Below are 45,430 nucleotides of genomic sequence, written 5' to 3'. Positions count from 1 at the left end.
GAGGTTATTGACTTTATCAATCCATTGTTGATTATTTTGCGTCAATTCCTGAATTTGTTGATTGAGCTGTTTGAGACGCTCTTCAAGATATTCAATATGAGCCTCAATATCTGCTAATGCTTTACCACGGGCACGCGCCCGACGATTTTTCTCAGCAGTCTGCATCTCGACTAACTGTCTGATGCGACTAATTAATTCGCCCAGTTGACGCGCTGTTTCAGTACAGATTGCTAACACCTGGGGTTTCATTGCTTCCCCAAAGTGTGCCAAAATTTGTGCATCAATAGCATCAGTTTTTGCCAACCGACCTGTGGCTTTCGCAAAATCTCTTCCAGCGTCTTGGTACAACTTTCGTCAGTGGCTTGAATACTTTGGAGAAAAGTTTGGGAGAGAAATAATTGCGGTTCCTCCCCATTTTACAAGCATTGAATGTTCTAATTGTGGTGCTAAAGTCCAAAAATCTTTAAGTACTCGCACTCATTCTTGTCCACATTGCGGGTATGTAGAACAACGTGACGCTAGTGGAGACGTTCTCTCTACTTCTATTGGTCGTAAGACCTGTAAAAGCAAAGAACGTCAGTGATGCTAGAATCCTCTCCCTTTAGGGATGGGGAGTGTCAATAAATACCAACGCTGTAGCGCCAGCCGTTGAATTTCGCGCCAGGGAATATTATGTTTTCGGGCTAAGTCTGCACAATCTTCATATTCTGGCTGCACATTTGCAATAACTTTTTCTGTTGATTGTCCCTTCCATGCTATCTTAAGACGCACTTTGCCATATTCCGTTTCCACTTCTTGAATTTCCCGTTGTAAAATGGCGCGTTGCTGAGTTGTTCGTCGAATACCTAAAGTTGTAGTTTCGCGGAAGATAACGGCTTCACAACTGAGTAAATTTTCTGGATGACAAATCACAGTTAGCAAAATCCCCGGACGCGACTTTTTCATACCGATCGCTTGGGTAAAAACATCCAGCGCACCAGCCGCAAACAACGCCTCAAACGTATAGCCGATCGCTTGTGGATTTAAATCATCAATTTGGGTTTCTAGTACCGAGATGGTTTCCAAATTTGAGCTAGTACCTTCAGAATCACTGAAATTTGACTGTAAACTTGCACTTTCACCCAACCAGAGGCGTAAAATATTGGGAATGGGTAAATTTATGGTTCCTGCTCCCAGTCCTATCTGCTTGATAGCGATCGCAGGTGGTGAACCAAAATCTCTTGCCAAAGTAGTGGCGATCGCGGCTCCTGTTGGTGTCACCAGTTCTCTGTCAATACCATTGCTATAAACTGGACAACCCCGCATTTCCCACAGCTTTAATACTGCTGGCACTGGCACCGCCATCTGACCATGTGCAGATCGGACAGTGCCGCCACCAGTCGGGAACGCCGAGCAGTAAAGCAGGGGCCATCCTTCCTCATTGCTCTCAATCCCCAACCAATCCAACCCCAAGCAAGTACCCACAATATCTACGATTGCATCTATCGCACCCACCTCATGAAAATGAACTTTTTCAGGCGTAATGCCATGTACAGCCCCTTCTGCCACTGCTAGCTGTCGGAATACCGCCAAACTCCAAGCTTCTGCCCGTGATGGCAACCCCGCTTTGAGAATCATTTGCTCTATTTCTGGCAAATGGCGCGTGTGATGGTGACTGTGTTCATGATCGTGGTGCTGGTGATGGCGATCGTGTACTAAATCTACATGGACTTTAGTCGCCTGCTGACCATTCCGTTGGACAAATTCTGCCCTTAACTGATATTCCTGTTCAATACCTAACCCATTGAGTTTTGCAATTAAATACTCCACAGGAACACCCAAACTTACCAAAGCACCCAGGCACATATCACCAGAAATTCCTGTCGGACATTGAAGATAAGCGATTTTATTCATAGTCATTAGTTATTAGTTATTGGGCATTGGGCATTGGGCATTGGTTATTCTCCTGTCTCCCCCATCTCCCAATACGGTTCGGTTAAAGGGGAAAGGGGAAAGGGGAAAGGGGAAAGGGGAATAAAAAACCTTTAACCCTTACCCTTTTCCCAAAACCCTATTCTGAGTTCAAAATGCTTATCCGAACCGTATTGCCCCATCTCCCTCATCTCCCTCATCTCCCCCATCTCCCCCATCTCCCTCATCTCCCCCATCTCCCCAATTCCCCAATCCCCAATCCCCACTCACCGAGTTATGGCAAAAATTTTCCCAGTTCATCCGGATAATCCTCAAATTCGCCGAATAGAGGAAATAAAGTCGGCGCTCTCTAGTGGCGCAGTCATGCTTTACCCTACTGATACAGTTTATGCGATCGGTTGTGATTTGAATGCCAAGTCGGCGGTAGAACGAGTGCGGCAAATTAAGAAGCTAGCAAATGATAAACCATTGACATTTTTATGTCCCTCGCTGTCAAATGTGGCAACTTATGCCTTCGTAAGTGACACAGCATATCGGATTATGAAACGCCTGATTCCGGGTTCATACACGTTTTTGCTCCCAGCTACGAAGTTAGTACCGCGATTGGTGCAAAGCCCCAAGCGGAAAACTACCGGAATTAGAGTCCCAAACCATACTGTGTGTTTGGAGTTGCTGGCAGCTTTGGGTAATCCGATTATTTCAACTTCGGCACATCTGCCACCTGATGAAGCTGATAATGGCGTGGTTCGGATAGATCCTGAAATGATTCAGTCGCGGGTAGAGCTATTTGACCGTTTGGATAAGTTGGTAGACATAATTATTGACACTGGCGAGGAACCTACATATCAAGTGTCTACCATCTTGGATATGACCGGAGACAAAGCAGTAATTATACGGAGGGGTTTAGGTTGGGAAGCAGCAGCAGCATGGGTATAAGAATTTCAGGACTGGGGATTGGGTATTGGGGAAAAAATTCTTTTAAGATTTGGTTGGGGTATGAATCCACATACTCATCTTTCTAATGCCCAGTCCCTAGTCCCCAGCCCCCACTTCACAGGCGCACCTCTCAGTTTCGGAAATTGTGATCAAAATAACTCCAGTTTTAAAATTGTCATATTTAAAGGCGATGTCTAAGATGGGCTGTTCGGTGAGGCAGTGGATATAACAGAATGCTGGCAACAGTTGGCACAGTAAGGTATTTGACAACTTTGAGACAATGGCGGGTACTCGTGTGCCAGCGTCAAAATAGTGGCTTGTGAAAAAAACCGACACATTGCCATAACTGTAACTCTTTCGTATTTCCTATAGTTTTGATATATGAGCTTTAGATGTGAGCATTATATACGGCAAGTCTTGATGGATGAATGCCCAAAGATTCTCCGGTCAAGGACGGTCTTGATTGCTGTGTCTGCGTTGTAATTACGGTGCAATACTACTACCTGGAAAAGTCATGAAATCTAACGTCGTCAATCTACCAAACTCTACACCCATTTTTGAGAACCGCGTTTCGACTGAAGAATTTTCAGATAGCAGCAGTGATACCTTAATTGAATTGCTGTGTGAGGAAATGCAAGCGCAAGTGAAAGCAACACCCAAGTGCGTAGAAGCTTTAGCAAAGCGCATAGCCGTAGAAGTAGAACGCATTTGCGATAAAAGCTCCCGTATTCAAACATCTGGGGAAATCAAGTCCTGGCAGATGACGTTGGGAAGGCATCGGATGCAAAAGTGCTTACGTTACTACCAACTGGGTTCCAAACAAGGGCGGGTGGAATTACATAGCAATTTGGGTGCTATGGTTTACCGTCATGTAACTATATCCGGCTCTGAGTTGGGCTTTGATGCTCGTTACAGCCTGATTGAAGATTTTTTACAAGCATTTTATATCGAAGCGATTAAAGCTTTCCGCAGAGAAAACGAACTACCAGAGAATCACACGCCGCGTACTCAGCTGCAATTAGCTGAATACATGGCTTTTACAGAACAGTATGCCAAACGCCGGATCAATTTACCTGGTGGTGCAAATCAGCAATTGATTATCTTGCGGGCCCAAGGTTTTGCTCGTCGTCAGCCCCAAGAAACGACTGTGGATATTGAACTGGCGGTAGAATCTGCTAAGGGTGAAGAAGCAGAATCTTACCAGCGTAACTCGGCGGTGCAACAGCTGCGATCGCAAATGATTGCTCAAACTAATTTCGATCCATCAGAAGAATCAGAACGCGATCGCGTCATCACTGAATTGATGAAATATCTGGAGTCTCAAGGTCAATCTGATTGTATGAACTACCTCAGCTTGAAACTTCAAGACCTTTCAGCCCCAGAAATTGACCAAATTCTCGGTTTAACTAGCCGTCAGCGCGATTATCTCCAACAACGCTTTAAATACCACGTCGAAAAGTTTGCCAAACAACACCACTGGCAATTAGTACATCAATGGTTAGGCGCGGGTTTAGAGCAAAAATTGGGTTTATCTTCCCAGCAGTGGGAAATCTTTGTGAATCAACTCACAGAACAGCAACAGCAAATATTAGAGTTAAAAACTGCCCGACAAAACGACCAAGCGATCGCCAAAGCCATCAAATGCACCCCCAAACAGCTACAAAAGCGCTGGACTCAACTTTTAGAACTAGCATGGTCTATCCGCAACGGTCATACTGAGGCACAGACAGGCTAAAATGAAGGTGAATAAAATATAGAGAAGACCATGAACCCAGTATTTCCCGAACTCTCTAGTCTTTCGAGAGCGGAAAAACTCCAACTGGTAGAAGATTTATGGGATGAGATTGCCGCTACACCAGCAGCGCTCCCAGTTTTAGATTGGCAGAAACAAGAGCTAGCTCGTCGCAAAGCCGAATATTTGCAAAATCCAGCCATTAGCAACAGTTGAGAAGATGTAAAAGCCAGAATCTCTCAACGGCATGGCTAGAAACTTAACTATCCTTACAGCCGCAGAACTGGACATTATTGAAGCTTATGACTGGTACGAGGGGCGCGAATTTGGGCTAGGCGCACAGTTCCTACGCTGTACTGATGCCTGCCTGAATTTAATTTAGCGTCATCCCAGCACATACCAGATTGTTCATGAAACCTATCGCCGCGCTACAATTAGGCATTTTCCCTACGTCGTCTTTTACGAGTTTAATGAACAGGAGATTATTATCTACGCTGTTTTCCACTGTTCACAAAACTCATAAAAATGGCGTAATCGCTTGCAATAGTTGGTCTTTGAGACTAAAGAAAAATCCATTATTTTAACTATTACCTGAATTAGTAACTCGTTCCTGCTCCAAATTATTAATACATTTGTATTTGTTTAGTACAAAAATACCAATAAAATCGGATTTTTTACCTGTCAATCCAACCTTGTTTAGTCAAAATCAAAAATTGATATTAAGTCACTGACCTTTTTTTACTACTTCTGTGAAATCCTATAATAAGCAGGACTTTTGGCAGAGGGATTGAAGATGGCTCTGACTCAAGGTGGACGGGCAAATAAGTCTGGGAATATTTTAGAAGGAAATGTAGAAGCAATCTTAAATGGACATAATTATTTCCAAGTAGGGAACTATGTCCAAAAAGAATTTATACTCAATGCTGCTTTATTACCAAAACGTTATGGAAAAGAAGTTTATATTGGAACTGGAATTTATCATACCGATTTGAAGGTTGATTTTTATGTTATTGGCTCACCTGCAATGCCATCTGGTTTAATTTTCGAGTGCAAATGGCAAGAAAGCCCTGGTTCAGTTGATGAAAAGTTTCCTTACTTGAATATGAACATCGAGAATTATTACCCTGCACCGACTATTGTAATTTTAGGCGGTGAAGGTATGCGAGAGGGCGCAAGCAAATGGCTGAAAGCAAGAGTTAATGATAACCATAATTTATTAGCAGTTTATAGTTTAGACAGATTCATTGCTTGGGCAAATAAAAATCTCTAAAAGATGTAATTAGTAGTTCATCAATCATGCCTCTATTTTTTGTATTTGAGTTAATTGAAGGTGCTGCTTTAATTTTATTTATAACACTATAACAATAATCTTTATTATCAGTTAAAATTGCTGTACTTGGTTGGAGATAGAAAAAAAACTGCTCCACCACCTAAAAATGGCTCATAGTAATTTTTATAATTCTTGGGAAAATAAGGAATATATTGCTGTATCAACCTACTTTTGCCCCCTGCCCACTTCAAAAATGGACGCGGGCTAGTTTCCTTGGGGATTTGAATTACCATTTACTTCCGATTTCACTAAAAATAATCACAACTAAAATAAAGCCAATATAACCGAAGAGCCAAATTTTAGATTAACTGGCTAAATTTCTAGCCACATATATTACAATTGAGTAGATAAAGCATATCAAAACAAACGTAAGTATATAACAAGGCAGTTTACATTCAGATGTTTGACGGATTTTGGGATAACGTCTTTCGCTACCCTCGGTACTTAATTACTATCGTCTTAGGCCTGTTTTTAAACACCTTTGCGCCATTAGTGCCACTGTTGAAACGCCCTGTCACCTCGATCGCTATCCTGGGTTTATTGGTGAGCAGCTTAGTCTTTCTGACTTTCACTCTACGGGCAATGCTGGGCTTGAGTGCAATCTAGACTAGCGTTATATCGGGGCTGTGCCCCACAGACGGTTGCTCTTGGCGTTGCTCCCGCTAAAAGTACTGTCTACCCAACTTGCATCTATTTTTGTCGTATAACCTCTGTAATGAGGCGAAATTTTTATGGCTACAAATCGTCGGGTTTCCCGCGTTGCTGAACTGATCAAACGGGAAGTTAGCCAAATGCTACTCAACGGCATTAAGGATGACCGTGTGGGTACTGGAATGGTTAGTGTTACTGATGTTGATGTTTCTGGCGATCTCCAACACGCCAAAATCTACGTCAGCATCTATGGAACAGATGAAGCTAAGGTAGAAACAATGGCAGGCTTAAAGTCGGCCACAGGTTATGTCCGCAGCGAACTTGGGGCGCGGGTACGGCTACGTCGAACCCCAGAGGTGATATTTCTCGAAGATCGCTCCATAGAACGTGGTAATAAAGTATTGGCACTGCTAGATCAACTTAATCACGATCGCCCGCCAGAAAATCTTGTAGCAGTAGAAGACAGCACTGTTCAAAATGATGAGGAATTCTCCGAATAAGTAACTAAAACAACAATGTAACTTCAGAACAATTAACCTCAGCAAATCCGCCAAACATTTTACAGACGTGACGAGATCGCGTCTGTTTTAATGTAACCATAACTTAATTCAGGGATTCAGTACTTGTCTTGGCTTTCGTCTCTACTCTAGTATTCTCCCTTCTCCTACTCCCACAGCGATTAGATATTGTTTGATTTGGAATTGCCTGACTCCACCCTTTTGTAGATGTTTATCTAAAGAAAACTGTTTACAGTGAGTGCTGAAATTAACCTAATTAATTGCGGTCTTACTTAAGAAATTGTTAACAGATGCTAGGGTAAAAGCCTTTGTAGTATACTTTAGCCGTTATGTTTTGCAACAGTTTATACCCTAGTAACTGACAAATATTATTGTGTTGTTTACCCTTAGATGAATACCCGCAGTGATAGATCAAGCTTTAAGGTGACTATTTGATATGTAAGCGAATCGCAATATAAACTCTTCCCACCCTCCAAATCTTGCCTAAATACAGTAATGGCAAGACTTTCAGACTTGTGGCATCAAAGTCATACAGCTGCATAAGCAGGTTAAGTTAACTACTCGGAATTTTTTTTGTAAAGCGGATTTGAGGGAAATGTCAGGATTCGTTGACTTTCTTAACATTTCTTGAGATAATTTCAGGAGATGTAGCGTCAAAATAAAAATAGTTCCGTATAGCAAACTACAAAATCCTAGCCACAAGTCTAATTTCTGTAATGTTTGTTCCTAATTATTAACGGGAACACTATCGTAAGTGTTAATTTGTGAGTAAAAAACATGAGTGTGAATACGGTGCCTTCTATCAATTACTACTCTCTAGATGTGATTCAAGACGAAGCACGCCGACTGGTGCAAAAGGGAATGGTTAGCCGACAACAGCCAATATATAGCCTCTGCCAATACATTCCAGCTAGAGAGTGGGTTTGCGTTGAATGTGAATTAGAGAAATGTGACTTTTTGTTGCGCGATCGCATTGGCGACCTAATTGGTCGTGAACAGTGGGACAACGACTAATCAATTTTTGATTTCGGATTTCGGATTGGGAGCTTATTTTCGGTGTGTGGATGTCACCATTAACGATTCGATGCCCAATCTGGGGGATAATCTCTGGTTTTTGATGAGCATTGCCCTATACAGAATCTTGAGTTTTTGATTAACACAGAAGCATTTGAGTCTGAATTTATACAGCTTTTCAAGTCAAATAAGGCATCAGAACCATCTGTTCTGTACATCTGGTGTCGTTGCTTGAGTTTAGTATGTGAATTCTGTGACGTTCCTACATTGATCCGATAGAAGTGTAGGAACTTCACTTTTGACTCGCAATTTATTGCAATCTAAAGGCACTGCTTTTTAGAGGCAATGTTGGATGAAGGGAGAATCCTCGTACCTTTAGGTTGAGGAGTTGTCAACCTACTTGCTCTAAATACTGATTAATGTCTTCAATGATGCGAGTAAGTTCAGCTTCAGTAGTCAAGCGGATGTTAATGTTGCGGACAGTCAGCAAAACTTTGGCTGCGAAGGGCGTTGGCCAAATATTAGGATTACAGAAAACTTCTAAAAATACTTCACCCGCATAACGATATTCCAAGGGAGGCTGGGGAGTGACTCTACCGCCGCCAGGAGTGGGTTTAGCGGCGACAGCTTTCAAGCGCTCCATTAGTTGATCTGTTGCTGTCTTTAATTCTCGTGCTGCTTGGGGTGAAAAACTAAAGGAGACTGAACCTTCAATTAGGTTCAATGTTAGAGGAGTTGAAGACATATCTTTTTTATTAAAACTTCTTGATAAGTACTAATATTACCGGAAGAAGGGGTCTGAATCCCATTCTCATGTACTCCGTATCTTCTAGATTTATTAAAAAAAGTTAATGAAAGCTAGACATCTTGATACAGAAAGGGTGAGGTTAGAAGCTCTCCGCCAGTATCAAATTCTTGACACTGAACCTGAAGAAGCCTACGACAATCTTGCTCAGTTAGCGGCATTTATTTGCGGTACTCCTATATCCTTAGTAAATTTCATTGATGAAAACCGTCAATGGTTTAAGGCAAAAGTAGGTTTAGATGTATCAGAAATGCCCCGGAGTGTTGGGTTATCTTATCTTTGTCAAGAGCAGCGTAATGTTGTGGTGGTTCCTGATACCCTAGCTGATGAAAAGTTGGCAAGTAATCCAGTAGTAACTGGCTATCCATATATACGGTTTTATGCAGGTGTACCCTTAATTACTCCAATGGGAGATATGCTAGGAACCCTATGTGTGATTGACCAAGTTCCACGCCAAATAAGCCAAAAACAAATAGAGGCGCTTGTAGCTCTGAGTCGTCTGGTAATCGACCAACTAGAACTCAGGCGTCATGTAGCTGAGGTATCTCAAATTACCGAGAAACTAATGGCGCACGAGCAAGCTGCCAGAACCCGCATTACTAATTTGCTTGAAAGTATCACTGATGGTTTTTTTGCCTTGGATAAAAAGTGGCGATTCACCTACATTAATGGTCAAGCAGAACGGCTGTTGCAAAAAACCCAGAATGAACTTTTGGGTAAAAACATCTGGGAGATGTTTCCAGAAATTATTGGCACAACATTCTATTGTGAGTATCAAAGGGCAATTTTAGAGCAGGTGAGTGTCGAATTTGAGGAGTTCTATCTACCACAGCAATGCTGGCTTCAAGTTCACGCTTATCCTGCAAAAGAGGGCTTGTCTATTTATTTTCAAGACATTACTGAACGGCGGCGAACAGCGGAAGCACTACGGGAAAGTGAAGAACGTTGGCAATTAGCATTACATGGTAATAATGATGGTATTTGGGATTGGAATTTCAAGACTAATGAAGTGTTCTTCTCAACTCAATGGAAGGAAATGCTCGGCTATAAAGACCACGAAGTTTCCAACCGTTGGGATGAATGGACAAAACGAATCCATCCCGATGAGCGAGATTCGGTACTTCAAGCCTTCCAAGACCACTTTGCCAAGAAAACACCGTTTTATGTCTGTGAATATCGAGTCCAGTGCCAAGACGGCAGCTATAAATGGATTCTAGATCGAGGACAGGCACTTTGGGACGCATTGGGTGATGTGGTGCGGATGGTGGGTTCTTATACTGATATCACAGATCGCAAGCGGGCAGATGAAGAATTAAAACGGCAAAATATGCGATCACAATTATTCGCCGAAATCACCCTGAAAATTCGAGAATCTTTACAAATAGATGAAATTCTTAAAACCTCGGTGACGGAGGTACAAAAATTACTACAAGCTGACCGTGTGTTAATTTTTCGACTGGAGACTGACGATTCAGGAACAGTGGTACAAGAAGCGGTGCTGCCTGGTTGGCCGGTAATTCTGGGAGAAAATATTTTTGATCCCTGCTTTAAAGAACAATATCTAGAAAGATATCGTCAGGGAAGAGTCAGTGCGATTGAAGACATTGAAGCCGCTCATATCCAACCATGCCATCGAAAATTTCTTCAGCAGTTTGCTGTCAGAGCGAATCTGGTAGTGCCGATTCTTGTCAGAGATGGCATTTGGGGCTTGTTGCTAGCTCATCAGTGTGCCGCACCTCGACAGTGGAATAACTTTGAGACGGAGTTGTTACAGCAACTAGGAAACCAAATTGGGATTGCTTTATCTCAAGCGCAACTATTAGAAAAAGAAACCCAGCAAACTCAGGAACTTGCTCGCTCCAACGCTGAATTAGAACAGTTTGCCTACGTTGCTTCCCATGACTTGCAAGAGCCGTTGCGGATGGTAACTAGTTATTTACAACTACTAGAACGGAGATACAAAAATCAACTGGATGCCAATGCCGACCAGTTTATCACCTACGCAGTAGATGGGGCGCAGCGGATGCAGACCTTGATCAACGATTTGTTGAACTATTCTCGCGTCAGCACTCGTGGACAACCCTTTATGCTGGTTGATTGTAATGTAATCTTAGAGCAGGCGATCGCTAATCTCCAACTGGCGATCGCAGATAGTAGAGCAGTTGTCACTTATGATACCCTACCTCAAGTGACGGCTGATGCTACTCAATTGACACAAGTGCTTCAAAACCTCATCGCCAACGCAATCAAATTTTGCCGTCATCAACAGCCACGAATTCATATTGGATTGGGGAATGGGGACTGGGAAGTAGGGGAAGCATGGGAAGAAAATACTGTCTCATCTCCCCCATCTCCCTCATCTCCCTCATCTCCCTCATCTCCCTCATCTCCCTCATCTCCCCCATCTCTCCACTCCCCAATCCCCACTCAAAACGAATATTTATTCTGGGTGCGTGATAATGGAATAGGTTTGGAATCCCAGTATGCTGAACGTATTTTTATAATTTTTCAGCGTTTGCACGGTAGAGACAAGTATCCAGGTACTGGAATTGGTCTGGCAATTTGTAAGAAAATTATAGAACGCCACAGCGGCCGAATCTGGGTTGAATCGAAACCGGGTCAAGGCTCGACTTTCTACTTCACAATTCCAGATAGAGCAGGTAAGCAATGGTAAGCACCATAATAGCGATTATGCCTATAGAGGTTTTGTTAGTAGAGGATAATCCTGGCGATGTCCAACTTACACGCATCGCCCTAGAAGATAGCAAAATCTCGATTCACTTGAACGTGGTCGAAGATGGTGTCGAGGCAATGGCTTTCTTGCGAAAACAAGAAAAATATGCTAAGGTAATCCATCCAGACATTATACTGCTCGATTTAAACCTGCCGAGAAAAGATGGACGGGAAGTATTAGCAGAAATTAAAGGAGATGAAAACCTCAAACGAATTCCTGTAGTAGTTTTGACGACCTCTCAAGCTGAAGAAGACATCCTCAAAGCCTATAACCTTTCTGCCAACTGTTATATAACTAAGCCCGTAGATTTCGATCAATTCGTTAAAATTGTCCAATCAATAGAAAATTTTTGGTTTGCGATCGTAAAACTGCCACCGGAGTAGTGGAAATGGCAGGTGAAAATATAAAAGTTTTGTTAGTAGAAGACAACCCTGGTGATGTCTTATTGTTAAAAGAGTTATTCAAGGAAGTTACTACAGTTGTAGTTGAGTTGATGCCCGTTGAGCGGCTTGATGAAGCAGTCAACTACCTAACCAACGAAATTTTTGATGTAATTTTGTTAGACCTCTCGCTGCCAGATAGCCAGGGATTGCAAACCTTTGTCATCGCTCACAATCAAGCAAAGGCAACTCCAATCATTGTACTGACGGGTATAAATGATGAAACCCTGGCAATTAGGGCAATGCAACAAGGAGCGCAGGATTATTTAGTGAAGGGGCAAGTAACTGGCGACTTGCTGGTGCGGTCTATGCGTTATGCTATCGAACGTCAACAGGCAGATAACGCACTGCGGCAGAGTGAAGAGCGATTTCGGGTGGCTCTCAAAAACTCTCCAATCTTTGTCTACAACCAAGATAGAGATTTACGGTACACCTGGGTTTACAATCCCCCATCTGGATTGACGGTTGAGAAAATATTGGGCAAACAAGACTTAGATATTATCCCAGTAGAAGATGCTCAACATCTCATCACCATTAAACTTGGAGTGTTGGTTACAGGCATAGGAACGCGAGAGGAAGTATCAATTACCATTCAAGATACAACTCGATATTACGATTTAACTGTCGAGCCATTGCGGAATGAAACCCAAGAAATTGTTGGGGTGACATGCGCCAGTATAGATATTAGCGAACGACAGGCTGCGCTACGCGAACGCAAATTAGCAGAAGAAAAAATCCGCGAACAAGCAGCATTACTAGATGTCACCACAGATGCCATTTGTGTGCGAGATTTAAACAATCAAATTATCTTCTGGAACAAAGGCGCAGAAACACTTTATGGCTGGCAAGCTACAGAAGCTTGGGGCAAAAATGCTAGTGAGCTTTTGTATGACGAACCTTCACCAGAAATTGAAGCTGCTCTATTGCAAGTTATTAGTCAAGGTAAATGGCAGGGTGAATTAACAAAACTTACCAAAACTGACAAAGAAATCCTCGTTGCTAGTCGCTGGACTTTAGTATGCGATGAACAAGGAAAACCCAAATCAATTCTCACCGTTGACACAGATATTACCGAGAAAAAACACTTAGAAGCCCAATTATTTCGTGCCCAACGCCTGGAAAGTATTGGTACTTTAGCTAGCGGCATTGCTCACGACCTCAACAATATCCTGACACCGATTTTGGCAGGAGCGCAACTGCTACCGCTGAAATTTCCCGATGCAGATGAGCGAACTCGCCATCTACTAGAAATTTTGGAAATAAACGCTAGACGCGGCGCTGATTTAGTCAAGCAAGTGCTATCCTTTGCGCGGGGTGTGGAAGGAAAGCGGATCACTTTGCAGCTTAGGCATATAATTGTGGAACTTGGCAAGATTCTGAAAGAGACATTCCCAAAATCCATAGAAATCAGTACTGATGTACCACAAAATTTGTGGATGGTTTCTGGAGATAGCACCCAACTGCATCAAGTGCTGATGAACCTCTGCGTTAACGCCCGCGATGCTATGACTGATGGTGGTACTTTGAGTATCTCTGCCGAGAATCTGTTGATTGATGAAAATTATGCCCGCATGAACTTGGAAGCCAAGGTGGGATTTTACACAGTTATTTCTGTTTCCGATACAGGAATTGGTATTCCTGGAGAAATATTAGATCGAATTTTTGAGCCATTCTTCACCACAAAAGATGTGGGAAAAGGCACAGGGTTGGGACTTTCCACTGTACTTGGAATCATTAAAAGTCACGGCGGTTTTGTGAACGTGTATAGCGAACCGGGAACTGGCACTAGCTTTCAGGTTTATTTACCAGCCGTGGAGGGAATGGAAACACTCAGCCCGGAAGATTTGCCACCACAGATAGGACACGAAGAATTGATTTTGGTTGTGGATGATGAAATTGCCATTCAAGAGATTACCAGAACATCACTAGAAGCTCACAACTACAAAATCTTAATTGCCAGTGATGGTATTGAAGCGATCGCACTATACGCTCAAAATAGAGACAAAATTAGTGCCGTCCTCATGGATATTATGCTGCCCTCGCTAGATGGTTTAACTGCCATCCGTACCCTGCGAAAAATCAACCCTCAAGTCAAAATTATCGCCAGCAGTGGACTTATGTCTGACAATAAGCTCAGTGTATTAGCTGCCATTGGCATCAATACATTTTTGTCGAAACCCTATACAATCAACGAATTATTGCTTTCTTTACAGAAAGTACTATCATGAGTAAATTAATTAAGTGAATATACAGCCATTATAGGTATAATATCCTGCTTAAAAAGGTGGTTGCTAATTGCCTAGATTTGATATGATTGAGCATCGGTTAACACACTTCTATTACTGATACTCACAACTTGACTAAATCAATATGCCTCTATTCTTCAGGTTAATCATAAACATAGTACTCCTGGCTGCATTCCTACTCATATCCTACGAAGTTTCGGCACAAGATTGGCGTCCGGTTCGCGGTGGCATCCCTTTCGGGATCAGTGGTATGGCTTTGATAGAGCAGCAAAGCAATTCACTAGATTTTTTGATTGTCCATGACAACAAAAAACCAAATCAAGGACGTATGGCAATTATTAGTATCAAGGGTAAAAATCAACCTGAATATTTTCCATTGAACTGGCCAAGTAACACACAATTACCAATTGACTTAGAATCTTTAACATCGGTTCCCAAAAAAGCAAATTCTGATTTTATCGCTTTAAGTAGTTCTGGGAAAGCTTATTATCTAAAATTAGACATATCAACCAAAAATATCTCTGTACTCAAAGAATTTGAGTTACCAGCAATTACCCCAAAAAGTAACTTTGAAGCATTTGGCTTGCAATATATAGATGGTAAATTAGTGGCTATTTGGGGTAATCGTGGAGAGGGAGAAGAAACAGGAACTATTTATTTTGGGGAATTTGACTCAAATACTTATGAAATTAGCTTCTCCGGTTATGGTAACTTGAAAGTGCCATTTCCCAAGGGGAATGTACGACATATTTCTGATTTAAAAGTAGATCCAGTAGGAATTGTTTACATCACCTCAGCAAGTGATGCAGGGGATGATGGCCCATTTCAGTCAGCTGTATATGTTGCTGGTTACTTGGGCTTATGCGATCGCAAAATTACATGGCGAGCAAATCCTCAACTTGTTCCTTTCTACCGCTCTGATTACCACAAAATTGAAGGTATAGAACTTGTTCCCGGTGCAGAAGGCGGTGTGGTTGTTGGTACAGATGATGAGAATTTGGGTTCTTATGTATACATTGTGGGTGGAAGTAACTGAACAGAGATCGGCAGAAGAAAGGAAGGACGATCGCCTGATAAAGGTTTAAAGCTACAGACCAGGAATAAGATTTAAGAGTAGCAGCTGGTAAGTAAGATTTAAACTGATACCAATTATTTGGAAATAATGATGAACCCCAAGACTTATAAAAAACTAGTTGTCAAACAGTTGAGCCGAGATTTTAGAAGCGCTGTTGATATTGTTGAAGCTGATTTTCCTATACCTGCTCCCAATGAGATTGTCGTGCGTAATTTGTTTGCTGGAGTGAATGCTTCCGATGTCAATATTGCTGCTGGGGTATATTTTACAAATACACCACCATTCGATGTAGGAGTTGAAGCTGCATCTGTTGTCGTTGATCTTGGTAAGAATGTACGGCATCTGAACATAGGCGATCATGTTATTACTTTTCAAATAGGAGGTGGATACCGAGAGTATTTTGCAATTGATGCTACTCAAGTTATTCCAATTAAAGAAGCGACAAGAGAAATACTGACTGTTGTGGTTAGCGGTATAACTGCTGCAATTGGTTTAGAAGTTGTTGGAGAAATCAAAAGCAGTGATGTGGTATGCGCTTCCCTCTTGGAGAGCGCCTTTCATTCTATTTGACCTAATTACTGATTGCAACTATATTTTGGGTAAAGCTTGTTTATTTGTGATCGCCAACTGCATATATAGAACACTTTGTCAATATTCTTACGGCGATGCCTACGGCGGGCAAAGCCTACGCAACTTAATGTAGGTTGACCATTATCTGATTGATAACGGCCACCCATTAATTACCCCTACACATTAAATCGGAACAACATTACATCCCCTTCCTGCACAACATACTCTTTACCTTCACTGCGAACCAACCCTTTCTCCTTCGCAGCATTCATCGAACCAGTTGTTACCAAATCTTTATAAGCAACAGTTTCGGCGCGAATAAATCCCCGCTCAAAATCACTGTGGATTACACCAGCAGCTTGAGGTGCAGACATTCCAGCATTAATTGTCCAAGCGCGGGTTTCTTTGGGACCGCAGGTGAAATATGTCCGTAAGCCTAAAAGGAAGTAAGTTGCCCGAATCAACGATTTCAAACCACCTTCTTCCACACCTAAAGATTCGAGGAAATCAGCTTTATCTGACTCTGGTAATTCCACTAATTCTGCTTCAACTTGGGCAGAAACGATCACAACTTGAGCATTTTCTGTTGCTGCAATTTGCCGCACTTTTTCTACAAAATCATTACCCGTTGCCAACTCATCCTCAGAGACATTGGCGGCGTAGATAATCGGTTTATAAGTGAGCAGCTCCAGTCCTTTAATAATTACTGCTTCTTCTTCATTCAAGCTCACCTGACGCACCGATTTACCTTCATTTAAAGCCGCAGCTAATTTTTCTAAAACTGTGATTTCAAACTGTGCATCTTTGCTGGTACGAGCTTGTTTGCGAGTGCGGTCAATTCGTCGTTCAATTTGTGATAAATCTGATAAACCCAGTTCTATATTAATGATTTCAATATCTCGTGCTGGGTCAACAGAACCAGCAACGTGGATAATATCGTCATTCTCAAAACAACGTACCACATGGATGATCGCATCAACTTCCCGGATGTGGGACAGGAATTGATTCCCTAGTCCCTCACCCTGACTTGCACCTTTAACTAAACCGGCAATATCTACAAATTCAACCCGCGCCGGGATAGTTTGTGCCGAACTGGCAATCTTAGCAAGAACATTTAACCGTTCATCCGGTACTGCGACAACGCCGACATTCGGTTCAATCGTGCAAAAAGGGAAGTTAGCGGCTTCTGCTTTGGCATTAGCAACTACAGCATTAAATAAAGTAGATTTTCCGACGTTGGGAAGTCCGACAATTCCGGCTCTTAGCATTTTGGATTTTAGATTTTAGATTTTGGATTACATTACCAAGTTAATCTAAACAGGTTCCGGTATAGTTTGGGGAATTGGTGCCGGAACTGTTTGAGGAATGGGAGTAGGTACTGTTTCTGGTACAGGCCCCGGTAAGGGTTGGGGTATCGCTGGCCCTGGTACAGGTTCGGGACTAGGTAGCGGATTTGGGCCAGGAGTAGGAATTTGTGGTTCAGGTATAGAAATCGCAGTAAAATTAATCATCGTAAGTCTAAATTAAATTATTCAACCTCCCCACACTAGATGACAACCTCATCTGTTGACATCTCCCCAAATAGCTATACCCACGAACACTCCCCTTATATTCTCAGCCTCCCTCTGCGCTTCCCTCCGCGCCCCTCTGCGTTTAAACTCCAATCTCAATTCACCACCATTTGCACAAAACTACTCCTCCTCCACCTTTTCTACCACCTCCGGCACTGGATCGTAACCACCTGGATGAAACGGATGACAGCGCAAAATCCGCCGAGTTGCCATCCAGCTACCACGTAACACTCCAAATCGTTCAATAGCTTCAATAGCATACATCGAACAAGTTGGTTGAAAGCGACAAGTTGGGAGAAACAACGGCGAGATAAACATTCGGTAGCCTCTAATCAGCCAAATAAATAATAATTTCATTGCAGCTACCCAAATCTTATAAATTAGTAACAGGGGTAAAACTTTTCATTTGTCGCATCTTTGTTAATTACATTTTCTGACTTCACCTCAATTCCGGTTTTCTGGCTGCAAATTGCGTTGGCTGCAATTTGGGTGTTACTCATCCTCCTGATTGCATGGGCAGTAAACCGCTTCGCCGACGAGCCAGAAATCGTGCGGAAGATAGTTCATATTGGCACTGGTAATGTGATTTTAATCGCTTGGTGGCTAGATATTCCCGCCAGTGTAGGGATTACAGCTTCTATTTTAGCGAGTGCAATCACCTTATTATCCTACCGATTGCCCATTCTTCCTGGTATTAATAGCGTGGGACGACAAAGTTTAGGGACGTTTTTTTACTCTGTCAGTTTCGGTATTTTAGTTGCCTGGTTCTGGTACTTACAACAACCCCAGTACGCAGCACTCGGAATTTTGGTAATGACTTGGGGAGATGGACTAGCAGCTTTGATTGGGCAACGCTTTGGTAAACATAAGTATAAAGTTTTTGGTACACAAAAAAGTTGGGAAGGCTCCCTAACTATGATGCTCGTTAGCTATCTCGTCAGTAGTTTGATTCTAGTTGGAACTCAAGGAAATAGTTGGCAAACTTGGACGATATCGCTGATGGTGGCATTTATCGCTACTGCTTTAGAAGCTGTTTCATTTTTGGGTATTGACAATTTAACAGTTCCTTTAGGTAGTGCAGCCCTTGCTTTCTTTTTAAGTCAGTTAGTTTTGAGTTAGTAATTGCCCTGAGTGCTATTCCTAATTGAGCAAATAAGAGATAGCGCCAACAATTCATCCTTAGTACAGCTTTGCATAAGTTCGTAACTTTTTTAAACGCAGAGTCACACAGAGGTAAACACATAGGCGCAACTCTTGGAGACGCTACGCGTAGCAAGATCCCCGTAGGGGTACGCCTTCCCGCAGGGTAGGTACGCAGAGTTTTGCCAAAGTTAATTCGCTATGAATTAATGAAATATTAGACATCTCCAGAAATTAAATATGCGTTATCCAGAATCCTTGTAGAGACGTAGCAGTGCTACGTCTCTACATTCATTTTCACCAGATGTCTATTGTACTTAGTTAAGAAGTATAGCACTTCTAAGTTGAGTCCAATACGGGTAAGCAATTTCGTCTTTATGTGCAGTGATAGCAATCGCTTGGTCTGGATTTTTCCCTGGAATTTTCGCAATCATATTATCGGCGCGATGCCTACGGCGGCAAGCTACGCACCAGACTTCTACACCCAGCGCCCCAAATCGTTGCATCAACAACTGGTTAATTTCGGCTTCTGCACCACTAGGGGAATGGTGCATAACCAATTCTTCAATAATTTGAAATAAGCGATCGTAATCCCACATCAATACAGTTAGTTCATTTTTTTACTGTTATATGAGACCATTGTGCATCAACAACCCGACCTGCTGATACAAATTCTGACCTTTTTTGTTGACGCTTCAGCACCCCTATAGCACCAAAAACACCAAGAGCTAAAATCCCCAAGTTGAGCGAAGGTTCAGGGACAGACTTAGCATCAATCGCCGCCAGTGCAACATCTGCTATCACCTTCTGAGCAGCAGTTGTTGGATGGAAATCGTCCCAGAAAAGAAACTTGTTGTTACTTGGGTCACAAATATCTGGGCTATCTTTGCAAGAGTCGGTTACATTTGTAAAACCGAATGTGCTTGCTTGATTAAATAAAGAATTAATATCAACATAAGTAATGTTGAGATTCGGGTTTTGACTCAAAGTGCTTACAGTTTGTGCTAGGCCTAAGTTAAACTCACTAGCTGAATTACTAAGGGTTGCAGGGTTGGGAACATCAGTTTTAGCCCCTGGTACTTTTCCTAAATCTGGCAAGTTGAATACCAAAATATTTTTCGCGCCGATTCCTACCAGAGTATTCAACGCCTGGGATACATTACTGACTGGCGTAGTCGAGTCTTCATGGTTAAGAAAAAGCAAATCATTCGCGCCTGCCCATAATGTATAAAGTGCATTTGGATCGGCTGTTTGATGATTCGCTTGCAGAATTCCAGCAAAATCAGAGACTTGTTTGAGGACTCCCGGTAAACCTTGATTGGGAAAGACAGCGTTATCTAAACCAGAGCTAGCACCACCGAAAGCGAAGTTTATCCCTTGGGTAGGAATTGGTGTGGGAGGAATAGTAGTGAAATTTATATCAGTCAATAAAGTGGGCTTTAATCCTAATTGATCTCCAAGATAATCCACCCAGATTGGCCCATTGGAAAAACGTCCTTCAAAGTAAGGCGGGCTTGGAGGATATGGTTTACCTATAGCATTGGTAGCATTGTATATATTGCCTGTATCAGAAAGACTATCGCCAAATACAAAAAGCTGATCGAAACTCGCAGCCGAGGCTTTGGTCGGCAACATGAAAGAAAATAGAACAAATCCGACTGCGACAGCTTGTTTTTTCATATTTGTTTTATCCGTGGTATTTTTTAGTCTGCTGAAAAGTGATGAAAGGGCGATAGTCTGACAAATTGTCCTTTGAGTTACTTCAACGGGTCGCGCCCAGGATTCCTCAACTTCTCTACGAAACGCTATGCGTAGCTTGCTTCCACGAAGGGTTACAGCACAGCAAGAAGGTGAGTAATAGGCGCTCCAGGACTGGGTACTGGGGATTGGGAAAGATTATTTTTCCCAATTTGGTTGGGGTTTGAATCCCCATCAAAATTGTCCCAGTCCCTAATCCTCAATCCCCAATTCAAAACTAAGTACCTTTATTGAGCTATCTGCGTTATTATACTTAACTATGCCTCAAAAATTCATCAAATACAGATAAAAACGCTGAAAATACTTAGATTTACATTTTCTTCATCAAAAATCGCGATTGTACAAAGAAATAGCAAAATTTACTACCTAAAAGGTTGTAATTGCTCACTTTTATGTTTAGGCTAAACTAACTGTTTTTTAACTTCTCTTTAACTTCACAGCCTCAGCAGCCGATACACCCTCACCCTGAGTGCCGAAGTACCACAAAGCCATAGCAGCCTCAGCACGGGTTACTGATTTTTTGGGTTGAAACAGAGTAGTATAACCAAACACCCGCCGAATATTCGATTGCTCGCTATTTTGGTAATCAGCCAACACTGCTCTTAAAGCCTTGGGGTCAATTCGCGCCGCATCTTGGAAACCCCAGGTTTGTTTGACAGCATCTAAGTTAGCAGAGGGTAAAGCTTGGCGGGTATCTATAGGTAATTTCCACAGTAGCAACTGTTCCCGCGTTAGGGGTGCATCAGGACGAAACAAGACTACCGTAGAGTCTCCAGACAAAGGACTGGGAATTAACCCAGCTTCGGCTAATCCCTGAATAGCAGGAAAATCAGGGTCTTTTGCTGATACATCACTAAAAGCTGGTTGAGTACTTTCTGATGCCAAGCGAATTTGTTTAGCTGGATTGCTGGCATACATAGCATTATTAGCAGCAATTAGCCAACGGGCGTATTCCCGATGTGTAATGATTTTACTGGGTTCAAACTGGTTAGTTGTAGTAGTAGAGTTGCTCTTAGTTATCTTTGGCTCTAAAGATAAAACACCTAATGCAGCTAAGTCTTGGATATGTTGCCGCCATTCTTGCGGTATCTTATTCAGATCGTTGAATACCTGAGATTCAGGTGTGGCTGTTGGGATTGTTTGGTTATTAGCCGTATTAGGTGGCTGTGCTGCTAAGTTTGCAGGTGGTATTGGGCCAATGAACTGGGGATTTCCTGGTTGAGAAACGGCGTTAGGATTTGTAGTTGGGGCAGGTTGTGCCGTTGCAGTACTATTTGGAACGTAATCAATCAGTAATTCAGTAGCTGTTTGGGGTTGATTCGGTGTGGCGTTAGTAACTGATTTAGGCTGAATGGAAACCTTCAATAGCAAATCGTTACGGCGTGCCTCAAAAGCCCCTCCCGCATCATCTGTTGGCTGTTGTAAAATCTGCCAGTTATTTGCTTGAAACTGGCTGCGATAAAAGCTAGCAATAAAGTTGCTGGGGTCAGAACTCAACCAACGAGTTGAAACTTTATTCTCTGAACCGCTAGCAGGTTTAACTTCCTCTAGTTTGGCATTGGAATATAGGGGGATATCTTTAGGAAAATCAGCTGGTAACTGAACTGTTGATTGGTTTTGCTGTGCTTGCGGTTGGTTAACCTGAGATTCTCCAAAGATAACTGGATTGCTTTGCAGCTTCGGATCTGCCGCCAAAGATTGCTCTAGGTTTTTGGCGACTGGACTGTTAGCACAGGCTGTTAAGGAAGTGAGTAGAACAGCCCAAATTAAAAATACAGCTGGACGTTTGCAGGGAAGCACAGGAAATCACAAATTGAGTTTCAATTTCTACCCTAGCGCAGACTGTTCGTGAAGTGGGAATAGGGAATAGGGCATTGGGCAAAACAGTTCCTCTTTTCCGTTAGCGGATAGCTAAGGTTTAGCCCGTTCCGAATGGGGAATCTCACTTCTTTACTCAGTACTTCTGAATGCCACTACCACATATCATAAAATCAGGACTTCGGCTACTGTTTGCGTAAGTCCTATCTTTAGAGATCACCAAAAGACACTACCGACTCGCGGCGTCTTCTTCGTAAATGTCTATGTTGGTGGAGATGATATCTCCAAAAATGAGTAAACGGTAGCAAAAGCTACCGTATTGTCTTCGTTTTACAGCCATTAGGTTTTTATAATTCCCATGCTTATTTATAGAGTTCCCTAAAATTCTGGAAAACTAACATTTTGGGAAAAATAAATAAATAAACCTGAAATGCTTGCTAGATAAGAGTTTTATAATTTGGGAGTTCGTAGTAAGTTTAGTTCTCAGATCAAGGCTAGAGCCAACGACTACGAACTGATCAATACTAGATTGTGAATCAATCGGTCGCGCCCTTTCCAATTTTTTAGATAGTTCTCTAAATATTCCACTGGCAGAGTGGATAACTGATTGAGAACTTGTCAAAGAACAGTTTAGCTACCAAAAGCTTTAATCTGCTTCCAGATGCACTAGTTGTAATGCGATCGCCAAGCGACTGAAGTGATAGACTAGGACTAAACCCGCATTTCTCACAAGTTTGAAATGCAGAGGGGCAGAGGGGCGGAGGGGATTGAACTTGGCACATTGAACTTTCCCCTGCTCCCCTGCTCCCCTGCACAAGCACAGGCTTTGAGCATTGGTGAGAAATCCCGGTAAAGCCCCCCTAGCCTCACCCAAGGAGGGGAATAGATCGAGTTCGCTAACGCTGGCTTACAATCAATTTTGGAAATTATTCATCTAACGATGGTAAGCTGAGTAAGGCAATATCTGGAAAATGCCAGTGTTAAGCAATTCCAGGAACTTAGCGTAAGTTCATTATTCTTGGCGACTGGGGTAATAGGTAAAGCACCTAAGTGTCGCAGTATTTTTCCTAGTATCTCTAAATTGATTTTCTAGGGAAAATGCTACTTGTGCTACAGTCAAGAGTTTCTTGACAGCCTCGAAAGCAGTAAGTGCTTCCTCTAAAAGTGCGTAGTTTACCACCGTAGGCATCGCCTCTATGTTATCCAAGGCTTTCCGTCAGGCAAACCATCCCCTGTTCTTCTGGCATAGGGTAGTGATTCTTAAAGGATAAAGCTGGACACAGGATACGTTTCGCAAGTTATAGAGGCAGTATGTGTTTAGCTATGGCTGTTTACCCAATCATTAGTAGGATTGGGTAAACGCAAAAAAGACACTTCATCAAATGCACTGGCGGTTGAGAAAACACTCTACAAATTTGGTCTGAACAGTTAACAGCTTCCTGATAAATTAGATACAATTAGCATCTGCGTTGGCTTGGGTGATTGCTTATTCAAAGCGAGTACTCAAATTGACAGGCTGTCTCACTAACCGATTTGACATAAGTAATAACGTTTTCACCTGCTAACTCTGGCGAAAATTTTTAATTAAGGGCAAATTAAGGCTTATATTCAAGGGGCAAGGGTGTTTCTTGAAGATGAAGTTAGCCAAAAGGGGCAAAAGGCTGAAAAAGATGTATCTGATGTCAAAAATGCAGATCGGATAGGAGTATGAAAATCTAAAATAGATATTAAGAAGAAAAACAACGACCATCGACAACCGTCAGTCAATTTTACTTTCTGTAAAGCGTCACCGGGTTGTTACCAGTGCTGAAACACGATTACATGCAAGTTTCCCAGGATCAGCCTATTCATTCTGAGGCTCCACTCCAGCTGCTGCTGTTTGTCGATGGACGCCCCAAGTCCCGCCAACAGGTACAGCGAATACGTGCTTACTTAAAAGAATTGCAGGCTGAGTATAGTTTTGAACTTCAAACTATTGATGTTGGACAACAACCTTACTTAGCAGAACACTTTAAATTAGTAGCAACGCCAGCTTTAATCAAAATCCATCCCGAACCACGACAGGTTCTAGCCGGGAGTAATATTATAGCGCAATTAAAAAACTGGTGGCCTCGCTGGCAAGCCGCTGTAGACGCTTACTTAAAATTACAGGAAGACCTACAAGAACGGATAGACGACAATGCTAGGATGACATCACCCAAATCCACTATTCGTTCAGTTGCTATTTCTGCTGAACTAATCCGACTCTCAGACGAAATTTTTCGCTTGAAACAGGAAAAAGATAACCTCCAAGAGCAGTTACAGTTTAAAGATCGGGTGATGGCGATGCTGGCGCACGATCTCCGCAATCCGCTAACTGCTGCCGCGATCGCCATAGAAACTCTTCAATCTAACTACAATTTAGATACAGGTCAATTTCAACGCCTCAAACCATCCTTAACAGCGCATCTATTAAAACAAGCCCGTCATCAAACTAAAGTAATTGACCGGATGATTACCGACCTTTTACAGGTAGGTCGTGGTAAAGATACAGAGTTTCCTATATTACCACAAAAAGTACAGCTAGGTAAACTGTGTTTAGAGGTACTAGAAGAATTGTGCGATCGCTATACCGCCAAATCCCAAGAAGTAGAAACGGATATTCCCAATGACTTACCTTATGTATATGCTGACCCAGAACGCATCCGGCAAGTGCTAGTAAATCTGTTGGATAATGCCATCAAATACACCCCAGAAGGTGGCAAGATTAGCATTGCTGGACTACACCGCACTACCCAAAAAGTTCAGTTTAGTATTGGTGATACTGGGCCTGGTATTCCTGTAGAGAATCGCGATCGCATCTTTGAAAACCACTTCCGCCTGCAACGGGATGAAGGTACAGAAGGTTACGGCATTGGTCTTTGTCTATGTCAACGTATCGTCCTATCACATTATGGTCAAATTTGGGTGGATTCTGCCCCCAATAACGGAGCATGGTTTCACTTCACACTACCAGTTTATCCTTCTTAGTCATTGGGCATGGGGCATTGGGCATGGGAGATGGGGCATGGGGCCATGGGAGATGGGGAGATGGGGAGATGGGGAGATGGGGAGATGGGGAGATGGGGAGATGGGGAGATGGGGAGATGGGGAGATGGGGAGATGGGGAGATGGGGAGAGAATTTCAACCCACCCCACCCAATGCCCAATGCCCAATGAAAACTAAGAACTTGAGACAAAGCGATCGCGCCCCCCGGCCTTTGCCTGGTAGAGTGCTTTATCTGCCAGCACAATCAAATCCGAAGGTGAAGATTCCCAAGTGGGGATAACTGTCGCCACGCCCATACTTAGGGTGACATGCTCACTCACCAGAGATCCGTCATGAACAATTTGCAAATCTTTGATTCCCGCTTGTATCGTTGCAGCAACGTGAAGTGCGCCAGATGCAGGAGTGTATGGCATAATCACAGCAAATTCTTCGCCACCATAACGCGCTACTAAATCCTGATGTTTTTGTGCCTTAAGGCTTAAGACAGCACCCACCTTTTGTAAACAGACATCCCCGGCCGGATGGCCATATCTATCGTTATAAAACTTAAAAAAGTCAATATCACACAAGATCATCGACAGGGGAGATCCCTCTTGTGCGAGATTAATCCACTGAGTATTGAGATAATCGTCAAAGCGGCGACGATTAGACAACTCAGTTAAGCCATCTACATTGGCCAGGTGATGCAAAGCTTCGTTTGCCGCCTCTAATTGTTTGTATACTTGCGCTTGTTGTAACAGTCGGCGTAATCGCTGGCGCAATACAGGCCAGTGAATTGGCTTAGTAACATAATCAGTTGCGCCGGCGTCAAAAGCACGGTTTACGGAATCCTCATCATCCAAACATGTGATCATCAAAATGGGAGTGCGTTCCCATATCTTGGAGATAACCGTATTGTTAAGGGTCGAGTCACTATCAAAGTTTGCAAGGGCTGATATTAAATTATTCCTGGCAATCTGGAGCAAGTGCTTACAGCAGGTAAAGCCATCCATCACAGGCATGACAGCATCTAGCAAAACTATATCCGGTTTGATGGTCTCGTAAGCATCTAAACATTGCTTGCCATCATTGACCTCGATCACTCGATAACCTTCTTGTTCCATCGCTTTACGCAACAATACGCGGATGGTCTTGTCATCATCAGCCACTAGAATCAGTGGCGGTTGCTTAGTAGAAAGAGGAAATGGGCTTATGCCTGACATGAGTTGCCTTCCACTTGCGGGACTATCCTGAAAAAGGCTGTACAACTCGATCGCATGGGAGCGATCGCTATTTTCATCAATGCCAGGATTTGCGGCAGAGGTGTGTCTAGCTTCACAATCAACTGTTTTTTGACAATGGACTGCTCAATGTTCTTGAGCCAAGCAAGCGGTAGATAACTAAGTTGCATAGACAATCTATAATTGGAACATGAAGGCAATTATTACCTTTTTGTTCGGCTGTGGTTATGGGGGGAAATGTTACTTTTATATTTCCCAATTGTTAAAGTTAAATTGCAACTTTTTTGAGAATTGCAAATCGCCACCTTACGTATTTAGTTTTGGAGTTACTTTAGAAACCTAGTAAGACAGAACAAAGCAATTGCCAAAGTGCCCTCAAAAGATAGCTAATACTAAATTCTCAGAGCGGCTGACTTAAATTTATTCAGTCTATTCGGTAAGGTTTTCTGGGGTTTAGTATAATTACATAAGGTTGAGATTAAGCCTGTACAAGACTTGATTATCCATTAACTCTGGGTTAATAAATTAAGTAAAAATTCTTATTTAGTTGTATTCAGAATATTGAGTTATAAAAAAATAGATTTTTTCTTAGGAAATGTATATAAATATACTAAAATTAAATTTATTTAATATATTAAACAACTACATCTTAGAATTACTTCACAGACTGCACATGAAAATCGCCATCTTATTAACTAAACAAACAACCAAAAATTCTTCCAAAAAACTCCAAAACTATTTACATTCACTAAATCCTTAAAATGCCAGACTCATTAATGTATCAGCAGGATAATTTTGTTGTCCTAGAAACCAATCAACCAGAACAATTTCTGACACTATCAGAGTTATTAAAAAAGCTTGAAACAACTCTCCAAAAACTCATAATTCAAGATTTGTCGCCTGACTTACAAAAGTTTGATACTGTGGAAGCTCAAGCACAATATTTGCTCGACACCACCTGCGAATTAGATATTGGCCCTGGACAATATTTACAGTGGTATGCAGTTCGTTTAGAAAAGTAACTTTTTGGTCAGTGATTAAGAGAATCCCAAAAAATAAATTTTCCAATAGTTAGTAAGGTGGAATACAACTTACTTAAGTAAAATTCAGTGCCCAGATCCCCGACTTCTTCAAGATGTCGGGGATCTGAATTGGGGATAAAGGTATGGAGTTGAGGTAACAAGAATTTTCGTTATTGACCAATATAGTTCAGATAAGGGACTTCCAAGAAATAAATTATCCAAATAAACGTAGACGCAAAGCGATGAAGCAGCGCGGTCTTCTCACGTTGGGAGAGGCTAGTGCCTTTCCTTCTCTACGAGAGGCTGCGCCAACGGAACGCTCCGCGAACGCGGAGCGTCTCGTAGAGAAGGGGGTTTCCCCCATGAGCGGCTGCTGTTAGCGACGTTAGGAGCGTCACTCGGAGGGCTTGCCGCAGGCTACCACAGAGACACAGAGGAATAAGGAGGAGAGAGTTTTTTCGCCAGTTTTTTGAGTATTTTTTTATTTGGAAGTCCCTAAGCCCAAAAACCTGATGTAGAAACGCAATTTATCGGATCTTCAAAGACCAATTATCTACACCAATAACCCTTAAGTGACGTATTGCGTTATTGACTACTGACTAGGGACTCTTTTTGAGTATTAATCAGCGCTAGCTCAATTGTATTTTCAGATGGCTGTATTATTTGAATCTCCAATCCAGGACCAAAATAGTTGGTCATTTTTTCCTGCTTTTTTTGCCACACATCAAATGGTATTAGCGGTGAATCAAATTCTAAAATTAGGGCATAGCTCCCATTAACTTCTGTTTCTCGCAACCCTGTGACTGTTGGTCGTTCCTCGTCTGTAGGACTTAAACCCAGAAAAGAAAGTGTTGTATCTAGATGAGCATCTTGACCATAGCAATATCGGGTGATGTCTTTGCGAATTTTATTTTGAGTTTCAGTTGCTTGCTGCTGGCGTAATATCAATTCTGATGGTGATGTCGTTTGGCTAAAAGGTACTGGCTTAAGTTCATTAGCTTTCAGCGCCAGCCCTCCCAACAATAGAGGAATCCCGTAAAAAAATCCAACAAGATTGAGCGTGGCATTATTATCAGCATAGGCGATGAAGCCAATGATGGTTAATATACCGCCGATAGTTAAACCGAGTGTTCCCAAAGAGATTTGGCGTAGCATGAGCTTAAATTAGTATAAAGTCAGAATACCTTAGTTTTATTATCATCGGCTATGAGCAACAAATTAGGGAAGAACATCGTTCCCATCTGGTAGTTAAAAGGACAAACAGAATTTGCCTTAGCTCTAAGTTGAGATGTGTGGTAGGGTTACGGGAGACACAGGGAGTTTCTAATGGAGAAAAGTTATTCTAGTGGACTACAAAGGGCGTACAGTGGCCAAAATATTGGATTTTAAGTTAACTTTAAACTTAAAGGTAGTTAAAGATAGGAAAAAATAATGGATTTACAGACTATAAAAGAACGAATTGTCGCAGTTCAAGGTAAACGCGAGTACCTGTTAAGCCTACTGGAGCAACCAAACCTGGGAACTTTGAGAGTTGACGTAAATCAAGCTTTAGAAGAACTAGATGAATTAATTGATGAATTTAGACGCACCATTCCTGTAGAGTAGAAAATATCATAAATTGCGTCGGTTTAACCTTCAACTTCAGCCTATACCGACGCTTTTCAGTAATATCATGTCCTCAAATCCCCAGAATTAAACTAAACCTGAGTTGGCGAAGCAACATAGCTTAATCGTTTATCCTGCTACTGAACCATCTCCTGCACGCTGACCTAACTGCCTAACTAACGCAATAAGTTCACTTGTAGGTACATCTTTCTTACAAACGTCATCAAAGCTAGACATTTCTTTTGTTCCCTGGAAATTTACGTCTTCCACTGAGGAGTAAGCAAGGATTTGGGTGTTGGGAGATATAGCTTTAATGTGACTAGACGCACTCCAGCCATCCATGACAGGCATTTGTAAATCTAGAACAATTACGTCAGGATGGCAACGTTTAACCATTTCTATAGCTTCTTCACCATTACTGGCTAAACCCACTACTTGAATATTTTCCTGGCAAGAAAAAACCAATTGTAAGGTTAAACGAGTCAGCTCGTGGTCATCAACTACTAGAACACGCAAGGTAGAAAGCTCACAGGATAACATTAACATTGAGGGGAAAGACAAATTTATTCAGAGTAACCCCTCCAGTTTATGGGAACAAGTAGCAGCACTAACTCTATCCTATGGTTGAATAACTTGTGTGAACCCATGATAAATAACCTAGACAACCGCTCAAAAAATTCAAGTTTTTCAAAATTAACTAAGTTGAGCTAGTTGTCAAGGTATAAGTAACTTATTTTTTAACGCTTCGCGGAAGTCTGCAACCTTAGAGGATGTTTGAAAAGTTTTGGGCGAATATAATTCGCTACTACACTGGCATTGTCCGCCTCTGCGGACTAACACAAAATCAATGTCTTCAACCCACGGAGGTGGGTTTCGTCTGTGTAGCCGCGAATTATATTCGCCAGGGCTGGTATTAAATTAGACTTTTCAAACATCCTCTTAGCGAAGCAGGTTGGATTGCTTCACTCAATCAGATTTGAGGCTACACCAGTTGAACGTAATGCCATGTTCATAATAATTTTTTGTGAGTTAGCTTCTGGAGAATCATCATAAGGACGACGTTGAATATAACTGCCATCGGCTTGTAATTCCCAAGCTTGGCGATTATCTGCGAGCATAATCCCCATAATTTCTTGCAAGTCTTTGGCAATATCTGGGTCTTTGACTGGGGTAATTACTTCGACTCGGCGATCTAGGTTGCGGCGCATCCAGTCGGCACTGCCGATATAGATTTCCTCTTGGGTATTGTTATGAAAATAATAAATCCGAGAGTGTTCTAAAAAGCGACCGACAATGCTGATGATGCGAATGTTTTCACTAATGTCTTTGATTCCTGGGCGCAAACAACAAACACCCCTGATAATTAAGTCAATTTGCACTCCGGCGCGGGAAGCTTCATATAAGGTGGCGATAATTTCTGGATCGACCAGGGAATTCATTTTGGCAACAATACGTCCAGAAAACCCATTTTGAACATTTTCAATTTCGCGGTGAATTAGTGCCAAAAAGCGCTCGCGCATATTCACAGGTGCAACCAGCAACTCTCGATAAGATTTTTGCAGGGAGTAGCCTGTTAAGAAGTTAAATAGATCTGTGATGTCAGCACCCAATTCTTCACGACAACTGAATAATCCTAAATCTGTATACAGTCGTGCAGTTTTGGGGTTATAGTTACCTGTGCCAATATGTACGTAGCGACGTATCCGGTCTTTTTCACGCCGTACCACCATGACGGTTTTACTATGGGTTTTCAGCCCTACTAAACCATAGACAACATGAACTCCAACTCTTTCTAGTCGTTTTGCCCAGTAAATATTATTTTCCTCATCAAATCGCGCCTTTAATTCCACCAGTACGGATACCTGCTTGTCATTTTCAGCAGCAGCAATTAAAGCGTTGACGATGGGCGAGTCACCAGAAGTCCGGTAAAGGGTCATCTTGATGGCTAACACATTCGGGTCGTAAGCTGCATGAGTAATAAAGCGCACAACTGTTTCCGAAAAGGATTGATAGGGATGGTGTACTAGTAAATCCTTTTCCCGAATTACAGCAAAAAAGTCTTTTCCTTCGTCCGTGTCTACGACATCTGGATCTAAATTCGCTTCCTTCAGCCTTTGCAGGCGTAATGGGACAACAGATTGGCGTGGTGGATCTTTGAGTTCTGGTAATGGCAAGGCCATGAAATACATCAAATCCCGCAGTCCCAAAAGACCGTCTACTTCGTAGAGATCGCTTTCTGTTAATTCCAAATCTTGCAATAATCGCGATCGCACTATTTCAGGAGTCTGGGATTGAATTTCTAGCCGGACTGGACTACCACCTAGTCGCCGTTTTCGTAGTTCCTGTTCGATCGCTAACAGCAAATCATCTGCTTCATCTTCTTCTAAGACCAAATCAGCGTCACGGGTAATTCGGAATGGATGATATTCTTGAATGTTCATCCCTGGAAATAGAGATTCCAAGTTATGAGCGATCACCTGTTCTAAAGGTACTCCAGTCCAGTGGGTAGGTTTGTCGCTGTTCTGATCTCCCAATTCTGGCGGTATCGGTAAAAATCGTGGTAGAACGCTGGGGACTTTCACTCTGGCAAATAATTCTTCTTCGGTGTCTGGGTTTTTGACCACAACAGCCAGATTCAGACTGAGATTAGAAATAAAAGGAAAGGGATGACTAGGATCAACAGCCAAAGGAGTCAAAACGGGAAAGACTTGTTCTTCAAAATAGCTGTTGAGATGAGTCCGCTGTTTTTGATTTAAATCGATGTAATCCAGTATATGGATGCCGTGATTTGCTAATAAGGGTCGAAGTACTTGCTCAAAATGTTGGTGCTGTTTCTTGACGTGGGGAGTGAGGGTAGACCTAATATCGTCTAACTGTTGTTGTGGTGTCCGACCATCGGGGGTTAACAGACTAACTTTCGCCTCTACTTGTTGCTTTAAACCAGCAACCCGCACCATGAAAAACTCATCCAAATTAGAGTTAAATATTCCCAAAAACTTGAGGCGTTCCAAAAGAGGCGTGCGATCGTCACAGGCTTCATGTAACACCCTGCCATTAAATTCTAGCCAGCTTAACTCTCGGTTAAGATAATATTGTGGATCGCTGAGATTGATGGGGGTAGCGCTTTTCTTAGATTTTGCCATAATGACTTAAAGGCAGCAGATGTAGCCCATTGAGCTGGGGGACAATAAATATAGTAAGTTAAATGGTGCTTGAGCATAACGTTGAGGCAATTTTTTGCTGTACTGATTCTCTACCTCGCTACTGGTAAAGGACAGATATTTGACGTACCTATTTGAGATTTGAGATGATTTCGGTTCATGCCCCGCCCGAAGTCAAGACGATTTAAACTCAGGTCTTCAAATTCTAAAACATCCGTGGCATCTGCTAGTTGGTAGCTTCTTCATAGGTGAGCGCTGACTCTAGCTAATAATTCATCAACGCTGAAGGGTTTAACGAGGTAATCATCAGCACCAGCATCTAAGCCTGCAATGCGATCGCTCACTTGATCTTTGACGGTTAATAAAATTATTGGCACTTTATCAACAATATTTCGCAAGCGGCAATAAATTTCCAACCCCGATAAACCTGGCAACATCCAGTCTAAAATTACTAAATCCAGATGTAACTCACGCGCTGCGGTGAGTGCAGTTAACCCATCGTAGGCAATACTGACTTGATAGCCTTCATAATTCAATTCTAATTCGACAATTCGTGCCAGTTTGACTTCATCTTCAACCAGTAAGATGTGCGTCATGATGATGTTAATGATTTCAGCAGGGTACGGTAAGCAACAATCCGGTCTGGAAACACTTTAGCGAGGTGTCAGCTACTTAATAGCCAAACATCTAATTTAGGTGTACGTTAGCTTAGTATAAACCTGAGTAAGTAACAACCGTAAGTCTGCAATTTGCGATCGCTGCTCGATCAGATAACGATCCAACTGGCTATTAGCAATAGGCTGTGACATCTTCACCACATTCATCGGCAAGATAACAGAGCGCTTTAAAACGCAAACCAACCACTTCTTCGTATAGAGGATTTAATTTACACATCGGTGGAATATGCAATAGCTTCCGACCAAACAGCGTGATATCTCGCTCAAAGGGGTACTGAGCAGGAATAGCCTTGCACAGAAAATGAGCTACTTTGGAGTGATGAATTTCTATCGTTTTCAACCACTCGCGGACTGGGTGCAGTAAATCATTGTGTAACTGAACGTCATAATTTTTCACCTTGATAATTTCAAACTAGATTGAGTTTGTTGTATTTGTAATTATATAAATATATACACTTAGATTATGTAATTTTATGCACTGATTACTCGTTATTTGGTTATCTAAAGAAATAGAATGAGTTTCTCGGCATACTTTTAACTACACATGTATCTGCTACAGTTCCCGATAATTTGTCAAGGCGAATATATCTTTTATGCCAAACTGTATTTTCGTAGTGTTACACCGTAGGCTAACGCACCGACTATCTTAACTAACCCTACTGGCGTGGCAAAGCGCAACCCAACATCCTGATATGTGTTGGGTTGCGCTCCGCTCCACCCAACCTACGTCTAATGAACTATTTTAAGCTTGCCACGCCACTACAAAAGCCCAGTATTACAAACAATTCAGAACCGTTATAGTTAACTTGTGTTGTTAAACAAATCCCTGGAGGCGCAGCTAAACTTATCCTAAAAAAGTATCAAGCTTTAGGGAAGTTGCGAAAACTAATGACTAATGACTTTTTCAGTAATAAAAAGCTACTTTTTGACCGATGGGCACCAAGTTACGACTGGCTCTTTCCTTCAATATTTTATCGAGCCGTTCACAAACGCTTGCTGGAATACGTGGAATTACCAGAGCCAGCAAATGTACTTGATATCGGTTGTGGTACTGGCCGCTTACTTGAGCGCCTTGCTACTCAGTTTCCCGACTTGCAAGCCACCGGATTAGATTTATCTGCTAATATGTTACGGGTAGCAAGACAGAGTAACCGCCACCGTCCACGTTTAATTTATATCGAGGGGAAAGCTGAGTATCTTCCCTTTGCTGATAGTCAGTTTGATGCTGTTTTTAGCACTATCAGCTTCTTGCACTATTTGGAAGCAAAACAGGTGGTTAGTGAGATAGCACGGGTACTTTCTCCTGGTGGACACTTTTATTTGGTTGACATTACTTCTAAAAAAGAGACAGAAGCTCAATTATTGCCAGTCTCTCCACGCGGAATTAGACTCTACAGCCCTAATCAACGTCAACTCCTTGGCTCCTCTGCTGGGCTATTGTGTTTGAATCACCATTATTTACTAGGGCCTGTCTTACTAACGATTTTTAGTAAACCTCCAATTTGAAAATGGGGAATGGGGAATCAGGGAGAGTAAAGGGTCGGAAACATCTTGTACTAAGCCTTATTCTGCATATCTTAAAATTACGAATTACGTTAGCAAAGCAGTAGCGTTAGCGAGTAAGTAGGTGGGCGTCAATATTTGTCGTTGGAAAAAGGCAGGGGCAGGGGGCAGGGAGCAGGGGGAGAAAGGGTTTGAGCCTTGTTTACTTTTCCTTACACAGTTTGGTTTTATTGTGCCGACTTACTTAATCGAGTGTCCGTAGGAGCTTCATTACGAATTACCCTGACCTTGATACTCCAGAAACACCACAGGAACTCTGAGCAATCTTTTAGCTAATTGCGAAAATCTAAATTTTCCCTTGAGCGTAGATAATCCTCTTGTCTTAGGAAATTGTGGCAAGTCTTCAAAAGATATTGGTACAAAGTCAAAGCGACTGTAAAACTGCGCTAGTCGCTGACCTAAACATTCTAGATAAAGTGGTTGCGTTGCTGTATTAATCAAATGCTGCGTTAATAAAGTACCCAACCCGCGACCTCTCCAAGCTGATACCACGACCAAACTACCAAGTTCTTGCGCCCCTGAAAAGTTACGTAGCTGTCCACAAGCTATAAGATTCTCATTGTATTCAATTATCCAAAATTGTTGCCAATTTAATTGAGTTGGGTCGAGTTTTGCTGAGAACACCAGCAATCGAACTGACCACTGATCGGCAGAGGTTGCTTTGCGAAGGACACATCCAGATGGTAACGACAGATTGCTCTGATTCATTAATTATACTTTGATAGTTAGCCGCTTCATGTCTACGTTTATTAAATAACTTCTTGCTTGGAAATCCCGATTTCTAGATTTTTGTCAGTAGAGATGAGTAGTAGTAAACAATACTTACGGTAGAGAAACGAATCAGCCATAACTAGATTTTGGATAGATACACTCACACCGCTAATTTTTTAAGATAGTCATAACAATAAATCATTAGGAAATGTAATCATGGCTGAACAACAAAAAGAAAAATCTAAGAATCAAGAAACTACGCCTACCGCTTCTGGTGGCTACCAAACCCCTCTCGACGAAAGTATCCGCAAAACTGGCGATGCTGAAAAGAGTGATGCTAAACCTACTGCTACTCCAGAAGCAGCAGGAGAGGATTCTGTAGCAGGTAGTCCCAATCAAGGAACTGAGTCACGTTAGTTGACTTGAATTTTCCCAAGTTTAAATCATCTCGTGGGGTCTTTTGTTGTAACCCTAATACAGTATATTTTGAGTGGATATGTGGTCTAATAGCCACAATTATCCACTCGTTTTTTTGTGTCACACCATTTCACGAAATACTTGATATAAATGATTTAACGATTTGTCTCTAACTCTTTTCCCCTGCTCCCTGCTCCTGACAGGTGTAGGTATTTTACATCAAAAATGTAGCCAAAGCCTGGAAAGTGAAGTCTCGTAATCCTTGCAGCGATTGCTTTCTCCAAGAGTGATGGAAGAGGGTTGATATAATAATGCAAAAACCATGAAAAAATATAAGGAAATATTACGTGTCATCCTTGCTATATCAATCATTGTGGTTGGAGTGACACACTTTGTTATTCCAGAACCTTATGTCAAAATTATGCCACCACAACTTCCTTACCCTTTAGGATTAGTTTATCTCAGTGGCTTTTATGAAATTTTGGGTGGTATTGGGTTATTAGTTCCGCCTGTAAGTCAAGCTGCTGCTTGGGGACTTATTGCTCTTTTTATTGCGGTTTTCCCTGCCAATATCAATATGGCGGTTAATCACATTCAGCTAGAACATATACCAAACTCACCTTGGGTACACGTAGTTAGACTTCCTTTTCAAGCTGTTTTAATTGCTTGGGCTTGGTGGTATACGAAATCTTCGGTTGGGGAAAAACAAGCTTCTATCATTCCTAAGTACACGTCATCATAAAAAAGGTGCGGAAATTAAGCTGCGATCGCAAGGTCTATTTGGGTCGTAAAATTGGAATCTGGAATTTGGCACTTTGTGATAACTTTCAAGATTGACTTTTCACTCCAAGCAAAAGGATGTGCTTTCGTATTCCACTCAGAAATAAAAGCTTTTAAAAGGGAACAGGGAACGGGCAACAGGCAACAGGGAAATCCCCATAATTAAAATCAGGGGATTTGTACAAGGACACATTGAAACATCGTGGCTGACGCCATCTCGTTTCAAATATTTTTATCTCTTTTCATAAATAAATTTAGGGGCTTTAAACCCTGTATTCGGGGCTAATTTTTTTTCTGTTCCCTGTTAAGAGTTCCCTGTTCCCGCCCCGAAGGGGCTTGGTAAACGTTCACAGGACTAGCCCTTTCAAGGTGACTCGTAAAATCCCTTATTTTCCCTCTGTGTTCTCTGGTACTCTACGGTTTAAAAGTAATTTATTTAACCGCAGAGGCACAAAGAACACAGAGAGAAGAGTTTAAAGAGGAATTTATTTACTAAGATTTTCACCCACCTTGAAAGGGCTGGTTCTGATTACCTGAAACCCTTTGTAGGGACAATTCATGTAGACGCAAAGCGGCTTCCCGCAGCGTATTGTTCCTACGCCAATTCTTTAGATGTCTAATTAACTGATAATTCCGAGATTGTTGTAGATTTCGATGAGATTGCCATCAGGATCGCGGAAATGAGCTGTGCGAATTCCCCAGTCTGAGCGATCTTGTGGTTGAGTGACAACGATCGCATTCTGAGCCTTTACTTGCTCATAGACCTCATCCACGTTATCGACTGCGAAAATTAAGACAGTTTTATCCCGATTGGCAACATAAGAAGGCTGTTCGATTCTGGGGACTACTTCAGCCATTAATTCTTTTTTGAACAAACCCAATTTAAGATATCCGGTATTAAACTCAGCATATCCGCTATCTTCATCGCCCCAATCGACATCAAATTTCAGCAGATCCCGGTAGAACAGAAAAGAATCTTTATAGTTTGAGACAAGTAGTCTCAGGTGTGTTAACTGAAGCTTCATATCTGTTCCCTTGGTCTACTAACTGTGAATTCTAGGTTCTGGGTGCAAAGTCGCCAGCAACTCGCTTTCGACAGTTGCCAATTCATCAAGCCGTTGCATGACTATTTCTCTGTCGAAGTAAGTAGCAGCTAAAACCCAATATATACCGTAGTGACGCGCTTCGGATGCCATTAGTCCACGATAAAATTTTGCTAACTCTGGTTCTGGACAATGAGCAGCTAGTAGTCCCAGGCATTCGTGAGAGCGAGCTTCGATTAAACCAGTGACTAGTAAGGAATCTAGAAATCGCTCAGGTTCTTTGGGGCGTATAGCAGCTTTTAAACCCGCACCGTAGGGAGGCGGTGGTAGGGGAGCCAGGGGAATATTCCGACGTTCTAACCATTGGTTCACTAGTTCAAAGTGTTCTAGTTCTTCGCGGGCGATCGCAGTTAGTTCCCGCACCATTTTAGTATTGGAAGGGTAGCGAAACATCATATTCAAGGCCACGCCTGCCGCTTTGCGTTCACAGTGGGAGTGGTCGAGTAAAATGATGTCTAAGTTAGCGATCGCTTGTTCAACCCAAGCAAAACTAGTGGGCTGTTTCAGGACGTTGATAGTCGGTAACTGAGTAAGCACAGAGTCACAAAACTCCAGAATTTTAATTTAGCTGAGTATCCTAGCAAATTGATTTTAACGGAATATTCTTTGAACAAGGCTCAATAATTCATTGGCGGTGAAAGGTTTCACTAAAAAGCCTTGGATACCAATACCCGTAGTTCGTACTAATGCCTCAGACCTAGCTAATCCACTCATAGCAATAATTTGCACTTGCGGGTTGATGATTTGCAAAGTGCTGATGGTTGTTTCTCCACCCATTAACGGCATCATCATATCCATCAGCACCAGCCTAATTTTATCTTTATGCTCGGTGTACAGGGCAATGGCCTCAATCCCATTTTGGGCAGTCAATACTTTGTAGTTAGAGAACTCCAGTGTGGTTTTAGTGATCTGAGTGATGGCTACTTCATCATCGACGACTAAAATCAATTCTCCCTGACCTCTTGGCAGTTCTATCTCATCTATTACTTGAGAAATATTGCCCTCCTTGCTTGGCAGGTATACTTGGAATTTTGTTCCAACTCCTACCTCGCTGGCTACTTCCACAAAACCACCGTGGCTTTTGACGATGCCCATCAATATAGATAAACCTAGTCCTGTACCCTTACCTACTTCTTTGGTGGTGAAAAAGGGATCAAAAATCCGATCAATAATTTCTGAGTGAATGCCGACTCCAGTATCCGTAACTGTAATCTTCACGTAGGAATTCGCTGTTGCGCCTATGTGCATCCTGGCATAGTTTTCATCGATGAATAGCTTGGTGGCAGAAATAGAGAGTTTACCACCATGAGGCATGGCATCACGAGCATTGACGGCTAGGTTCATCAATACCTGATGCAGTTTGGTACTGTCTCCGACAACTATCCCGATATTTGGCGCTATATCTGTTTTGATGTCGATCAATTTGGGGAATGTTTGTTGGGCTATCTGCTTGATGTCTTCGATGAGTTGCGATACAAGCACGATTGTGTGTTCTCTTTCATAACCACCGGTAAATGACAAAATTTGCCCCACCAAATCACCGCCCCGTTTGGCATTGGTTTCTAGTATCTCCAGCATTTGCAGCGAAACGTCATCAAGATGGGGATATTTTAGGGGCAGCAGATGAGCAATTCCTATGATTGGAGTGAGAAGATTGTTGAGATCGTGAGCGATACCGCTAGCGAGAGTGCCTAAGCTTTCTAAACGTTGACTACGCAATAGCTGAGTTTCGAGTTGTTTTTTCTCGGTAATATCGGTGTCAATGATCAAGATTGATTTAGGCAAGCCGACGGCATCAAGCATCAACGTCCAGCGGCTAGCAATAATTCTTTCCACACCATCTTTTCTAAATTTATACAACTCTCCCTGCCATGTTCCATGCTCAATAACAGTTTTCTGAGCCGCTGATAGTAGAGTGTGAGGTTTTTTAGATAAAAGTTCCCAGGCGTTGTTTCCTTGAGCTTCCTGAACTTGCCAGCCATACATCTTCTCTGCACCTTGATTCCAGAATAAGATTTGGTTGTGCAAATCCTCTACAATAATTGCATCTGTTGTGATGTCTAGCAGGGCAGCTTGTTCGCGAATTTTCTGGTCTTGCTGGTGGCGATCGCTAATGTCTCTGAATAACCAACGTAAGTTTCCAGTTTTACCCTGACTATCTTCCACAGTGATCGCTGTTAGTTCTGCGGGAAAATCTGTACTTCCTTCTTCATGAAAAATCTGTAACTCTTCTCTGCGGATTTGCCCCTGCTGTTGCAATTGCAGCATAATTTGACGAAATTTCTGCCGTTGTGTCAGATGCACAAATACAGCCAGTGGTTTACCAATCAGGTAAGACTGGCGGACATTCAATAACTTAGCCGCAGCATAGTTAGCTTCCTGGATAATTCCAGTAGCATCTGTAAGCAAGTAACCATCTGGGGCAAAGTTAAATAAATCGTAATAACGTTGGCTTTCTGCTTCTATCAAATGGCGTGTAGCGATCAATTCCTCATTTTGTTGCTGTAACTCTTCTAGAGAAATAGAGATTTCGGTCATCGCTTGTTGCAAAAGCTCTCTAGGGGAATCCTGCCCTATATATTTCTCTGCCGCCAGACTTGCAAGCTGTGAGAGATTTTCCAGTCGTTGATGCGCTTCGACAATCGCTTGTTTAAAATTTTCCTTAGTCATTTGCAGTCTTCTCCGATGATTGCTTTGCTCCAGAAATGCAGAAGAAAAACTGACCTCTGCTTCAGTAAAGCGACCAGAGTGAGCAAGAGTTTAATATAATGCCCTTCAGCGTTTTATCGCTAAATTAAATGGTTGAATACCTCTATATCATATAGCATCAGTTATCCTGGAGGAGCTTGCTAAAGTCGAGGTTTAAATCCCAATTTTTAATTTTTAATTTTTATTTCTGTTGCCGCCGTTCCTCCATTTCTTGAGTAGAAATCATACTATTGACTCTCTCTATATCTACCATCATCAAAACTGCTCCTTGCATTTCAATGCCAAGCAGCGGAGTTATTGCCAGATAACATTTTATTTGTCTACCCCGACGATTGGTAGCATCGAGGATCATTTCTTGAAACTGTTTTTTCCCGGATAGAGAGTCACGAATAGGCGATCGCAACTGCTCAACGGGTAGCCCAATGTCTAGGCTGAAAATAGACTTTCCAATCACTTCATCAGTCCGCAAACCCCATAAATCTTCTACCATGTAATTCCAAATAGAGATATTAAAGCTGCTATCAATTACCACTATTCCCGTTTGGAGACTTTTGAGAATAGAGACAAGGAAAATGTTTGTGCGATTAAGTTCTGTGGTGCGCTCGCTCAATTCGTTATTAATTGTCTGTAATTCTTCGTTAGTAGATTGGAGTTCTTCATTCATCGTCTCCAATTCTTCATTGGTGGATTGCAGTTCTTCATTGGTAGTTTCTAATTCTTCATTGGTGGATTGCAGTTCTTCGTTAGTAGTTTCTAATTCTTCGTTAGTAGATTGCAGTTCTTCGTTGGTAGTTTCTAATTCTTGTTGGGAACGTTGCAGAGCATCTTGAAGTTTAATATAACGGGTGACATCATGAAAGGAGATACTGACTCCTAAAAAGCTGGTGTCTGTTTCTTGTAAAGGCGTAATTTGCACATCCAGATATTGGGTTTCTGTGTTAGACAAATAGCGCTCTACATTTGTTAGGCTCACAGGACGGCGTTCAGCATAAGCCCGTTCAATAAGTGATCGCAATTCAACAGGCCGATAAGAAAGTTCTAGATCCTGGAAGGGACGAGCTAAATCTTTGAGAGAAAGGGCGAACAAAGTCCGCGCCTGCTCGTTCACCATTACCAGAGTGCCATTGATATCAATGATTATTTGGGCGATTGGGGCTGTGTCAAAACCCATATCTCGCAGGCGGAGGTGTCTAGCCAAACGGCTGCTAGATTCATCATCTACTGAATTTGCCATAACTAAGAGGCGATCGCGTAGATTCACCGTTGATACTTTAGTAAATATCCGGTTTTTTAAGTCCAGTGGTAAAAACAGACTAGAATGCATCAATAGCATCTCTGCTTTTCCCAAAAACAGAAAGCCATTATCATTGAGTGCAAAATGAAACCGGGCCAGAATTCGTCCTTGAGTCTCAGAATTAAAATACATTAATGTATTGCGGCTGACCAATAAATCTAAGCGCGAAATGGGCGCATCCTGAAGCAGATCGTGGCGACCAAAAATCACTGAGCGACGCAAGTCTTGGCGAAAAACATAGCGATTGCCGACAATTTCAAAGTATTTCTGGCGCAGTTCATCTGGCAACGGTTGTACATCTTTTGCTGAATACACCGCAAGACGTGCCTGGTTGAGAGCATCTTCATCTACATCTGTAGCGTAGATTTTCACTCGTTGGCGAAATTCCTCTGCTCCTAATATTTCAGCCATCAACATTGCTAGGGTATAAGCTTCTTCTCCAGAAGCACAGCCAGCGCTCCAGATGCGAATTGGGTTAGAATTTTTTTTATTTCTAATCAGATTAGGTAGTATTTCCTCTGCGATATATTCCCAAGCTGATGAATCTCGAAAAAAAGCAGTAACGTTAATTAGGATAGTATTGAAAAGATAATTGAATTCTTCTGGATAAACTTCTAGATAGTCTTGATATTCTTCAAAATTTTCTATAGTTAATGACTGCATCCGCTTGAGTACCCGACGGATCAAAGTCGAGCGCTTATAACCTGTAAAATCAAATCCCCGGTTTTGTCTCAGATAAATCAGTAAATTTTCAAACTTTGGATCTTTTTCTGCGGAAGTCATACCATTTGGGATTTTAGATTAAAAGTATTTCTTATCTATAGCAATCCGATTTGATTTCTGAAATTACTTGTGTAGGAAGGGAACAGGGAACAGGAAGAAGAAATGAAAGTGTACGGAGTTTTGTTCAGCAATCAAATATGAGTCCTATATTAGCCCCACAATTCATTTTGATGATGGAATATTTCAGTTGATTTCAACATTACCCATGACCAAAGTCACCAGAGTGCTAGAAATTTCATCGAGGGGGAGAATAAAATCTATGTTGCCAGTTTGAATTGCGGCGGAGGGCATACCAGAAAATTCGGCGGTTTTTATGTCTTGGACAATGACAGTACCGCCCATTTTTTTTATTGCTTCTACTCCCATCGCACCATCGCTACCTGTTCCAGTGAGTACAATAGCGATCGCTCTATCTTGATAAATAGCTGCAACCGATTCAAATAATAGATCAGCCGAAGGACGTAAAAAATGTACTAATTCCGACTGTGATAAGGAAAGAGTGCCGTCACCCTTAACCAACAGGTGACGATTGGGTGGAGCAACGTAAGCTGTTCCTGGGGTAAGACAATCTCCTTCTTCTGCTTGTTTGACAGTAATAGCCGTGCGCCGACTGAGAATTTCTGCCATGAACGAGCGGTGTTGGGGACCGAGGTGTTGCACAATGGCGATCGCGGCTGGAAATTTTGCAGGTAGAGTTGATAGCACTTTAACTAGAGCAGTCAGACCGCCTGCTGAGGCTGCGATCGCTACTATATCAAAGGCAGTATTAGTAAAGTGAGGTGGATGATTTTTGGCATTTCCTGCCATCTGAATCATGATTTGCTGTCTATGACTATCTGCGTAACTTTTTTAGTTACAGATAGCATTAATAAAGTTAAGTTTTCAATCTTTCTTTAGATAAATTATACAGTATAAAGCTCCTATTTGATTTTTGAAAAACTCGCCCTCAACTCAAAAAGGCTGATTCCCTATTCCCTATTCCCTGCTTACGCAAATAAGTTCAAAAATCAAATCGAATTGCTATATATCTGAACTACTTCAGTATTTATTGCCTTTACTTATCACATTTATAGGTTAATCTTCCTCCTCTAGAATGCGTTTCGCCTCCAAAAGTTGCTGCTTATGTTCTTCACTAACTGTCGGGTATTGCAGATTTAATTCTTCTAATTTTGTGCAGATGATATTGGCAACAGTCAGGCGTGTAAACCATTTGCGATCGGCAGGAATAATATACCACGGGGCCCATTTAGTACTAGTATTGTTAAAAACCTCTTCATAAGCATTCATATAATCATCCCAAAAAGCTCGTTCTCGGACATCATTATCTGAAAATTTCCAATTTTTTTCAGGATATTCAATCCGTTCTAAAAAGCGTTTTTTCTGCTCTGATTTCGATACATTTAGAAAAAACTTCAGGATAATCACACCATTACTTACCAAATATTTTTCAAAGTTATTAATTTCTTCAAAACGCTGCTTCCATATCTTTTTTCCATCAGGAAAGCGAGGAAGTTGCTGTTTCTTAAGCATTTCTGGATGAACACGAACTACTAATGCTTCTTCATAGTATGAACGATTGAATATGCCAATTCGACCTCTTTCCGGCAAAGCCTTCATTGAGCGCCACAGATAATCATGGTCTAATTCTTCCGCACTGGGGCCCTTAAAACTAAACACTTGAAACCCTTGTGGGTTCACACCAGAAGTCACGTGTTTAATAGTGCTATCTTTACCAGCAGCATCCATTGCTTGAAAAATAATTAACAAAGAATAGGTGTTTTGAGCATAGAGAATATTTTGGTAATTAGCTAGTCGTTCAATGTCTTTTTGTAATTTTATGGCAGCATCAGTTTTTTCATGAAAATCAGTCTTATAAGCTGGGTCATAGTTTTTTTTCAGAGAAATCTTTGAACCTGGCGGAACAATGAAAGCATCATGATTCATATATAAAATCTCCTCACGGCTAATTAATAGCCAAGCACATTTTGAAGTATTAATCCCTGAAATTTATAATTTATTAAAACAGAATTCAGGAATCAGGAGTCAGAATTCAGAATGGGCTAAACGCCCCGCTACCGCTAACAGAATTTAATTCTGTGCATTACTTTCGTCGCTTTGGCATAGGACGCATTGCTTCACGGCCCAAGATAAACATCCCCGTGACACCTAAGCTGACAAACCAAACATATTGATGCCAGTATTGCCGAATTTTCTCAGATGTACTGAGTTCTGGATGCAATGTGTTTAAGTATAGCAGCAGCACCAATATCATGAGTGCCCCAAAGCCAACAAGGCTGAAGCCAACAAGAATTCGTGCCGGACGCAGTTCAAAATCACTAATAGTATTTAGGTCAATTTCTGCCAGTTCCTTAAAGAATTTATCTGCCAAAGATGAGGTTGTTTGAAATTTATTGCTCAGTTTTGGTGGCAAAAACGGCGACAGTGTTGCTACGGTTGGGCGACGTAGCAAAGCTTCAGTATCTCGCAGTAATTCTAATGGCTTACGAGTAGTAGTTGGTTGAGAAAACTCTATGTTGCCTGTAGGAGTTGGGTCATTGGCTTTGCTTTCAAAATCCATAGCACGCTTCAGAAGAACCAGGATATACATAAGCCTAGCGAATCAGGAGACAAAAGTGGCAAAATAATTCGTAATTCGTAATTCGTAATTAATTCATTAACTAATCACAGACCCACGAAAACATCGCTTTGTTCATTTTCATAAAAAGTGATGGGAAAATCGAAGCCATTAATACTAATGACTAATGACCAATGGCTATTACTCGTCCATTTCTTTTAATGTAGCTAATGCTGAAGGAGATAAACGACTGAGATAGCGGAATATCCAGTATTTAAAGATAGTATTTAAAATCACAGGGAATGTAGCAATAAAGAAAAAGATGACATTTCTACTGGCTGGCAGACCTAAATGTTCTGCCAATCCTGCCAGAAGGACTTCCCACCCATCTGGTGAGTGAAATCCTACAAATATATCTGTAAACAAAATAATCAAAAAAGCTTTAGCACTATCGCTAAGACCATAGACAATAGTATCCATAAAAGACTTGAGAATCAGAATTTCTCTTTTGTTCAGAGCGATAATTATACCAA

At 41.8% G+C, this 45,430-nt stretch carries 47 protein-coding genes and 4 pseudogenes (1 of these 51 running past the window's edge); 23 read left to right on the top strand and 28 right to left on the bottom strand.

Annotation, left to right across the window (positions count from 1 at the left end):
• Positions 1-333, bottom strand: a pseudogene (locus V7K67_RS18535) (IS110 family transposase); the annotation flags it as partial.
• On the opposite strand from V7K67_RS18535, the gene V7K67_RS18530 reads away from it, so the two are divergent.
• Complete coding sequence (locus tag V7K67_RS18530) at positions 311-583, top strand: zinc ribbon domain-containing protein (protein WP_442943865.1); 273 nt, start codon at positions 311-313, stop codon at positions 581-583. The pseudogene V7K67_RS18535 and the gene V7K67_RS18530 sit on opposite strands and share 23 nt — an antisense overlap.
• A 2-nt stretch (positions 584-585) precedes the next feature.
• Here the strand turns inward: V7K67_RS18530 and larC are convergent, their stop codons facing one another.
• Together larC and V7K67_RS18520 are read right to left on the bottom strand one after the other, a co-directional pair.
• A complete protein-coding gene (gene larC / locus V7K67_RS18525; protein WP_335167857.1) occupies positions 586-1,893 on the bottom strand; it encodes a nickel pincer cofactor biosynthesis protein LarC in 1,308 nt (435 codons plus the stop codon).
• Between the two features lie 177 nt (positions 1,894-2,070).
• Positions 2,071-2,211, bottom strand: coding sequence for a hypothetical protein (locus tag V7K67_RS18520; protein WP_335167853.1), 141 nt, complete (start codon positions 2,209-2,211; stop codon positions 2,071-2,073).
• Between V7K67_RS18520 and V7K67_RS18515 the strand changes: the two genes are divergently transcribed.
• The 6 genes from V7K67_RS18515 to V7K67_RS18495 all read left to right on the top strand — a co-directional run bounded on the left by V7K67_RS18515 (position 2,188) and on the right by V7K67_RS18495 (position 5,849).
• Positions 2,188-2,847, top strand: coding sequence for an L-threonylcarbamoyladenylate synthase (locus tag V7K67_RS18515; protein WP_334709852.1), 660 nt, complete (start codon positions 2,188-2,190; stop codon positions 2,845-2,847). The genes V7K67_RS18520 and V7K67_RS18515 overlap by 24 nt on opposite strands.
• Positions 2,848-3,361: 514 nt before the next feature.
• A complete protein-coding gene (locus V7K67_RS18510; protein WP_334709835.1) occupies positions 3,362-4,582 on the top strand; it encodes a HetZ-related protein in 1,221 nt (406 codons plus the stop codon).
• 30 nt (positions 4,583-4,612) lie between these two features.
• Complete coding sequence (locus V7K67_RS18505) at positions 4,613-4,795, top strand: addiction module protein (protein WP_334730864.1); 183 nt, start codon at positions 4,613-4,615, stop codon at positions 4,793-4,795.
• 31 nt (positions 4,796-4,826) lie between these two features.
• A complete protein-coding gene (locus tag V7K67_RS18500; protein WP_334709837.1) occupies positions 4,827-4,961 on the top strand; it encodes a hypothetical protein in 135 nt (44 codons plus the stop codon).
• A 21-nt stretch (positions 4,962-4,982) separates the two neighbouring features.
• Positions 4,983-5,102: a type II toxin-antitoxin system RelE/ParE family toxin gene (locus tag V7K67_RS34455; RefSeq protein WP_375495457.1), complete on the top strand. Its 120-nt coding sequence runs from the start codon at positions 4,983-4,985 to the stop codon at positions 5,100-5,102.
• A 270-nt stretch (positions 5,103-5,372) separates the two neighbouring features.
• Positions 5,373-5,849, top strand: coding sequence for a PD-(D/E)XK nuclease superfamily protein (locus V7K67_RS18495; RefSeq protein ID WP_335167850.1), 477 nt, complete (start codon positions 5,373-5,375; stop codon positions 5,847-5,849).
• Between the two features lie 106 nt (positions 5,850-5,955).
• On the opposite strand, the pseudogene V7K67_RS18490 reads toward V7K67_RS18495, so the two are convergent.
• Positions 5,956-6,142: pseudogene (locus V7K67_RS18490) on the bottom strand (DNA adenine methylase); the annotation flags it as partial.
• Positions 6,143-6,308: 166 nt separating this feature from the next.
• Between V7K67_RS18490 and V7K67_RS18485 the strand changes: the two are divergent.
• From V7K67_RS18485 to V7K67_RS18475, 3 genes are all read left to right on the top strand, one after another.
• A complete protein-coding gene (locus tag V7K67_RS18485) occupies positions 6,309-6,515 on the top strand; it encodes a DUF751 family protein (RefSeq protein ID WP_292843617.1) in 207 nt (68 codons plus the stop codon).
• 125 nt (positions 6,516-6,640) lie between these two features.
• Positions 6,641-7,060: a 30S ribosome-binding factor RbfA gene (gene rbfA / locus V7K67_RS18480; protein ID WP_334732222.1), complete on the top strand. Its 420-nt coding sequence runs from the start codon at positions 6,641-6,643 to the stop codon at positions 7,058-7,060.
• Between the two features lie 795 nt (positions 7,061-7,855).
• Positions 7,856-8,092: a DUF4327 family protein gene (locus tag V7K67_RS18475; protein WP_094347157.1), complete on the top strand. Its 237-nt coding sequence runs from the start codon at positions 7,856-7,858 to the stop codon at positions 8,090-8,092.
• Between the two features lie 391 nt (positions 8,093-8,483).
• Here V7K67_RS18475 and V7K67_RS18470 read toward each other — a convergent pair whose 3' ends face one another.
• Positions 8,484-8,837 carry a hypothetical protein gene (locus tag V7K67_RS18470; RefSeq protein ID WP_334709841.1) on the bottom strand — a complete coding sequence of 118 codons (354 nt, stop codon included), beginning with the start codon at positions 8,835-8,837 and terminating at the stop codon, positions 8,484-8,486.
• A 106-nt stretch (positions 8,838-8,943) separates the two neighbouring features.
• On the opposite strand from V7K67_RS18470, the gene V7K67_RS18465 reads away from it, so the two are divergent.
• The 5 genes from V7K67_RS18465 to V7K67_RS18445 all read left to right on the top strand — a co-directional run bounded on the left by V7K67_RS18465 (position 8,944) and on the right by V7K67_RS18445 (position 15,962).
• Entirely contained in the window at positions 8,944-11,571 is a 2,628-nt protein-coding gene (locus V7K67_RS18465; RefSeq protein ID WP_335167849.1) for a GAF domain-containing protein, read from the top strand.
• On the top strand, positions 11,565-12,014 hold the full coding sequence (locus tag V7K67_RS18460) for a response regulator (protein WP_335167848.1): 450 nt from the start codon (positions 11,565-11,567) through the stop codon (positions 12,012-12,014). Before V7K67_RS18465 ends, V7K67_RS18460 begins: the two co-directional genes overlap by 7 nt.
• 5 nt (positions 12,015-12,019) lie before the next feature.
• Positions 12,020-14,299: a hybrid sensor histidine kinase/response regulator gene (locus V7K67_RS18455; protein WP_334732239.1), complete on the top strand. Its 2,280-nt coding sequence runs from the start codon at positions 12,020-12,022 to the stop codon at positions 14,297-14,299.
• Positions 14,300-14,441: 142 nt separating this feature from the next.
• Positions 14,442-15,353: a hypothetical protein gene (locus V7K67_RS18450; RefSeq protein WP_334732227.1), complete on the top strand. Its 912-nt coding sequence runs from the start codon at positions 14,442-14,444 to the stop codon at positions 15,351-15,353.
• Positions 15,354-15,479: 126 nt separating this feature from the next.
• Positions 15,480-15,962 carry an alcohol dehydrogenase catalytic domain-containing protein gene (locus V7K67_RS18445; RefSeq protein WP_334732228.1) on the top strand — a complete coding sequence of 161 codons (483 nt, stop codon included), beginning with the start codon at positions 15,480-15,482 and terminating at the stop codon, positions 15,960-15,962.
• 176 nt (positions 15,963-16,138) lie between these two features.
• Here V7K67_RS18445 and ychF read toward each other — a convergent pair whose 3' ends face one another.
• The 3 genes from ychF to yidD all read right to left on the bottom strand — a co-directional run bounded on the left by ychF (position 16,139) and on the right by yidD (position 17,890).
• Positions 16,139-17,230, bottom strand: coding sequence for a redox-regulated ATPase YchF (gene ychF, locus V7K67_RS18440; protein WP_334709845.1), 1,092 nt, complete (start codon positions 17,228-17,230; stop codon positions 16,139-16,141).
• A gap of 45 nt (positions 17,231-17,275) precedes the next feature.
• A complete protein-coding gene (locus V7K67_RS18435; RefSeq protein ID WP_334709846.1) occupies positions 17,276-17,473 on the bottom strand; it encodes a hypothetical protein in 198 nt (65 codons plus the stop codon).
• A 180-nt stretch (positions 17,474-17,653) separates the two neighbouring features.
• Positions 17,654-17,890 (bottom strand): membrane protein insertion efficiency factor YidD, encoded by a 237-nt coding sequence (gene yidD / locus V7K67_RS18430; protein WP_334709847.1) that lies wholly within the window; start codon positions 17,888-17,890, stop codon positions 17,654-17,656.
• 60 nt (positions 17,891-17,950) lie between these two features.
• Here yidD and V7K67_RS18425 point away from each other — a divergent pair, with 60 nt between their 5' ends.
• Complete coding sequence (locus V7K67_RS18425; RefSeq protein WP_334732229.1) at positions 17,951-18,652, top strand: diacylglycerol/polyprenol kinase family protein; 702 nt, start codon at positions 17,951-17,953, stop codon at positions 18,650-18,652.
• Between the two features lie 386 nt (positions 18,653-19,038).
• Here V7K67_RS18425 and V7K67_RS18420 read toward each other — a convergent pair.
• The 4 genes and pseudogenes from V7K67_RS18420 to V7K67_RS18405 all read right to left on the bottom strand — a co-directional run.
• Positions 19,039-19,272 (bottom strand): annotated as a pseudogene (locus V7K67_RS18420) (M42 family peptidase); the annotation flags it as partial.
• 13 nt (positions 19,273-19,285) lie between these two features.
• Complete coding sequence (locus tag V7K67_RS18415) at positions 19,286-20,353, bottom strand: SGNH/GDSL hydrolase family protein (RefSeq protein ID WP_334709849.1); 1,068 nt, start codon at positions 20,351-20,353, stop codon at positions 19,286-19,288.
• A gap of 495 nt (positions 20,354-20,848) precedes the next feature.
• A complete protein-coding gene (locus V7K67_RS18410) occupies positions 20,849-22,231 on the bottom strand; it encodes an S-layer homology domain-containing protein (RefSeq protein WP_335167845.1) in 1,383 nt (460 codons plus the stop codon).
• A 1,030-nt stretch (positions 22,232-23,261) separates the two neighbouring features.
• Entirely contained in the window at positions 23,262-23,456 is a 195-nt protein-coding gene (locus V7K67_RS18405; RefSeq protein ID WP_334707011.1) for a hypothetical protein, read from the bottom strand.
• Between the two features lie 596 nt (positions 23,457-24,052).
• On the opposite strand from V7K67_RS18405, the gene V7K67_RS18400 reads away from it, so the two are divergent.
• Both V7K67_RS18400 and V7K67_RS18395 read left to right on the top strand, forming a co-directional pair.
• The gene (locus V7K67_RS18400) at positions 24,053-25,258 is read left to right on the top strand and encodes a histidine kinase (RefSeq protein WP_334732232.1); all 1,206 of its coding nucleotides are present in this window, start codon (positions 24,053-24,055) and stop codon (positions 25,256-25,258) included.
• 30 nt (positions 25,259-25,288) lie between these two features.
• Positions 25,289-25,447, top strand: a complete 159-nt coding sequence (locus V7K67_RS18395) for a hypothetical protein (RefSeq protein WP_335167842.1) — start codon at positions 25,289-25,291, stop codon at positions 25,445-25,447.
• A gap of 3 nt (positions 25,448-25,450) precedes the next feature.
• On the opposite strand, the gene V7K67_RS18390 is transcribed toward V7K67_RS18395, so the two are convergent.
• On the bottom strand, positions 25,451-26,479 hold the full coding sequence (locus V7K67_RS18390; RefSeq protein WP_334732233.1) for a PleD family two-component system response regulator: 1,029 nt from the start codon (positions 26,477-26,479) through the stop codon (positions 25,451-25,453).
• Complete coding sequence (locus V7K67_RS18385; RefSeq protein ID WP_334707014.1) at positions 26,467-26,667, bottom strand: hypothetical protein; 201 nt, start codon at positions 26,665-26,667, stop codon at positions 26,467-26,469. Before V7K67_RS18385 ends, V7K67_RS18390 begins: the two co-directional genes overlap by 13 nt.
• 591 nt (positions 26,668-27,258) lie before the next feature.
• Between V7K67_RS18385 and V7K67_RS18380 the strand changes: the two genes are divergently transcribed.
• The gene (locus V7K67_RS18380) at positions 27,259-27,519 is read left to right on the top strand and encodes a chlororespiratory reduction protein 7 (RefSeq protein WP_179066583.1); all 261 of its coding nucleotides are present in this window, start codon (positions 27,259-27,261) and stop codon (positions 27,517-27,519) included.
• 585 nt (positions 27,520-28,104) lie between these two features.
• Here the strand turns inward: V7K67_RS18380 and V7K67_RS18375 are convergent.
• Entirely contained in the window at positions 28,105-28,674 is a 570-nt protein-coding gene (locus V7K67_RS18375; protein ID WP_334707016.1) for a DUF2854 domain-containing protein, read from the bottom strand.
• Positions 28,675-28,950: 276 nt separating this feature from the next.
• Between V7K67_RS18375 and V7K67_RS18370 the strand changes: the two genes are divergently transcribed.
• Positions 28,951-29,124, top strand: coding sequence for a hypothetical protein (locus V7K67_RS18370; RefSeq protein WP_334707017.1), 174 nt, complete (start codon positions 28,951-28,953; stop codon positions 29,122-29,124).
• A gap of 129 nt (positions 29,125-29,253) precedes the next feature.
• Here the strand turns inward: V7K67_RS18370 and V7K67_RS18365 are convergent, their stop codons facing one another.
• The 4 genes and pseudogenes from V7K67_RS18365 to V7K67_RS18350 form a co-directional block, all read right to left on the bottom strand.
• Positions 29,254-29,670, bottom strand: coding sequence for a response regulator (locus V7K67_RS18365; RefSeq protein ID WP_334707018.1), 417 nt, complete (start codon positions 29,668-29,670; stop codon positions 29,254-29,256).
• A gap of 416 nt (positions 29,671-30,086) precedes the next feature.
• Positions 30,087-32,267, bottom strand: coding sequence for a polyphosphate kinase 1 (ppk1, locus tag V7K67_RS18360; protein WP_334707019.1), 2,181 nt, complete (start codon positions 32,265-32,267; stop codon positions 30,087-30,089).
• Between the two features lie 197 nt (positions 32,268-32,464).
• Positions 32,465-32,881: pseudogene (locus V7K67_RS18355) on the bottom strand (response regulator transcription factor); the annotation flags it as partial.
• A 193-nt stretch (positions 32,882-33,074) separates the two neighbouring features.
• The gene (locus tag V7K67_RS18350) at positions 33,075-33,359 is read right to left on the bottom strand and encodes a Mo-dependent nitrogenase C-terminal domain-containing protein (RefSeq protein ID WP_335167839.1); all 285 of its coding nucleotides are present in this window, start codon (positions 33,357-33,359) and stop codon (positions 33,075-33,077) included.
• 491 nt (positions 33,360-33,850) lie between these two features.
• Here V7K67_RS18350 and V7K67_RS18345 point away from each other — a divergent pair, with 491 nt between their 5' ends.
• Positions 33,851-34,468, top strand: coding sequence for a class I SAM-dependent methyltransferase (locus V7K67_RS18345; protein ID WP_335167837.1), 618 nt, complete (start codon positions 33,851-33,853; stop codon positions 34,466-34,468).
• Between the two features lie 267 nt (positions 34,469-34,735).
• On the opposite strand, the gene V7K67_RS18340 is transcribed toward V7K67_RS18345, so the two are convergent.
• A complete protein-coding gene (locus V7K67_RS18340; protein ID WP_334732236.1) occupies positions 34,736-35,233 on the bottom strand; it encodes a GNAT family N-acetyltransferase in 498 nt (165 codons plus the stop codon).
• 219 nt (positions 35,234-35,452) lie between these two features.
• Between V7K67_RS18340 and V7K67_RS18335 the strand changes: the two genes are divergently transcribed.
• Together V7K67_RS18335 and V7K67_RS18330 are read left to right on the top strand one after the other, a co-directional pair.
• Positions 35,453-35,653: a hypothetical protein gene (locus tag V7K67_RS18335; protein WP_334732238.1), complete on the top strand. Its 201-nt coding sequence runs from the start codon at positions 35,453-35,455 to the stop codon at positions 35,651-35,653.
• Between the two features lie 322 nt (positions 35,654-35,975).
• Positions 35,976-36,395 (top strand): DoxX family protein, encoded by a 420-nt coding sequence (locus V7K67_RS18330; RefSeq protein WP_335167834.1) that lies wholly within the window; start codon positions 35,976-35,978, stop codon positions 36,393-36,395.
• A 658-nt stretch (positions 36,396-37,053) separates the two neighbouring features.
• On the opposite strand, the gene V7K67_RS18325 is transcribed toward V7K67_RS18330, so the two are convergent.
• The 8 genes from V7K67_RS18325 to V7K67_RS18290 form a co-directional block, all read right to left on the bottom strand.
• Positions 37,054-37,458 (bottom strand): VOC family protein, encoded by a 405-nt coding sequence (locus V7K67_RS18325; RefSeq protein ID WP_334731427.1) that lies wholly within the window; start codon positions 37,456-37,458, stop codon positions 37,054-37,056.
• 18 nt (positions 37,459-37,476) lie between these two features.
• A complete protein-coding gene (locus V7K67_RS18320; RefSeq protein ID WP_335167831.1) occupies positions 37,477-38,073 on the bottom strand; it encodes a tRNA-(ms[2]io[6]A)-hydroxylase in 597 nt (198 codons plus the stop codon).
• A 54-nt stretch (positions 38,074-38,127) separates the two neighbouring features.
• Positions 38,128-40,206 (bottom strand): PAS domain-containing hybrid sensor histidine kinase/response regulator, encoded by a 2,079-nt coding sequence (locus V7K67_RS18315; RefSeq protein ID WP_334731425.1) that lies wholly within the window; start codon positions 40,204-40,206, stop codon positions 38,128-38,130.
• Positions 40,207-40,426: 220 nt separating this feature from the next.
• The gene (locus V7K67_RS18310; RefSeq protein ID WP_334731424.1) at positions 40,427-42,322 is read right to left on the bottom strand and encodes a CheR family methyltransferase; all 1,896 of its coding nucleotides are present in this window, start codon (positions 42,320-42,322) and stop codon (positions 40,427-40,429) included.
• Between the two features lie 183 nt (positions 42,323-42,505).
• Positions 42,506-43,138 carry a chemotaxis protein CheB gene (locus V7K67_RS18305; protein WP_334731423.1) on the bottom strand — a complete coding sequence of 211 codons (633 nt, stop codon included), beginning with the start codon at positions 43,136-43,138 and terminating at the stop codon, positions 42,506-42,508.
• A gap of 258 nt (positions 43,139-43,396) precedes the next feature.
• On the bottom strand, positions 43,397-44,266 hold the full coding sequence (locus tag V7K67_RS18300; protein ID WP_334731422.1) for a polyphosphate kinase 2 family protein: 870 nt from the start codon (positions 44,264-44,266) through the stop codon (positions 43,397-43,399).
• 157 nt (positions 44,267-44,423) lie between these two features.
• Positions 44,424-44,900: a hypothetical protein gene (locus V7K67_RS18295; protein WP_334731421.1), complete on the bottom strand. Its 477-nt coding sequence runs from the start codon at positions 44,898-44,900 to the stop codon at positions 44,424-44,426.
• A gap of 198 nt (positions 44,901-45,098) precedes the next feature.
• Positions 45,099-45,430 carry the end of a proton extrusion protein PcxA gene (locus V7K67_RS18290; protein WP_334731420.1) on the bottom strand. The gene runs 952 nt beyond the window's last position, so the window shows 332 of its 1,284 coding nt (coding positions 953-1,284); its start codon lies off the right edge, out of view — the gene reads right to left on this strand; the stop codon is at positions 45,099-45,101.

The sequence above is a fragment of the Nostoc sp. genome (genome assembly GCF_036917155.1).
Classification (GTDB): Bacteria; Cyanobacteriota; Cyanobacteriia; order Cyanobacteriales; family Nostocaceae; genus Nostoc.
This window is presented reverse-complemented; position numbering and strand designations above follow the sequence as displayed.

Bases quoted from the DNA above. Each gene is read 5' to 3' on its own strand.
- larC (WP_335167857.1), bottom strand. From the start codon at position 1,893: ATGAATAAAATCGCTTATCTTCAATGTCCGACAGGAATTTCTGGTGAT.
- V7K67_RS18515 (WP_334709852.1), top strand. From the start codon at position 2,188: ATGGCAAAAATTTTCCCAGTTCATCCGGATAATCCTCAAATTCGCCGA.
- V7K67_RS18520 (WP_335167853.1), bottom strand. From the start codon at position 2,211: ATGAACTGGGAAAATTTTTGCCATAACTCGGTGAGTGGGGATTGGGGA.
- V7K67_RS18510 (WP_334709835.1), top strand. From the start codon at position 3,362: ATGAAATCTAACGTCGTCAATCTACCAAACTCTACACCCATTTTTGAG.
- V7K67_RS18505 (WP_334730864.1), top strand. From the start codon at position 4,613: ATGAACCCAGTATTTCCCGAACTCTCTAGTCTTTCGAGAGCGGAAAAA.
- V7K67_RS18500 (WP_334709837.1), top strand. From the start codon at position 4,827: ATGGCTAGAAACTTAACTATCCTTACAGCCGCAGAACTGGACATTATT.
- V7K67_RS18495 (WP_335167850.1), top strand. From the start codon at position 5,373: ATGGCTCTGACTCAAGGTGGACGGGCAAATAAGTCTGGGAATATTTTA.
- V7K67_RS18485 (WP_292843617.1), top strand. From the start codon at position 6,309: ATGTTTGACGGATTTTGGGATAACGTCTTTCGCTACCCTCGGTACTTA.
- rbfA (WP_334732222.1), top strand. From the start codon at position 6,641: ATGGCTACAAATCGTCGGGTTTCCCGCGTTGCTGAACTGATCAAACGG.
- V7K67_RS18475 (WP_094347157.1), top strand. From the start codon at position 7,856: ATGAGTGTGAATACGGTGCCTTCTATCAATTACTACTCTCTAGATGTG.
- V7K67_RS18470 (WP_334709841.1), bottom strand. From the start codon at position 8,837: ATGTCTTCAACTCCTCTAACATTGAACCTAATTGAAGGTTCAGTCTCC.
- V7K67_RS18465 (WP_335167849.1), top strand. From the start codon at position 8,944: ATGAAAGCTAGACATCTTGATACAGAAAGGGTGAGGTTAGAAGCTCTC.
- V7K67_RS18460 (WP_335167848.1), top strand. From the start codon at position 11,565: ATGGTAAGCACCATAATAGCGATTATGCCTATAGAGGTTTTGTTAGTA.
- V7K67_RS18455 (WP_334732239.1), top strand. From the start codon at position 12,020: ATGGCAGGTGAAAATATAAAAGTTTTGTTAGTAGAAGACAACCCTGGT.
- V7K67_RS18450 (WP_334732227.1), top strand. From the start codon at position 14,442: ATGCCTCTATTCTTCAGGTTAATCATAAACATAGTACTCCTGGCTGCA.
- V7K67_RS18445 (WP_334732228.1), top strand. From the start codon at position 15,480: ATGATGAACCCCAAGACTTATAAAAAACTAGTTGTCAAACAGTTGAGC.
- ychF (WP_334709845.1), bottom strand. From the start codon at position 17,230: ATGCTAAGAGCCGGAATTGTCGGACTTCCCAACGTCGGAAAATCTACT.
- V7K67_RS18435 (WP_334709846.1), bottom strand. From the start codon at position 17,473: ATGATTAATTTTACTGCGATTTCTATACCTGAACCACAAATTCCTACT.
- yidD (WP_334709847.1), bottom strand. From the start codon at position 17,890: ATGAAATTATTATTTATTTGGCTGATTAGAGGCTACCGAATGTTTATC.
- V7K67_RS18415 (WP_334709849.1), bottom strand. From the start codon at position 20,353: ATGAAAAAACAAGCTGTCGCAGTCGGATTTGTTCTATTTTCTTTCATG.
- V7K67_RS18395 (WP_335167842.1), top strand. From the start codon at position 25,289: ATGGGGCATGGGGCCATGGGAGATGGGGAGATGGGGAGATGGGGAGAT.
- V7K67_RS18390 (WP_334732233.1), bottom strand. From the start codon at position 26,479: ATGTCAGGCATAAGCCCATTTCCTCTTTCTACTAAGCAACCGCCACTG.
- V7K67_RS18385 (WP_334707014.1), bottom strand. From the start codon at position 26,667: ATGCAACTTAGTTATCTACCGCTTGCTTGGCTCAAGAACATTGAGCAG.
- V7K67_RS18380 (WP_179066583.1), top strand. From the start codon at position 27,259: ATGCCAGACTCATTAATGTATCAGCAGGATAATTTTGTTGTCCTAGAA.
- V7K67_RS18375 (WP_334707016.1), bottom strand. From the start codon at position 28,674: ATGCTACGCCAAATCTCTTTGGGAACACTCGGTTTAACTATCGGCGGT.
- V7K67_RS18370 (WP_334707017.1), top strand. From the start codon at position 28,951: ATGGATTTACAGACTATAAAAGAACGAATTGTCGCAGTTCAAGGTAAA.
- V7K67_RS18365 (WP_334707018.1), bottom strand. From the start codon at position 29,670: ATGTTAATGTTATCCTGTGAGCTTTCTACCTTGCGTGTTCTAGTAGTT.
- ppk1 (WP_334707019.1), bottom strand. From the start codon at position 32,267: ATGGCAAAATCTAAGAAAAGCGCTACCCCCATCAATCTCAGCGATCCA.
- V7K67_RS18345 (WP_335167837.1), top strand. From the start codon at position 33,851: ATGACTAATGACTTTTTCAGTAATAAAAAGCTACTTTTTGACCGATGG.
- V7K67_RS18340 (WP_334732236.1), bottom strand. From the start codon at position 35,233: ATGAATCAGAGCAATCTGTCGTTACCATCTGGATGTGTCCTTCGCAAA.
- V7K67_RS18335 (WP_334732238.1), top strand. From the start codon at position 35,453: ATGGCTGAACAACAAAAAGAAAAATCTAAGAATCAAGAAACTACGCCT.
- V7K67_RS18330 (WP_335167834.1), top strand. From the start codon at position 35,976: ATGAAAAAATATAAGGAAATATTACGTGTCATCCTTGCTATATCAATC.
- V7K67_RS18325 (WP_334731427.1), bottom strand. From the start codon at position 37,458: ATGAAGCTTCAGTTAACACACCTGAGACTACTTGTCTCAAACTATAAA.
- V7K67_RS18315 (WP_334731425.1), bottom strand. From the start codon at position 40,206: ATGACTAAGGAAAATTTTAAACAAGCGATTGTCGAAGCGCATCAACGA.
- V7K67_RS18310 (WP_334731424.1), bottom strand. From the start codon at position 42,322: ATGACTTCCGCAGAAAAAGATCCAAAGTTTGAAAATTTACTGATTTAT.
- V7K67_RS18305 (WP_334731423.1), bottom strand. From the start codon at position 43,138: ATGATTCAGATGGCAGGAAATGCCAAAAATCATCCACCTCACTTTACT.
- V7K67_RS18300 (WP_334731422.1), bottom strand. From the start codon at position 44,266: ATGAATCATGATGCTTTCATTGTTCCGCCAGGTTCAAAGATTTCTCTG.
- V7K67_RS18295 (WP_334731421.1), bottom strand. From the start codon at position 44,900: ATGGATTTTGAAAGCAAAGCCAATGACCCAACTCCTACAGGCAACATA.